General features: G+C 67.1%; 51 protein-coding genes (1 of these 51 only partly in view). 18 read left to right on the top strand and 33 right to left on the bottom strand.

The genetic code is table 11. From position 1 onward, the window contains the following. Positions 1-1,042: the 3' portion of an HD domain-containing phosphohydrolase gene (locus tag ACFVVC_RS18315; RefSeq protein ID WP_387456609.1), read on the top strand. It extends 500 nt beyond the left edge of the window; the window shows 1,042 of its 1,542 coding nt (coding positions 501-1,542); its start codon lies beyond the left edge, outside the window; its stop codon occupies positions 1,040-1,042. A 52-nt stretch (positions 1,043-1,094) separates the two neighbouring features. Here the strand turns inward: ACFVVC_RS18315 and ACFVVC_RS18310 are convergent, their stop codons facing one another. Beyond that, positions 1,095-2,222 carry a methyltransferase gene (locus ACFVVC_RS18310; RefSeq protein ID WP_387456441.1) on the bottom strand — a complete coding sequence of 376 codons (1,128 nt, stop codon included), beginning with the start codon at positions 2,220-2,222 and terminating at the stop codon, positions 1,095-1,097. Positions 2,223-2,528: 306 nt separating this feature from the next. Here ACFVVC_RS18310 and ACFVVC_RS18305 point away from each other — a divergent pair, with 306 nt between their 5' ends. Continuing rightward, positions 2,529-2,945, top strand: coding sequence for an SRPBCC family protein (locus ACFVVC_RS18305; protein ID WP_387456438.1), 417 nt, complete (start codon positions 2,529-2,531; stop codon positions 2,943-2,945). Next, a complete protein-coding gene (locus ACFVVC_RS18300; protein WP_387456435.1) occupies positions 2,945-3,427 on the top strand; it encodes a MarR family winged helix-turn-helix transcriptional regulator in 483 nt (160 codons plus the stop codon). The genes ACFVVC_RS18305 and ACFVVC_RS18300 overlap by 1 nt, the downstream gene beginning before the upstream one ends. Here ACFVVC_RS18300 and ACFVVC_RS18295 read toward each other — a convergent pair. The 8 genes from ACFVVC_RS18295 to ACFVVC_RS18260 all read right to left on the bottom strand — a co-directional run bounded on the left by ACFVVC_RS18295 (position 3,420) and on the right by ACFVVC_RS18260 (position 12,093). Continuing rightward, positions 3,420-4,856 carry an MmgE/PrpD family protein gene (locus ACFVVC_RS18295; protein ID WP_387456432.1) on the bottom strand — a complete coding sequence of 479 codons (1,437 nt, stop codon included), beginning with the start codon at positions 4,854-4,856 and terminating at the stop codon, positions 3,420-3,422. The two genes, ACFVVC_RS18300 and ACFVVC_RS18295, sit on opposite strands and share 8 nt — an antisense overlap. After that, the gene (locus ACFVVC_RS18290; RefSeq protein ID WP_387456430.1) at positions 4,853-5,761 is read right to left on the bottom strand and encodes a polysaccharide deacetylase; all 909 of its coding nucleotides are present in this window, start codon (positions 5,759-5,761) and stop codon (positions 4,853-4,855) included. Before ACFVVC_RS18290 ends, ACFVVC_RS18295 begins: the two co-directional genes overlap by 4 nt. Then, a complete protein-coding gene (locus ACFVVC_RS18285; RefSeq protein WP_387456427.1) occupies positions 5,758-6,618 on the bottom strand; it encodes a polysaccharide deacetylase in 861 nt (286 codons plus the stop codon). Before ACFVVC_RS18285 ends, ACFVVC_RS18290 begins: the two co-directional genes overlap by 4 nt. Beyond that, entirely contained in the window at positions 6,615-7,487 is an 873-nt protein-coding gene (locus tag ACFVVC_RS18280) for an ABC transporter substrate-binding protein (protein WP_387456425.1), read from the bottom strand. Before ACFVVC_RS18280 ends, ACFVVC_RS18285 begins: the two co-directional genes overlap by 4 nt. Before the next feature lie 29 nt (positions 7,488-7,516). Beyond that, positions 7,517-8,284: an amino acid ABC transporter ATP-binding protein gene (locus ACFVVC_RS18275; RefSeq protein ID WP_387456422.1), complete on the bottom strand. Its 768-nt coding sequence runs from the start codon at positions 8,282-8,284 to the stop codon at positions 7,517-7,519. Next, the gene (locus ACFVVC_RS18270; RefSeq protein WP_387456420.1) at positions 8,281-9,198 is read right to left on the bottom strand and encodes an amino acid ABC transporter permease; all 918 of its coding nucleotides are present in this window, start codon (positions 9,196-9,198) and stop codon (positions 8,281-8,283) included. The genes ACFVVC_RS18275 and ACFVVC_RS18270 overlap by 4 nt, the downstream gene beginning before the upstream one ends. Before the next feature lie 66 nt (positions 9,199-9,264). Further along, positions 9,265-10,707 carry an argininosuccinate lyase gene (gene argH / locus ACFVVC_RS18265; RefSeq protein WP_387456417.1) on the bottom strand — a complete coding sequence of 481 codons (1,443 nt, stop codon included), beginning with the start codon at positions 10,705-10,707 and terminating at the stop codon, positions 9,265-9,267. A 324-nt stretch (positions 10,708-11,031) separates the two neighbouring features. After that, positions 11,032-12,093 carry a LacI family DNA-binding transcriptional regulator gene (locus tag ACFVVC_RS18260; RefSeq protein ID WP_387456414.1) on the bottom strand — a complete coding sequence of 354 codons (1,062 nt, stop codon included), beginning with the start codon at positions 12,091-12,093 and terminating at the stop codon, positions 11,032-11,034. Between the two features lie 579 nt (positions 12,094-12,672). Between ACFVVC_RS18260 and ACFVVC_RS18255 the strand changes: the two genes are divergently transcribed. The 3 genes from ACFVVC_RS18255 to ACFVVC_RS18245 all read left to right on the top strand — a co-directional run bounded on the left by ACFVVC_RS18255 (position 12,673) and on the right by ACFVVC_RS18245 (position 15,732). Further along, complete coding sequence (locus tag ACFVVC_RS18255; protein WP_387456412.1) at positions 12,673-12,867, top strand: hypothetical protein; 195 nt, start codon at positions 12,673-12,675, stop codon at positions 12,865-12,867. A gap of 163 nt (positions 12,868-13,030) precedes the next feature. Continuing rightward, positions 13,031-14,410, top strand: a complete 1,380-nt coding sequence (locus tag ACFVVC_RS18250; protein ID WP_387456409.1) for an MBL fold metallo-hydrolase RNA specificity domain-containing protein — start codon at positions 13,031-13,033, stop codon at positions 14,408-14,410. Between the two features lie 92 nt (positions 14,411-14,502). Continuing rightward, the gene (locus tag ACFVVC_RS18245) at positions 14,503-15,732 is read left to right on the top strand and encodes an amidohydrolase (protein WP_387456406.1); all 1,230 of its coding nucleotides are present in this window, start codon (positions 14,503-14,505) and stop codon (positions 15,730-15,732) included. Position 15,733: 1 nt separating this feature from the next. On the opposite strand, the gene ACFVVC_RS18240 is transcribed toward ACFVVC_RS18245, so the two are convergent. Continuing rightward, positions 15,734-16,000, bottom strand: a complete 267-nt coding sequence (locus tag ACFVVC_RS18240; RefSeq protein ID WP_387456403.1) for a hypothetical protein — start codon at positions 15,998-16,000, stop codon at positions 15,734-15,736. A 166-nt stretch (positions 16,001-16,166) separates the two neighbouring features. Between ACFVVC_RS18240 and ACFVVC_RS18235 the strand changes: the two genes are divergently transcribed. Next, positions 16,167-16,922 carry a YoaK family protein gene (locus tag ACFVVC_RS18235; RefSeq protein ID WP_387456400.1) on the top strand — a complete coding sequence of 252 codons (756 nt, stop codon included), beginning with the start codon at positions 16,167-16,169 and terminating at the stop codon, positions 16,920-16,922. Between the two features lie 30 nt (positions 16,923-16,952). On the opposite strand, the gene ACFVVC_RS18230 is transcribed toward ACFVVC_RS18235, so the two are convergent. From ACFVVC_RS18230 to ACFVVC_RS18200, 7 genes are all read right to left on the bottom strand, one after another. Then, positions 16,953-18,839, bottom strand: a complete 1,887-nt coding sequence (locus ACFVVC_RS18230; protein ID WP_387456397.1) for a hypothetical protein — start codon at positions 18,837-18,839, stop codon at positions 16,953-16,955. Then, positions 18,836-19,984, bottom strand: a complete 1,149-nt coding sequence (locus ACFVVC_RS18225; protein ID WP_387456394.1) for a hypothetical protein — start codon at positions 19,982-19,984, stop codon at positions 18,836-18,838. The genes ACFVVC_RS18230 and ACFVVC_RS18225 overlap by 4 nt, the downstream gene beginning before the upstream one ends. Positions 19,985-20,232: 248 nt before the next feature. Then, positions 20,233-20,553: a GYD domain-containing protein gene (locus tag ACFVVC_RS18220; protein WP_387456391.1), complete on the bottom strand. Its 321-nt coding sequence runs from the start codon at positions 20,551-20,553 to the stop codon at positions 20,233-20,235. 231 nt (positions 20,554-20,784) lie between these two features. Beyond that, positions 20,785-21,372: a hypothetical protein gene (locus ACFVVC_RS18215; RefSeq protein ID WP_387456388.1), complete on the bottom strand. Its 588-nt coding sequence runs from the start codon at positions 21,370-21,372 to the stop codon at positions 20,785-20,787. A gap of 25 nt (positions 21,373-21,397) precedes the next feature. Further along, complete coding sequence (locus tag ACFVVC_RS18210; protein WP_387456386.1) at positions 21,398-22,597, bottom strand: alkaline phosphatase family protein; 1,200 nt, start codon at positions 22,595-22,597, stop codon at positions 21,398-21,400. 65 nt (positions 22,598-22,662) lie between these two features. Beyond that, complete coding sequence (locus ACFVVC_RS18205; protein ID WP_387456383.1) at positions 22,663-24,723, bottom strand: phosphocholine-specific phospholipase C; 2,061 nt, start codon at positions 24,721-24,723, stop codon at positions 22,663-22,665. A 180-nt stretch (positions 24,724-24,903) separates the two neighbouring features. Beyond that, positions 24,904-25,773: a DUF1295 domain-containing protein gene (locus ACFVVC_RS18200; protein WP_387456380.1), complete on the bottom strand. Its 870-nt coding sequence runs from the start codon at positions 25,771-25,773 to the stop codon at positions 24,904-24,906. Positions 25,774-25,997: 224 nt separating this feature from the next. Between ACFVVC_RS18200 and ACFVVC_RS18195 the strand changes: the two genes are divergently transcribed. Further along, the gene (locus ACFVVC_RS18195) at positions 25,998-26,429 is read left to right on the top strand and encodes a DUF2177 family protein (protein ID WP_387456377.1); all 432 of its coding nucleotides are present in this window, start codon (positions 25,998-26,000) and stop codon (positions 26,427-26,429) included. A gap of 131 nt (positions 26,430-26,560) precedes the next feature. Here the strand turns inward: ACFVVC_RS18195 and ACFVVC_RS18190 are convergent, their stop codons facing one another. Continuing rightward, a complete protein-coding gene (locus ACFVVC_RS18190; protein WP_387456375.1) occupies positions 26,561-26,704 on the bottom strand; it encodes a hypothetical protein in 144 nt (47 codons plus the stop codon). Between the two features lies 1 nt (position 26,705). Then, positions 26,706-28,091 carry an OFA family MFS transporter gene (locus ACFVVC_RS18185; protein ID WP_387456372.1) on the bottom strand — a complete coding sequence of 462 codons (1,386 nt, stop codon included), beginning with the start codon at positions 28,089-28,091 and terminating at the stop codon, positions 26,706-26,708. 337 nt (positions 28,092-28,428) lie between these two features. On the opposite strand from ACFVVC_RS18185, the gene ACFVVC_RS18180 reads away from it, so the two are divergent. The 4 genes from ACFVVC_RS18180 (at position 28,429) to ACFVVC_RS18165 (ending at position 32,196) form a co-directional block, all read left to right on the top strand. Next, complete coding sequence (locus ACFVVC_RS18180; RefSeq protein ID WP_387456370.1) at positions 28,429-29,694, top strand: alkaline phosphatase family protein; 1,266 nt, start codon at positions 28,429-28,431, stop codon at positions 29,692-29,694. A gap of 2 nt (positions 29,695-29,696) precedes the next feature. Then, positions 29,697-30,839, top strand: coding sequence for an alkaline phosphatase family protein (locus tag ACFVVC_RS18175; protein ID WP_387456606.1), 1,143 nt, complete (start codon positions 29,697-29,699; stop codon positions 30,837-30,839). A 141-nt stretch (positions 30,840-30,980) separates the two neighbouring features. After that, positions 30,981-31,502, top strand: a complete 522-nt coding sequence (locus tag ACFVVC_RS18170) for a hypothetical protein (protein WP_387456367.1) — start codon at positions 30,981-30,983, stop codon at positions 31,500-31,502. A gap of 253 nt (positions 31,503-31,755) precedes the next feature. After that, positions 31,756-32,196 (top strand): hypothetical protein, encoded by a 441-nt coding sequence (locus tag ACFVVC_RS18165; protein ID WP_387456364.1) that lies wholly within the window; start codon positions 31,756-31,758, stop codon positions 32,194-32,196. 238 nt (positions 32,197-32,434) lie between these two features. Here the strand turns inward: ACFVVC_RS18165 and ACFVVC_RS18160 are convergent, their stop codons facing one another. Both ACFVVC_RS18160 and ACFVVC_RS18155 read right to left on the bottom strand, forming a co-directional pair. After that, positions 32,435-33,331: a diacylglycerol/lipid kinase family protein gene (locus tag ACFVVC_RS18160; protein ID WP_387456362.1), complete on the bottom strand. Its 897-nt coding sequence runs from the start codon at positions 33,329-33,331 to the stop codon at positions 32,435-32,437. A gap of 68 nt (positions 33,332-33,399) precedes the next feature. After that, positions 33,400-34,323 (bottom strand): AraC family transcriptional regulator, encoded by a 924-nt coding sequence (locus tag ACFVVC_RS18155; RefSeq protein WP_387456359.1) that lies wholly within the window; start codon positions 34,321-34,323, stop codon positions 33,400-33,402. A gap of 276 nt (positions 34,324-34,599) precedes the next feature. On the opposite strand from ACFVVC_RS18155, the gene ACFVVC_RS18150 reads away from it, so the two are divergent. The 6 genes from ACFVVC_RS18150 to ACFVVC_RS18125 all read left to right on the top strand — a co-directional run bounded on the left by ACFVVC_RS18150 (position 34,600) and on the right by ACFVVC_RS18125 (position 41,401). Further along, positions 34,600-35,952, top strand: a complete 1,353-nt coding sequence (locus ACFVVC_RS18150) for an ABC transporter substrate-binding protein (protein WP_387456356.1) — start codon at positions 34,600-34,602, stop codon at positions 35,950-35,952. Between the two features lie 20 nt (positions 35,953-35,972). After that, positions 35,973-36,941: a carbohydrate ABC transporter permease gene (locus tag ACFVVC_RS18145; protein ID WP_387456353.1), complete on the top strand. Its 969-nt coding sequence runs from the start codon at positions 35,973-35,975 to the stop codon at positions 36,939-36,941. Next, positions 36,938-37,846: a carbohydrate ABC transporter permease gene (locus tag ACFVVC_RS18140; RefSeq protein WP_387456350.1), complete on the top strand. Its 909-nt coding sequence runs from the start codon at positions 36,938-36,940 to the stop codon at positions 37,844-37,846. Before ACFVVC_RS18145 ends, ACFVVC_RS18140 begins: the two co-directional genes overlap by 4 nt. A 49-nt stretch (positions 37,847-37,895) precedes the next feature. Further along, positions 37,896-38,951, top strand: coding sequence for an NAD(P)-dependent alcohol dehydrogenase (locus ACFVVC_RS18135; protein ID WP_387456347.1), 1,056 nt, complete (start codon positions 37,896-37,898; stop codon positions 38,949-38,951). Positions 38,952-39,181: 230 nt separating this feature from the next. Then, a complete protein-coding gene (locus ACFVVC_RS18130; protein ID WP_387456603.1) occupies positions 39,182-40,858 on the top strand; it encodes an FAD-binding dehydrogenase in 1,677 nt (558 codons plus the stop codon). Between the two features lie 36 nt (positions 40,859-40,894). Beyond that, a complete protein-coding gene (locus ACFVVC_RS18125) occupies positions 40,895-41,401 on the top strand; it encodes a DinB family protein (RefSeq protein WP_387456344.1) in 507 nt (168 codons plus the stop codon). A gap of 40 nt (positions 41,402-41,441) precedes the next feature. Here the strand turns inward: ACFVVC_RS18125 and ppsA are convergent, their stop codons facing one another. The 12 genes from ppsA to ACFVVC_RS18065 all read right to left on the bottom strand — a co-directional run bounded on the left by ppsA (position 41,442) and on the right by ACFVVC_RS18065 (position 55,935). After that, complete coding sequence (gene ppsA, locus ACFVVC_RS18120) at positions 41,442-43,862, bottom strand: phosphoenolpyruvate synthase (RefSeq protein WP_387456341.1); 2,421 nt, start codon at positions 43,860-43,862, stop codon at positions 41,442-41,444. Between the two features lie 138 nt (positions 43,863-44,000). Then, positions 44,001-44,819, bottom strand: coding sequence for a pyruvate, water dikinase regulatory protein (locus tag ACFVVC_RS18115; protein WP_387456338.1), 819 nt, complete (start codon positions 44,817-44,819; stop codon positions 44,001-44,003). 94 nt (positions 44,820-44,913) lie between these two features. Beyond that, positions 44,914-45,723 carry a slipin family protein gene (locus tag ACFVVC_RS18110; RefSeq protein ID WP_387456335.1) on the bottom strand — a complete coding sequence of 270 codons (810 nt, stop codon included), beginning with the start codon at positions 45,721-45,723 and terminating at the stop codon, positions 44,914-44,916. 433 nt (positions 45,724-46,156) lie between these two features. Continuing rightward, positions 46,157-46,417 (bottom strand): hypothetical protein, encoded by a 261-nt coding sequence (locus ACFVVC_RS18105; RefSeq protein ID WP_387456332.1) that lies wholly within the window; start codon positions 46,415-46,417, stop codon positions 46,157-46,159. Positions 46,418-46,622: 205 nt separating this feature from the next. Next, positions 46,623-47,720, bottom strand: a complete 1,098-nt coding sequence (locus ACFVVC_RS18100; protein ID WP_387456329.1) for a DUF2891 family protein — start codon at positions 47,718-47,720, stop codon at positions 46,623-46,625. A gap of 33 nt (positions 47,721-47,753) precedes the next feature. Next, on the bottom strand, positions 47,754-48,725 hold the full coding sequence (locus ACFVVC_RS18095) for a DUF979 domain-containing protein (protein ID WP_387456326.1): 972 nt from the start codon (positions 48,723-48,725) through the stop codon (positions 47,754-47,756). Then, positions 48,722-49,435, bottom strand: a complete 714-nt coding sequence (locus ACFVVC_RS18090) for a DUF969 domain-containing protein (RefSeq protein ID WP_387456324.1) — start codon at positions 49,433-49,435, stop codon at positions 48,722-48,724. The genes ACFVVC_RS18095 and ACFVVC_RS18090 overlap by 4 nt, the downstream gene beginning before the upstream one ends. Before the next feature lie 211 nt (positions 49,436-49,646). After that, a complete protein-coding gene (locus ACFVVC_RS18085; RefSeq protein ID WP_387456321.1) occupies positions 49,647-50,324 on the bottom strand; it encodes a GntR family transcriptional regulator in 678 nt (225 codons plus the stop codon). Between the two features lie 49 nt (positions 50,325-50,373). Further along, positions 50,374-52,122, bottom strand: a complete 1,749-nt coding sequence (locus tag ACFVVC_RS18080) for an acetyl/propionyl/methylcrotonyl-CoA carboxylase subunit alpha (protein WP_387456318.1) — start codon at positions 52,120-52,122, stop codon at positions 50,374-50,376. After that, positions 52,115-53,770, bottom strand: a complete 1,656-nt coding sequence (locus ACFVVC_RS18075; RefSeq protein WP_387456316.1) for a 5-oxoprolinase/urea amidolyase family protein — start codon at positions 53,768-53,770, stop codon at positions 52,115-52,117. The genes ACFVVC_RS18080 and ACFVVC_RS18075 overlap by 8 nt, the downstream gene beginning before the upstream one ends. Positions 53,771-53,772: 2 nt before the next feature. Then, complete coding sequence (locus ACFVVC_RS18070) at positions 53,773-54,531, bottom strand: LamB/YcsF family protein (RefSeq protein ID WP_387456313.1); 759 nt, start codon at positions 54,529-54,531, stop codon at positions 53,773-53,775. A 93-nt stretch (positions 54,532-54,624) separates the two neighbouring features. Continuing rightward, a complete protein-coding gene (locus tag ACFVVC_RS18065; protein WP_387456310.1) occupies positions 54,625-55,935 on the bottom strand; it encodes a hypothetical protein in 1,311 nt (436 codons plus the stop codon). Between the last annotated feature and the right edge of the window lie 474 nt (positions 55,936-56,409).

Genomic DNA, 56,409 nt, shown 5'->3' with positions numbered 1-56,409 from the left:
GGGCCTGCCGGAGGGAGTCGCGGGGCCGGACATCCCGCTCGAGATGCGGATCGTGCACCTCGCGGACACCGCCGAGGTCTTCCTGCGGACGGAAGGCGTGGCCGGGGCGGTGTCCATGGTGCGGGCTCGACAAGGCAGCCAGTTCGATCCCGCACTGGCCGGACTGTTCATCGAGCAGGCCCAGGCTCTCACCGAAGGACTCCTCGACGTCGACTGCTGGCAGGCGGCCCTTGACCTCGCTCCCACGGACGCTCCCCTGTCCGGCAGCCAGCTGGACACGGTGCTGCGCGCCATCGGCGACTTCGCTGACCTCAAATCCCCCTACACCGCCGGACACTCCCGCGCCGTGGCAGCCCTCGCGGCCGCCGCAGGCGACGAGCACGGGCTGCCCCCGGACGACGTCAGGGAGCTCCGCCGCGCAGGATGGGTGCATGACCTGGGCCGTTTGGGGGTGTCCAACCAGGTGTGGGACAAGAAGGAGCCCCTTTCCGCGCTGGAGCTGGAACGTATCCGCATGCACCCGTTCCTGGGCGAGCGGATCCTCAGCCGTGTACCCGGGCTGAAGGGTGAGGCGGCGTTGACCGGTCTGCACCATGAGCGGCTCGACGGGTCCGGTTATCCGCGAGGGATTGGCGGAAGCGAGCTGGGGATCAAGCAGCGGATCCTGGCGGCGGCGGACTCCTACCATGCCTCCGTGGAGCCACGCCCGCACCGGCCCGCGCTCACCCCGGCTGACGCGGCTGCCCGGCTGCGGCAGGAAGTTTCTGCGGGGAGGCTCGCCGCCGGAGCGGTGGAGGCCGTGCTCGTGGCGGCCGGCCAGCAGCCCCGCCGCCCGCATTCGGCCGCAGGTGGGCTCACCCCGCGGGAAGTGGAAATCCTCGGGATGCTGTGCCGCGGCCTGACGCCGGCCCAGATCGCAGACGCCCTCTTCCTTTCCCGGAAAACAGTCCGCAACCACGTGGAGCACATCTACACCAAGATCGGCGCAACCAACCGGGTGGGGGCTACCTTGTTCGCGATCAGGAATGGGCTGACCGAGTAGCGGACGTGCCCCGCTTGGGCAGTCCGCGCTGGCCCGGGCACGTCCCTTGAGACTATTGGCTGAGAAGCCGCCACAGTGACGTGACTTCGGCCGACCGCGCCGCGAACAGGGGATCGTCGCGGTCCGATGCTTTGGGATGGGTTGGCTTGGTGTCCAGCCGCTCCGTCACCTTCAGCCCGGCCGCTTCGATGGCGGCCAGCAGGTCCGCGCGCGAACGCAGGCCCAGGTGCTCGGCCAGGTCGGACAGGACAAGCCAGCCCTCACCGTCCGGCTCCAGGTGGCCGGGTAGTTCGTTCAGGAAGCGGAACAGCATCCTGCTGCCGGGGTCGTAGACGGCGCTGTCCAGGCTGGAATGCGGCGTGGCCGGAATCCAGGGCGGGTTGCATACGATCAGCGGTGCCCGTCCGGGCGGGAACATATCGGTCAGCACTGCCTCCGCTCGGTCCTCGACTCCGAGGTTCCGGAAGTTCTCCGCGGCGCAGGCGATGGCACGCGGTTCATTGTCCGTCGCCACCACGCGGCGGACACCGCGGCGGGCGAGGACGGCGGCGAGCACTCCGGTGCCTGTTCCGACGTCGAACGCGAGCGTGTCAGCGGGCAGCGCGGCCGCTGCCACGAGATCCACATACTCGCTGCGGGTGGGAAAGAACGTGCCGTAATGCGGATGGATGCGGTCCTGCAGGGCATCGACGTAGACCCCGGTCCGGCGCCACTCGTGGGCGCCGATGGCCCCGACAAGCTCGTGCAGGGACACCACGGAAGATTCTCCTATGTCTCCGTACGCTGCCGCGGCGGCTTCGCGGATGTCCGGTGCGCGGCGCAGCGGCACCACCGGGCCCGGATCGAGGGGAATCAGCAGCAGGCCTAGGATTCGTGCACGGTGCGAGGCGGCCTGCCGGTGCCGATAGAACTGCTCGGCAGGGGTGCCGCTGGCCTTCTTTCCGGCGCCTATCCGGCGGTCCAGGGCGTTGAGGATCTGCCGCGCGTTGTGGAAGTCTCCGTGCCAGAGCATCGCGATCCCCTGTGATGCCATGCGGTACGCGTCGTCGGCCGTGAGGGCGTCGCCCACCACCTCCACCCGCCCGGGCGCAGGCCTGCCGTTGGCCGATCGCCACCGCGCGGCCATCCCGGTGCCGGCGTCCATCCAGGTCACGTGCCCGGCCGCCGCGGTTGTGTTCAAAGGTGTGGGGTCGGAGGGCGGGACTTCCGCCGGAGCTGGGGTGCCAGTAGGGATGAAGATCCGTTCCAAGATGTTGGGGCGATCAGATTCGGGCCGATTGCAGCGGGGGTTCGACGACGTCGAAAGGGGAGGCTGCCAGAAGTCCAGACCGTCCGCCGGCAGCAAACGCGGGCTTGGTCAACGGGGGGAGCTGAAGCCCTTGACCTACTGTGTCAGGGTACAGGTAAACCTGCGGATTCCCCTCTGGACAAGAAATAGTCTGTGCATAGATAATCTTTGTATAGACCATCTTCTGAGGAGGACACCATGTGGGAATACGAGCACAGCATCGAAACCGACGCCACGCCAGAAGCCGTCTGGCGGCTCTGGTCCGACGTCGAGAACTGGGGCGCCTGGAACGGGGAGATCGAGAAGATCGAGATCAACGGCCCCTTCGCCGAAGGCGCCCAGATCCTGATGACGCCCCCGGGGGACGATCCGATCCCCCTGGTCATCGCCGAGGCCGTCGAAAACGAACGGTTCGTGGACGAGGCCCGCTTCGGCGGCCTGCTCCTGCGCACCACCCACCGCATCGACCCCGCCGGCCAGGACCGGATCCGGGTGGTGTACCGGATGGAGATCACCGGCGACGGCGCCGACGAGGCCGGCCCGGAGATTGGGCCCGGCATCACCGCCGACTGGCCCGAGACCATGGCCGCGCTGGTCAAGATGGCCGGCGGCTGATGCCGCTCAACCCCGGCGAAAGCCCCGGATTCCTGCTCTGGCATGCCACGCTGCGCTGGCAGCGGGACATCGCCGCAGCACTGGCCCCGCTCGATCTCACCCACGTCCAGTTCGTGCTCCTCGCCTGCGCATGGTGGCTCAACAACCAGGGCGAGCACCCCAACCAGCTGGCCCTCGCCAGGCAGGCGGGCACCGACGTCAAGATGGCCTCCCAAGTCCTGCGCGCCCTGGAGGGCAAGGGACTCATCGAACGGGAAGTCGATCCGGCGGACACCCGGGCCAAACGGCTGCGCGTCACCAGCGCCGGAGCCGAGCTGGCTCCCCGGGCCATCGCCGCCGTCGAACTCGCTGATGCCAGGTTCTTCGAACCTGTTCCCGTGGACGATGCCGTGTCCCTGCTCCGGCGCCTGGCCCGGCCCGAGCTTGGCACACCGCCCACGGCCGTCGCTGACCGCACGCAACCCGAGGCACGGTCTAGGTAAGAACGGCGGGTTCCGAATCTGCCGCCAGCAGGCGAAGGAGCGGACCGGCGTCGTCCACGGATTCCAGGCCCAGCACCAGCCGGCTGATGGCTTTCACGCGGTCGCCAGGCAGCCTGGTGCCGGCCAGCCCCTCGAACTTGCCGATGGTCTCCTGGTCGCTGAGCCGGTTGGTGGCGGCCCCCTTTGCCTTGACCGCCTGCACCCCGAACGAATCCGTATCAGTCTGCACGCTGAGGAAGGGCTCGGCCGATCCGCCGTGCTGTTCCGGGTCCACTTCCACGTGGATGCGGCCCATCAGCTCCCTCAGCCGGGGATCGTTCCGGCCCTGCTCCGCCACCTGGTCCAGTCCCACGGTGCCGTGCATGAGCGCGGCGGCGAGGGCGAACTGCATGCTCAGCTGGGTCGAGACGAGGGAACGGACATCGGCGGTGCCGCACATGTCCGCGATGAGGGCGCTGGTCCGCACCGTGATCTTCTGCGTTACCTCCGCGGTGATCCCCCGGTCACGGAGCTCCAGGATCGCGTCAATGGCCGAGTGGGTGCTCCTGCAGGTGGCATACGGCTTGATGGACGCGCGCTGGACCTGCCAGTCCTCCCCCAGCGTGTCAAAAAGTCGCGACTCCTGGACATCGCCCGGCTGGCCGTAGAGCTTGAGGAAGCTGCCCCACGGCGCAGAGAACACATCCCGCGGCCCCGTGAACCCGGCCTTGGCCAGCAGCGCACTGTTCAGACCGGCTTCGGCCGCGCGCCCCACATGCATGCGCTTGGACATGGCCCCATCCCCGATGAAAGCCCAGGTTCCGCCGGTGAAGGAGCCGGCCAGGCCGATGGCGGACACCAGTTGCGGCGCATCAAGCCCCAGGACCACACCCGCCGCCACCGCGGCCGCGAACGTGCCGGTCACCCCCGTGGAATGCCAGCCCTGGTTGTTCACCGGGTCGTAGCCGCCCAGGGCGTCCTGCACCCGGCGCCCCACCTCATACCCGCTGACGACGGCGTGAAGGAACCTTCCGCCGTCAACTCCCGTGCCGCCGTCGTCCGCTCCGCCCGCGGAACCGCCGGCCCGGACGGCCAGGGCGGCCAGCGCGGCCGGAACCACCACGGCCCCGGAGTGGTCGCACCCGCCGGAATCGTCCAGCTCAAAGGCGTGGCACGCCACGCCGTTGACGAAGGCGGCCGCCAGCGGCGGCAGCCCGGCGGGCGTGCCCCACACCGGCGAGCCCGTTCCGGGCGACGGGGTTCCGTGCGCTGCGGCGAGCGCTGACCTGCTGAGGTGGACTTCCCGCGACGCCGCCCCGGCAATGCCTGCGCCCAGGGTGTCCAGCAGGTGGAGTTTCGCCCGGTGCAGGACCTCGGGAGGGATGTCCGCCGGACGCAGTGCCGTGAGAAAGTCCGCTATGCGTTCGGATGCTGTCAGCTCTGGGCTCATGCCGGGGTGCCTTCATGGGTGAGGGAATGGAAGATTTCTGCCGGGTGCGAAGGGCTGTTGGGCGCAGCGGTCTCCCGCCACCACCGGGCCACGTCCCCGCCGGTGGCGTGCCAGACGTCGCCGTACGCGTGGACATGGCCCAGGAACTCCCGGAGCATCCCGATCCGCCCGGGAGTGGCGATGATCTCCGGATGCAGGGTCAGGACGAAGCAAAGCCCTTCGGCGCGGTAGGCCTCGAATTCCAGGATCCAGTTGCGCAGCACCTCCCGGCTGGACGCGATCCGCGGACTGCCCTTGGGGATGGGCGGGTCAAGGTTGAAGACGAAATAGGGAAAGTCGTCCAGTTCGTGGTGCCGTGGGACCTCGACGAGTCCTGCAGCGCGGCCGGCATGGAAATGGGGCAGGTCGTCGCCGTGCCACGAGGAGGACCAGGTGAACCCCAGGTCCAGCAGTTCAGCGGGCAGGCCGTGCGCCATTGATCCGCGGCCCGCCCGGAAGCCCTGCGGCCGCACGCCAAGGAGCGCCTCGAAAGCGTCCTGGCCCCGGCCGATGCTGTCCAGTTGTTCCGGCAGCGTCTGCAGCCCAAGGTCCTCCAGCACCCAGCCCATGTTGGCAAGTTCATGCCCGGCGGCCGCCACGGCTTCAACCTGGCGCGGGTAGGTGCCGAGGTTGGCCCCGGGAATGAACCAGCTCGCCGTGGTGCCCGTGCGCCCAAGCTCCGCCAGCAGCCGGTCCACGCCGCGGGTGGCGCCGTACTGGCCAACGGACAGGCTTTTGGCGCGGTCGACGGCGTCCGGCGCCGCCGCGAGCACCGACAGTTCCGCTTCAAATCCGACGGTGACCACGAAGGCGCACCGGTTCGCTCCGGGCCAGCGGGCCGCCGGCGGTTCCTGCGTGAACGTCATGCTGCCTGCTCCGTTCCGTGCTGTTGCTGCCACCAGGTGGCGATCTCCGTGCAGGTGCCGAACCATACGCCGTCGGCATCTTTCATGTGCCGGATCCAGCGGTCCAGGAGCGCTGCCCGGCCGGGCTTCCCCACCACCTTCGGGTGGAAGATGGTGGAAAGGCACAGCCCCTCCGCGTGGTACCCGTCAAACTCCCTGGTCCAGTTGTCCAGGGTGGGCTCGTAGCCGGCGATCCGGTCTCCGCCGGAGGGCCAGTCCGGGTTGGTGGTGTAGGCAAGGGAGGCGTAGTCGTCCATGTCGGACCTGGCCGGGATCTCGATGAGCTTCCCGCCGGTGTGGAGGTACGGCCGGTCATCGCCCCGCATGGAGCTGGAGTAGAGGAAGCCCATCTCCGCCAGCAGGGCGGGCGTCTCGGGACGCCAGTCACCGGACGGGGTCCGAAAACCGACGGCCGTGGTGCCCAGGACGTCCTGGAAGATCCGCTGGCTGGCCTCGATCACCTGGCGCTGTTCGTCGGTACGGAGGTCCCAGTACTTTTCGTGTTTATAGCCGTGGTGTGCTACTTCGTGGCCGTGCTCCACGATCCGCCGGCACTGTTCGGGCCAGGTTTCCACCACCCAGGCGGGGGTAAAGAAAGTTGCCGGGACCTGATGGGCGTCCAGGAGCCGGAGGATCCGGTCCAGGGCCCGCCATGGCCCGTAGGCACCCTGGGTGAAGTACTCCGGCCGGGTCCAGATGGTGCCTTTCAGCATGGCATCGCCGGTGGGCCCGTCGAGATCGAAGGCCAGGGCGACGGCGCTGCGCTTGCCTTCCGGCCACCGCACCGCCGCCCCCGCCTCCATGGACTGCTGGCTCACTTAACCCCGTTGATCTCGGGCTTCATGGCACCGTAGCCGATGCCCCACTTGTCCAGGATCTTCTGGTAGTCACCGCTGTCCGTGACCTTGGTCAGGGCGTCCTTGACGGCGTTGGCCAGCTGGGTGTTGTCCTTCTGCATCAGGATGCCGAAGGGCTTGGCCGGCAGCGGATCGAGCACGGCCGCGTACTTTCCGGGATCGGTCTTGTCGAAGTAGGCGAGGTTCTCGGCGCCCTGGGCGGCGAGGTCCACGCGCCCCTGGTCAATCTGCAGCCGCGCGGCCGCACCGGAGTCCGTGGGCAGGATGCTCAGTTCCGGGAGGCCCTTGTCCGTGCAGATGGTCTTGCTCAGCGTTTTCACCTGTTCGAAGTAATCGGTCTTGCCGCTCACCGCGAGGGTCTTGCCGCAGAGATCGCTCTCCTGCTTGAACTCGCCGGCCCGGGTGCCCGAAGTGTAGAGGCGGCCCTGAGACTTGAAGTAGTCCACGAAGTCGGCCGTCTTCTGCCGTTCCACGGTGTCCGAAATGCCGGACATGACCAGGTCCACGCGGCCGGTCTGGACGGAGTTGATCAGCTGGTCAAAGGGCGATTCCACCACTTCGACCTGAACCCCGAGCGCCTCGCCCAGCTTTTGCTGCAGCTCGATGTCCACGCCGGCCAGCTTCTTGTCGGAGTCGCGGAACTCCATGGGCGGGAAGTCCGGGGACAGGCCGATCCTGATCTTCCCGGCGTCCTTGATGGCCTGGGGCAGGCCGGTGGTGCCGGCACTGGTGTCCGCGGTGGTTTCGGCGCCGCCGACGCAGCCTGTGAGGCCGAACGCTGCAACTGCGGTGATGGCCGCAACGCGGGCGGCCGTGGTGAACTTCTTCATGGATGGCTCCAAAGGGGTTGGGGTGATGTTTAGAAGACGCGGGAAAGGAAGGCCTTGGTCCGCTCGTGCTGCGGGTTGCCCAGGACCTCGGCCGGGGGGCCGATTTCGACGATTTCGCCGCCGTGCATGAACGCCACACGGTCGGCCACTTCCTTGGCGAAGCCAATCTCGTGGGTCACAACGATCATGGTGAGGCCGGATTTTGCGAGGTCCTTCATGACGTCCAGCACTTCGCCCACCAGTTCGGGGTCCAGTGCCGACGTCGGCTCGTCAAAGAGGATCAGCTCGGGTTTCATGGCCAGGGCCCTGGCGATCGCCACGCGCTGCTGCTGGCCGCCGGAGAGCTGCCGCGGATAGGACCCTTCGCGTCCTTCCAGGCCCACGCGGGCCAGCAGTTCGGAGGCGTGCCGTTTGGCCTCGGCCGGTTTGACCTTGCTGACGAGGACCGGGCCTTCGATGATGTTTTCCAGCACGGTCATGTGGGGGAAGAGGTTGAACCGCTGGAACACCATGCCGATGGACCGGCGCTGGCGGGCGGCTTCCTTGTCGGAGAGCTCAAAGAGGCGGTTGCCGTCCTGGCGGTAACCCACCACCTTGTCCCCTACCCAGATCCGCCCGTTGGACAGCGTTTCCAGGTGGTTGATGCAGCGCAGGAAGGTGCTCTTTCCGGACCCTGAGGCACCGAGCAGGCAGACCACCTCGCCGCTGTTGACCTCGAGGTTGATGCCCTTGAGGACCTCGTTGAGGCCAAAGCTCTTGTGGACGTTTTCGGCGCGGACCAGAACGTTGGTGGTCATGACTGTGCCTTCCTGTTGGTACCGAAAATGCTCGACAGCCGCTGGACGGGCGTCATGGGCAGCTGCCGGCTTGAGGATCCCTTGGCGAAGAACCGCTCCAAATAGAACTGCCCGATGCTCAGGATGGACACGGCGCCCAGGTACCAGACGGCGCAGACGATCAGGAGCTCCATGATCCGGTTGTTGACGTAGTAGATGTGCTGGGCCTCGGAAAGGATCTCGCTCACGCCGATCGCGGAGGCCAGCGACGTGGTCTTCAGCATCCCGATGACCTCGTTGCCCACCGGCGGAATGATGACCCGCATGGCCTGCGGCAGGACAATCCGCCGCATGGCCTGCAGCCGCGTCATGCCCACAGCCTGCGCGGCCTCCGTCTGCCCCTCATCAACGGAGAGAATGCCGCCCCGGACCACCTCGGAGGTGTAGGCGCCCTGGTTCAGCCCCAGGCCGATGGAGGCGGCGACGAAGGGGGTCAGGAGGTCGATCATGCGGCCCGAATAGAGCCCCGGGATGCCGATCACCGGGAAAATGAGGGCCAGGTTGAACCACATCAGGAGCTGCAGGTACACCGGGGTGCCGCGGAAGACCCAGATGTAGAGCCACGCGACGCCCGAGACCACCGGGTTCTTCGACAGCCGCATCACGGCGGTGACCACGCCAAGGACCAAGCCGATCGCCATGGCGACGGCCGTGAGGACCAGGGCCACGCCGATCCCCTGGATCAGCACGGGAACGGCCAGGTATTGCTGGACGGTGGGCCAGTTGATCTTGGCCCGTGAGAAAGAAACGGCCAGCCAAACCAGGAGCAGCACCACGGCCGCGGCACCAATCCACCTCCCGATATGGCGGCGCGGGACGATTTTCAGATCTGCCGCTGCAGTGCCTGTGATGCCGGGCGCTGGTTGAGTCTTCATGGCGTTTTCCTGATCGTGGAGGGTTTCAAGGTCACCGCGGGGACCGGCGTTGGTGGGCGCCACGGGTCAGCCCGCTGCGCCGGACGGGACGCGAAGCCCCTGGTAGTCGGCCGCCCAGCTTCGTGCCTGGTCCAGCTTCGCCCGGAGCCGCGTCAGTTGTTCGGCGACTCGTTCCGGGGCGGTACCGCCAAACCCGGAGTGGGCCGCAAGGGCAGCTTCAAGGGTGAGGACCTCCCTGATATCCGGCGTCAGCCGCGAATCCACGGCGGCGAGCTGGTCATCAGTGAGGTCGTCGTAGTCCAGGCCGTGTGACTCGCAGAAGCGCACCAGCGCTCCTGAAATCTCATGCGCCTCGCTGAAGGGAATTCCCTGCCGCGCCAGCCAGTCGGCAACCTCGGTGGCCAGGGTGTAGCCGGCCGTTGCCTGCCGGCGGACCTCCTCGACGTTGACAGAGAACGTCCGCACCAGCCCCGACAAGGCAGGAAGGGCGACCTCGATGGTCTCGACCGCGTCGATGACTGCGTTCTTGTCCTCGGCAAGGTCCCGGTTGTAGGCAAGCGGGAGCGACTTGACCGAAGCCATCAGCCCCATGAGGTCCCCCAGGACCCGGCCTGCCTTGCCCCTGGCGAGTTCGGCGATGTCCGGGTTCTTCTTCTGCGGCATGATCGAGCTGCCGGTGCAGTAGGCATCGTCCATGGTGATCCACCGGAACTGCTGGGATGCCCAGGAAATGATCTCCTCGCAGAGCCGCGAGATATCGATGAGCGTCAGGGAGCAGACGAACAGGAACTCGATGGCGGCATCGCGGCTTCCCACGGCATCGATCGAGTTTTCCGCGCTCGAATCGTAGCCCTGGTCCCGGGCCGCGAGTTCCGGAGACAGGGCGAAGGTGGAGCCGGCCAGCGCCGCCGCGCCCAGGGGCGAGACGGCTGCCCTGCGGTCCCAGTCCCGGAACCGGTCCAGGTCGCGGACCAGGGGTTGGGCGTGGGCCAGCAGCTGGTGCGCGAACACAACCGGCTGCGCCGACTGCAGGTGGGTGAATCCCGGGACCGGTGTGTGCAGGTGCCGGTCTGCCTGGGAGCCCAGCGCCTCGGCCAGTTCGACCAGGAGGTCGACGATCAACCGGACTTTGTCCCGCATGTAGAGCCGGAGGTCGTTGGCGGCCTGGTCATTGCGGGAGCGGCCGGCGCGGATCTTCCCGCCCACCGGCCCCATGCGTTCGATCAGCAGCCGCTCAAGGAAGGTGTGGACGTCTTCGTCCGCTTCCTGCGGGTGGACCAGGTCCGCGTCAATGTCCCTGGCCAGGAGGTCGATCGTGTCGAGGAACAGCGCGAGCTCGGCGTCATCGATGAGGCCGGACCGGTTGAGTTCTCGCACGTGCGCCCGGGAACCGTGCAGGTCGTAAGGGGCCATCCGGAAGTACCGCGGATCGGACCGTGAGAAGCGGGAGAGCTCGGGACTGGAGGCGCCAGCAAACCGGCCGCCCCACAGCTTTGTCTGTTCTTGCATATGCGTATGGCTCCTTGGTAAGTCTGCCGGGGAAGTGATCCGTATCACTTGGTGCAACGAAAGTATTTCTGGGGTAAACCCTAGCTGTCAATGATTTCCGCTTTGTTTCGCAGCTATTAATTTGATGACGCCGATTTCTAGACACCGGTTTCAAGAGATAAATCATTGCGGCTGAGACACCGGTATCCTGACCACCCCTCCGCTCCAGGTGACCGGAGAACCTGGTGTTTGTTACGGGTCCGGAAGGCGCGACGGTGCACCCGGGCACGCTGAAGGAACAGGACGTCACGCGGCGCAGGAGCCCCCGGAGGAGCTGCCCTGCCGTTACGCGCGTGCGGGAATTTTCGCCACGGAGCCACGCTCCGTGAACGTGGCCGGCAGCAGATGGTCCCTCTGGTCCGGACCCGAGTGCTCGATCCGGCCAACCAGGACCTCCGCCGCCTTCAGCCCCAACTCATAAGCGGGCAAGGCAACGGCAGTCACCTCGGGGCTGCTGACGGTCATCCACTCAGCGTCGTCCAGGCAGACCAGGGAAATGTCCCGGGGAACCTCCATGCCTGCCTCCCGGATGGCTTGGAACGCCGGCAGCGCCAGGCGGCTGTAGGAGGCAATGACGGCGCTGGGCCGGTCAGGGCGGCGCAGGAGGGAGGCAACAATTTCGTGGGCCCGCTCCGGGGACATGGCGTCGGAAATGAACTCGTACCGGATCCCCGCTGCCCGGGCCGACGTGCGGACGGCGCGCACCCTGTCCGCGATGGTTGAAATCGGCAGTGGATGCCCGGATTCCAGCTCCTCCGGCGTCTTTGTGGTGGCAGAAAGGAACACGATGTTCGTGTGGCCGCGGCCGATGAGGTACTCCATGACCGCGGTCGCGTCGGCATAGCAGTCCGTCCCCACCCAGTCGGCTTCCACGTTGTCCGGACGCCGGTCAAAAAGGACCAGCGGGCGGCCCATCCGCACCACGTCCAGCAAATGCGCGGAGTCGCTTCGACTCGTGGAGGCTACGATCAGCCCATCCACCCGCTTGTCCAGGAACACCTGGACGGCCGCCCGTTCCGCATCCAGGTTCTCGTCCGTATTGGCCAGAATGACGTCGAACCCGGCTGCCTTGGCGGCATCGGTCATGCCCCGGACGGCTTTGGCGAAGTGTGGATTCTCGATGTCGCTGATGACCACCCCAATGGTGTGCGAGCGTCCCGAACTGACGCTCCGGGCCAGGGCGTTCCCCCGGTAACCCAACGCTTCGGCAGCCGCCGCCACCATCGATTGCAGCTCATGGCTTACCGAGCCGTAGCCGCCAAGGGCCCTGGCCGCGGTGGACCGGGAGACGCCGGCCATGCGCGCGACATCCAGCAAAGTGGCGCTGCCATACCGTCGAGATTCCATTCAAGAAATTTACCCCAGAATTTCCGGCTCAATGGAACGCGGTCTATTGACACCGGTTTCATCGATTTGATCAGAAGCGGTTGTCGATTGTCCTCCGGGAAGCGATGGCCTCCCGCCGGGTCACCGCCCACGCTCCGGCCGGCCGAGGCCCCGCACGCACTGAGTGATCTCAAGATTCGCGCAATTAATCCCCGTCATGGATAAATCCCCTTCCCCGCCGCAGCACAGGTCCCTATGGTGTTCAGACAAGCTCGCCCAAGGGGGTCCCTCTTGAAATTCACGGATGAATCTTCAGGCACCAGCTGCAACGCATCGGATGCGGCAGAGCACGCAAGCACGGCCAAACCACCCGTGTCCCAGTTACTGGTGCCAGCGGCACCGGCAACCCACCCGCGGCCTGTCCCCGCTCCCCCACGCACCAGGCTCGCGCCCATCCAAGGCCAGCCTTCCAGGGCCAGGAACCGGGAGCATGAGGTACGGCGCCTTATCCACGATCTCGCCGCCCTCGCGTCAAGGCAATGCCCGCAGTAGTTTCCCACCAACGTCCAGGCTCCATGAGAGGCTTGATGGACAACTCACATGGGGGACACTGTGGATATTGCGTGGATGCTGTTGAATGCGGCTGTAGTGCTGGTGCCGTTGGCGCTTGGCGCAACACTTTTGTATTGGATCGTCCGGCTGGCCGTGAAGCATGGCCTGCGGTCTTACTACGCGCAGGGCAACCGGGAGCCGGGCACGGTCAGCCCGGCATCCCGGACTGAGAGCCGGGCTTAGCCCAGCGCCGAGGGCGGCTGCTCGGGCCTTTCGCCACTGTTGCCGCTTCCGGGGCAGGTGTGTACTGGACCTGCCACCGGCCCATTCGGGCTTCTCCGGTGGCGGAAGGTGGAGGAACCCATGCCCGGCAAACCCAAAGCGTCGCTCTTCGCGGGAGGCTGACGTGGCCCAACCAGCAACGCTGCAATTCCTTGGCGCAACGGATACGGTGACAGGTTCCAGGTACCTGGTCCGTTCCCAGGGGCACCGCATCCTTGTGGAGTGCGGCCTCTTCCAGGGCTACAAACGCCTCCGCGACCGCAACCGCGTCCCGTTCCAGGCGAGCCCGGCAGCCATTGATGCCGTGGTCCTCACCCACGCCCACCTGGACCACAGCGGGTACATCCCCGCCCTGGTACGCGACGGATTCCGCGGGCCGGTCTACGCCACACCGGGCACCACTGAACTGTGCAAGCTCCTGCTCCCGGACAGCGGCTACCTCCAGGAGGAAGAAGCCAGATTCGCGGACCACAGGTCATCCTCCACGCACCATCCGCCCGCACCCCTGTACACCGCAGAAGACGCCGTGCGCTCCCTCAACAGCTTCCGGGCCCAGGAGTTCGATGTGACGTTCGGCCTGCCCGGCGGCATCAAAGCCACGTTCCTTCCCGCGGGCCACATCCTCGGTGCCGCCCAGGTGCACCTCGACGTTGCAGGACACACCATCCACTTCACCGGTGACCTGGGCCGCGCCCATGATCCCGTCATGTACCCGCCCCGCGGTCTGGAACCGGCGGATGTGCTGGTCACGGAATCCACCTACGGCAACCGGGAGCACCCCCAGGGCGATCCCGAAGCCGAGCTCGGCGCCATCATCAACCGGGTCAGCAAGCGGCAGGGCGTGGTCATGATCGCCGCATTCGCGGTGGGGCGCGCCGAAACCATCCTGCTGCACCTCTCGCGCCTGCTGGCCAGGCATGCCATCCCGCCGATCCCCATTTACCTGAACAGCCCCATGGCCATCGACGCCTCGGACATGTACCACCGCCACCGTGCGGAACACCGGCTCAGTCAGCCCGAGTTCGAGGCCATGTACAAGGTTGCCCAACCGGTGCGCAGTGCTGACGATTCCAAGCTGCTGAACCTCCGCGGCGGGCCCATGATCATCATCTCCGCCAGCGGGATGCTGACCGGCGGCAGGATCCTGCACCACCTCGAGGCCTACGGGCAGGACCGGCGCAACGCCATCATCCTCAGCGGCTACCAGGCCGGCGGTACCCGGGGAGCATCCCTGGCTGCCGGGGACACGCACGTGAGGATCTATGGCCGGGACGTGCGGATCGAGGCGGAAGTCATCCAGATCGAAGGACTCTCCGCGCATGCCGATGCGAACGAACTGATCCAGTGGATGAAGGCCGCCCCCAAAGCACCGGCCATGACCTATGTGACGCATGGGGAGGCGGACGCGTCTGACGCCCTCCGGGCCCGCATCAAGCGCGAACTCGGGTGGAAGGTGCGGGTGCCGGAGCACATGGAAACCGTCTCGCTGGAGCGGCCGCACTAATACACTAAAGAGCGCCGCCCTGCCTGACCGGGACGGTCTTCCGCCGCCCGTTTGCGGACGTTCCCGCGACCCCCGACGACAGGACCGCGCCCATGACCCTCATTCTCCGCAACGTCCGCCCCTGGGGCGGGGACGCCTCAGACGTGACGCTCGACGGCGGGGTGATCACCGCCGTCGGGCCCGTTGCCGTGGAACGGGCTGCTTCGGCGGGCGCGGGCACTGCGCCAGGTGCCGGCGTCGTGGACGGGCGCGGCCGGATCCTGCTGCCGTCTTTTTCCGACGTCCATGTCCACCTCGATTCGACCCGGCTGGGGCTGCCGTTCCGCCCGCACACCGGAACGCCCGGGGTGTGGAACATGATGCTCAACGACCGGAACAATTGGCGCGACGCGGAAGCCTCCATCACCGAGCGGGCCACGCACACGCTGGGCGCGATGATCGGGCGCGGCACCACCCGGGTGCGCAGCTACGCGCAGGTGGACGCCGACGCCGGGCTGGAGCGTTTTGAGGCGGTCCTCGCCGCCCGGGAAACGCACCGGGGCCGGGCGGACGTTGCGGTGATCGCGTTTCCGCAGGCCGGGCTGCTGCGCGAGCAGGGAAGCGCCGAGATACTGGACGAGGCGATGAAGCTCGGCGCCGACGTGGTGGGCGGGATCGACCCCTGCGCGCTGGACCGCGACCCCGTCAAGCACCTGGACATCGTCTTTGGCCTGGCCGAAAAGTACGGCACGCCCGTGGACATCCATCTGCACGAGCCGGGCCAGCTGGGGCTGTTCAGCATCGAACTGATTTTGGAGCGCACCCGGGCGTTGGGTATGCAGGGGATGGTGACGCTCTCGCACGCCTTCGCCCTCGCGGACCTGCCCGACGGCCAGCTGGACCTGCTGCTGGCGGAGATGGCCGAGCTGGATGTCTCCGTGGCCACCGTTGCTCCGGCAACCCCGCTGCCGCTGGAAAAGCTCACCGCCGCCGGCGTCCGGGTAGGCCTGGGCGAGGACGGCCAGCGCGACTACTGGTCCCCGTACGGCAACGCGGACATGCTGGACCGGACCTGGCAGCTGGCGTTCACCAACAGGTTCCGGGCGGATGAGCTGATCGAGCACTGCGCGGCCGTGGCCACCATCGGCGGGGCCAGCGTCCTCGACCCCGCCGCACCGCGGCTTGGTTCCGTGGCGGACCGGCCCGGCCTCGCAGTGGGAGACCCGGCGGACCTGGTGCTGTTGGAGGGCGACACCGTCACCGCTGCCGTGATGGACAAGCTCCCCCGCCGTACCGTGATCCACCGCGGCACCGTGGTGGCGGACGGGCTGCAGCTGGCCTGAGCTACTCCCCCATGCCCGGGTGGACCGGAACGTAGTCCACGGTGTTGCCGGAGTTGGTCCGGCCGGCAGGGGCACGGTTGAACCCCCGCGCGTCGAGCCCGTTCTTCGCCCGGAATTCCGCGAGCGCAGCATCGTAAGCGTTGTTGAGGGTCCGGCCGGAGAATTCACCGGCACTGCCATCGGTGAAAAGGATCCGGATGCGGACGCTGGCGGGGTAGTGCCGGCTCATCCGGATAAAGCCTTCGGCGTCCTGGTGCAAGGTAATCAAGGGAAGCTGCTTTCGGTCGTGGGAGCAGCCTCAAGTCTGCCACCCCTTCGCAACGCCGGACGGCGGCACCCCGGTTCCGCGGCCGGCAACGGTCCGGCGCATACTGGAAGGGCCGCCCTCACCACGCGAGCATCCCCTCCGGACCCGGACCACGAAAGGCACCCGCATGCCCGCCAGCACTTCCCCCGCCAATCCGGCCAAACTGCACCTGGTGCTCATGCTGGTCCTGACGTTCTCCACCGGGGTGCTCGACGCCGTCGGCTACCTGGGCCTGGACCGGGTGTTCACGGCGAACATGACCGGCAACGTGGTGATCCTGGGGATGGCCCTGCTGGGCGCCGACAACCTCCCGATCCTTGGCCCCATCGTGGCACTGGCCGGGTTTATGACCGGCGCCCTCATTGCCGGCCGGACACTGCGGCCCACAAAGTCCGGCTGGAACCACCGCACCACCGTCCTTCTGGCGGGCGTCAGCACTGTCATGGCCGTGGTGGCCATCCTCTTGCTCAGCGGCGCGAACCCCAGGAGCAGCGAAACCGCCACCGTGGCCATCACCGGCACCCTGGCGGTTGCCATGGGCGTGCAGGCCGCCACCGCCCGGCATCTCAACGTCAAGGACGTCCCCACCGTGGTGGTCACGTCCACCATCACCGGACTGGCCGCCGATTCTCACCTTGGCGCCCGGACGCACCCTTTTTGGGGCCGGCGCCTTGCCGCAGTGGGCCTGATCATGGCCGGAGCCGCGGTCGGCGCAGGCTGCGTGCACCTCCACCTGGGCCTCGGAGTCCTGTTGACAGCGCTGCTCACCCTCTGCGTCGCCCTGTTCGGGCGGACCACCGTCCCCAAGCACGGGCATGACGCGGCGACGGCGGCACCCAGCCCGGGTGCCGCCGTCGAAAGCCCTCCGAAGAGCACTGCGTAGGCGTGGACTCTGCGGTCATCCCGCCATCGATCACGGGCCCGCCGGCCGTACAACGATGGCCGAGCCGCACTGGTTTATCACCGTGCCGGAGCTTGAAGCGGCCGTGGCGGACTTTGTGCCAGTGGCTGAGGTGTCGGTCAAGGCGAGGGAGTTGACTTCGATGGCCGCGTTCGACTTCGCCGCAATGTTGGACGTTGCCTCAACCAGCTCAGTTGTTCCGGACGGTGGTGTGAACCCCGTGGTGGCCGAATTGGTGCCGTTCCTGGCGCCATGGGCCGTCAGAAGCAGCGCACCCGGCGTCACGGGCGTGATGGACGGGGCCCGGACATCCGGGTACGCCACCCCGCTGTTGGTATCGGTGGCGGGGGTTACATCCAGTGGTGTTGCCTGGTTTGCCCCCTGAACGGCAACGGTCGACCAGGCATATCGGGAGGCCGGTTCAGGGACGCTCGGCGCAGTGTCACCGGGCTGCATCACCCGGTACCAGACAGCTTGATGGGCTGAGGCGGAACTTGCGCTCGTGAAGTCGCCGACTGCCTGTGTCCAGCCCGCCGGTGCGGCGGTATTGGCGGACCCGGACACGGTGACCTGCGAGAACAGGAACACGGTGTCACCAGGCTGCCAGCCTGCCGGCAGGGTTGGCGTGTACGAACCCGACGCTGTCAGCTCCCCGGCTCCGGCCGCCGAAGACCGTACCGAGACCGCTGTCGGCGTCGGCGAAGTTGTCGTCGGCGTTGGCGTGGGGGTTGGCGTAGGCGTCACTGTCGGGGTCGGCGTAGGCGTCACTGTCGGGGTCGGCGTAGCCGTCACTGTCGGCGTAGGCGTAGGCGTAGGCGTCACTGTCGGGGTCGGCGTCGGGCTTGGCGACGGTGCCGGCCGGGTGACTGAGAAGCTGTCGGTGTATGTCCCTCCTGAGGCTCGTACGAAGGAGCCGGTCAGCGTCGTACTCGTCACGGACACCTTGAGGAAGCCATACGTCGGGTTGTTGTTGCTCCCCATGAAGCTCTGGAAGTACGGCGCCGTGGTCGTGTTGTTCTCACTGTTTAGCGACCTCCCGCCCGAACCCACGGTGGCCAGGATGGTTCCGGTGCCGGCGGCGAACTGCCCGGTGGGGTTGGTGTCGGCCACACAGTCGGGGTCAAAACTGGTGACCGGGATGTTAGGACAGTTGCTGTTGAGCGCCAGCGGGTAGCTGCGGGCATACGCATGGTCGTGCGCCTGCAGGTACAGATCCACCTTCTTGGACACCAGCATGTTCATCAGGTCAGGACTGGCGGCGCAGGGGTAGTTCACCATGGACAGGCAATACATGTGCATGCCCACGACGATGAACGGGATCCCCGCGGCGCGGGCCGAGTCGATCGCCGACGTCACGAACTTGTAGCCCTGGGTGCCCGACTTATAGGACCAGTCCAGGCTGCTGCCGCTGTACGTGAGCTTCGGGGACACCATGATCAAGCGGACCAGGGGGCTGCTGGCCGGGTAGTCCGTGTAGAACTGCTGGGCGTAATTTCCTATCGAGCCCAGCTGGTCCGGCAGGCACGAAGCGAAGTTGGACCACACACCATCGGGCCCGTCGTCCTCGTGGTTTCCGGTGATGAATTCATAGGGCATGGTCCCGGCGTGCTGCTTGACGAACGAGCACCAGGCAGACTCCGGGGTGATCTGCGAATAGGACAGGTCACCGAGATTGAACATGGCCGCGGTCCCGGAATTGCGGGCTGCATCAATCACCTTTCCGGTCACGGTGTTGCCACCGGTGTCACCGGCGAAACCCAAACTCACCGAAGTTGCGGCTGTGGCTTGGGAGTCCCTCGATGAAGCCAGGAAATAGACATTCGCAAGAACAAGGGCAGTGCCGAGCAAGATGGCCAGCAATCGGCCCAACGGGCGGCGCTTGTGAAGGTGGGTGCTCACTTACAGCTCCATTCGGTTGCGCGACGCAGCCCGTTGGCTGCGGCGGAGTAACCTATGACCGAGGTGGTGGCGCCCTGCCCTGAGATCGAGCTCGCAGACCCGGACACTCCCGCAAACTGCCCGTCAGAGCCCGGCGGCAGGATCCGGGCGCTCTTGCCGATCCACATCATCGCCTGGGGCCGCGAACCCTTGAAGGACGGCGAACTACCCGCTCCCACCGCGGTTCCCGCAGCGCCTGCGGCCGCACTGGAGGACGGACCGGCCGCCGCAGCGCCTACATCAGAGATTAGGCCGAGGGCGCCCCAGGCGACCGCATGGGTTCCCTCCGCCACAGCACTCTGGCCAAGCGCCTGACCGGTGGAATCAATCCCGAGCACCACACCACCCCGCCCCGTGAGTGTCGGCAACGCCCGCGGGGCGCCGTTCGGGGCCCACAGCACCGGCGTAGCGTCATCGCCGAGGGCCACCCCGCCGACCGTGCCGTCCGCGCCGACCGCAAAGGCATGACCGCCGCGGGCTCCGGCCGGGAGCGTGAGCTCGTGAGGCGCGGCGGCGACGGTGGACCAGGCAGCGGGGCGTTCGTCGTCGTCGGCACCCGGCCCGTCGGAATGCTCCTCGTCACCGATCAATGCGCCAACAACGATGCCGCTGTCCGAAACCATTGACGGGAGTGCTATGTCACCGGGGTTGACCGGGAGCGGGTGGTATTGCCCGTTCTGCCACCACCAGCCCACCAGTACCTGGTGTGCGGTGTCATACCCGGTGCCGACAACCACGCCGTCCCGGTTAACAGAGGAGGGGACCACCGACTCAAGCGGAATCGCCAACTGAGTGGGCTGGCCACCCCGCCACAGCACCGGCGCAGATTCGCCCGCAGCGGTGTCGGCGACGCCCACCACCAAGCCATTGCTGCTGCCCGATACCGCGTTGCTGCCCTGACCTCCCAGGCCAGGGAGCAGCCGGACCGAACAGTTCGCGGCCGGAAGCGGGTTGGGCCCGGCCGCCGTCGCGGCGACGGGCAGCATCACCAGGCCGCCTTCCGCCGCGAGCAGGACTGCTGTCAACAACGCCCCGGGCCGCAACTCCTTGAACCGGCCGCGCCAAGACGGGCGGCCTCCGCTGCCGGGCAAACCCTCGTTGGACATTCCTCGCTCTGACAATGTTGCTCCCCGGAGTCGAACCCCATGGTCCCCAGCACCACTTCCAGTGCGTCGACCGCTTCATGGCCGCACTGTCTTTCGAGACTAGATTGAGGTGGAGCGGCAGTCACGAGTAATGGGTACCTAGTTCAACGCAAGCCCACTACCTAGGGCCCAGCCAACCTCACAGCTGGAGGCACCTGCCCGCTGGGGATGTGCCGCCAAACCTTCCCCGACGACCCCGTTATGACTTACTACTGCCCCGGGGCCCGGTAGGACGGCGTCTTCTTGGCCGCTTCGTCCAGGTCCTCCACGCTGAGGAGCGGCTTGAGGCGCACGTTGACGTTCCCGGTGGAATTGATCAGCAGCGACAATGCTGCGGCACTGGCATCGTCCGGCACGTCAAAAACACCAAGGACGTCGTAATAGCCAAAGGCGTAGTAGAAGCTCTCCAGCGTCCCTCCGACGGACTTGAGGGCTTCGGTCAAGGCGTCCCGCCGCTTGGTGCCGCCCTCCTGCATGAGCCCCTTAATACCCTGGCCCACGTACGTTGCCTCGAACAGATACTTCGGCATGGTCTTTCCCTTCCCTATCTCCCGTCCTGTGGTCGCCGCGGGAACCAATGCCCGGGCGTATCCGGTGCAGGACGGAGTCCATGCGAGACCTGGATGTGATGGGACCGGCGCTCGTGTCCGTTGGAAAGCCCCCGGACGCGGGATGCCCCGTCAAGGCAGACGGTATTCCGGCCCCACGAAGCAGTCAAGATGCCGGGATACCCAACCTGGAGGGGTCCTGGCCGGCTGAAGCTACCGGAGGCCCAGCGTCACCACGAGGCCGATGACCACGGCGGCCACGACCCCCAGCGAGATGTAGAGCCCGGCCGTCATGGAACTCTTCTGCACCGCGGCGCCGGCGTTGGGGAGCGCCTCCTGCCACGCCTTGATGGCGTCCAGTCCCTGGTAGTAGGCGAACATCATCGCGGCGCCGCCGGCCGCGCCCGCAACGGCGCCCAGCCCGCCCGCCCCGCTCATGGCGGCTCCGGCGGACCCGGCGCGGCTCAAGCCGGTAGGGTCCGTGCGGCCGTCCGGGCCGGCGGCCATCTCGGCGAGCTGCCAGGGGGACGGGCTGGGCGACAAGGACGCGCCCACGCCCAAAATGTCGTACTTCCGGCCGTTCGCCGTGACCACCATCGTCCCCATGCTCGTGAACCGGACTGCGGCCTGGGGTGCCGGCACGGAAAATACCGGCACCCCGGCAGCGTCATGCATGCTGAACGTCCCCGCTCCGTCCATTGCCACGATCACAGGTACTGTCTTGGCTCCATTGATCATGCTCTTGCGCCAGTAGAGCAGGGACTTCATCGGCGACGCGGAACCTGAGGGTGTTATCTCCATGACCACAGCTTAGGCGGCGTGGCAGTTACGGGCGGAAGAGTTCCTCGAAAGTGCCCGACGTGGTGGGTGAGCAGGTGTTTTCCAGGCAGCCCAGGTGCCACATGTGCTCAATGGTGGAGAGCAGGGTGTAGTGGTCGGACAGCTGGTTGGTGGTCTTGTGCGGGCCGTCGGCTGAGTTGATCACGATGGCCGGCGCGTGGCCGCCGCCGAGGACAGCGCCATTCTGGCCCACAGGGCTTCCGGGGCCGCCGTCGGATCCGGAGTAGTCGTTCTCATCCCAGGCCAGGACAATGCTGGACTTGGTGGTCTTCCACGTCGGGGAGTCCATGATCTGCTGGACCGTTTCCTTGACGTAGTTGTCGCCGAGCTGGATGGCTCCGTGGTCCAGGCCGGAGTCCGGGTAACCGCATTGGGGCAGTCCGACGAGCGCGGCACCGGAGGGCGAAACCCCGTGCATGTCATGGCACTGGTTGGGGCTGATCCAGGTGAAGTTCGGCACGTTGCCGCTGGCCAGGTCGCTCTTCAGGTTGTCCTCCTGGGGCACGATGTTCTGCAGCCGCGGGCTGCCCGGGTAGTTAATATCCGAGAAGTACATGAACGGGTTGTGCTTCTGCGCGTACAGCTTGACCGTGCTGGAGCCGATCGTCGGTGCGTACTCGACCTGTGAGCCGGTGCTTGGCATGCTCTCCATGTACGCCTTCCAGCTCAGGCCCTTGTTCTCGAGCTGGTCAACGATGTTCTTCCCCGAAAACATATGCGGGGTGGCTGAAGCGCTGGCCGCCTGAGCCTGGGTGAGGAGGCCGGTGGCGCCGGGATCGCCGGAGCCGGGGATGAACTCTTCAGGGGCGCACGTGACATTCGCGCCGGCCTTGCAGTCATCCCAGATGCCCTGCGAGCTGCCGGAAATGGCTGCCAGGTAGTTGGGGAGGCTGGGGTGGGTCACGCCGTGGTAGTTGGTCGCGGTGTTGTAGCGCTGGGCGAGGCTGTTGATGTACGGCGCGTCGGCAGTGTTGCCGATGACCTGGTCGTACCCGTGGTTCTCCATCATGATGACGAAGACATGGTCAGGTCCGTTTTGGCCCTCCCCGCTGGCTTGCGCGGCAGCGTCCGACGACGGTTGCGCGGCTGCGGGGACTGCCGCGCCGGCGGTGGCAAGGCCAGTGAACGCGACGGCGGCAGCAAGGGCCGCGGCGCCTGTCCTGCGGTTCTTGAGTAGGTTGAGCATTGAACAATCCTTTCGATGACGCCCGCTGCGGGGCGCGTGAGTACGGGGAATGACGCTGGTGTGGGTCAGCGGCCCAGCTGGGGATCGCTGGTGAGCGGGCCGCCAGTTTCGAAGCGGCCGGCCAGGACGCGGACGAGCTTGGGGTCACCGGCCGACGTGACGGTGAGGTCGTACCAGCCGCCCTGGGTGGGGATGACGATGGTTTTGCCCTGTCCCGGGTTGAGCGCGAGGGTCTGGGAACCGGCGCCGTAGGCATCCTTGAGGGTCAGGGTGACGGCCGCGGCGCCCGGGTTGTCGATCCGGAACTGTGCGTGCGGGGACTTGCCGTCTCCGGTGACGCCCACTCGGATGTCCGCGGCCGTCGTCGTACCTGCGATCCGCCGGTACCAGCCTGACGGGCCGTGCATCTGCACGTCGTACTCGGCACCGAGCGCCCACGTGGCATCCAGCGATGCTCCTGCCCCGATGGTGTAGGAGTACGGGCCGGCCGGGAGCAGGTTGGAGCGGACCTGGACGTGCGCGCCCAGGGACCCATGGTTGGCCCACCGGGCGTTGAGCTTTCCGGCCTGGACGGTCGTCTCGACGTCCAGCGCGTAGCCAAGGGGGCGGGACGGGCGGGTGCCCTTTTCCTGGCTGGGCATTGAGTTCGACGCCGGAGGTACCGGCACGTAACTGGGGTGCCGGTTGTGGTCTACCGGCTTATACGAGGACGTGTCCGCCAGCGCCGGCGCGGCCCCACCCGCCTTGGAAAAGTCGAACGCGCTGGTGAGGTCCCCGCTGACGGCCCGGCGCCACGGCGTGATGTTCGGTGAAGCCACACCGAAACGGGCTTCGAGGAACCGCACGATCGAGGTGTGGTCGAACGTCTCGGAGCAGGCCCAGCCGCCCATGCTCCACGGGGACGCCACGATCATGGGCACCCGGACCCCCAGGCCGAAGTGCCCGGGGACGTCCTTATCACCGTAGAACGTGGGGCTGCCGTCGTACCATTCACCGGCAGTGGAGACCGTGGAGGCGCCGGGAATCTGCGGCGTGTTGGGGTGCGGCGGGACGATGTGGTCGAAGAAGCCGTCGTTCTCGTCGTACATGAACAAGACGGCCGTCTTGCTCCACACGTCGGGGCTGGAGGTGAGGATGTCCAGGATGTTGGCGGCGTACCAGGCGCCGAAGTTCGGCGGCCAGTTCGAGTGCTCCGAATACGCTTCGGGCGCCACGATGTAGGAGACCTGGGGCAGCGTGCCAGACGCGACGTCCTTGCGGAGGATGCTGAACAGGTCATCGCCGGCCTTGGCATTGGTGCCGGTCCGGGCTTTGTCGTACAGCGGGCTTCCGGGCTTCGCGTCCTGGTACTGCTTGAAGTACAGGAGTGAATTGTCGCCGTAGTTGCCGATGTAGGCGTCGTCAGTCCAGCCCTCATAGTGCGCCGGGTCAAGGCCCTCACCGATGTCCTGGTAAACCTTCCAGCTCACCCCGGCCTTCTCCAGCTCTTCCGGGTAGGTGCTCCACCAGTAGCCCTTCTCGCCGTTCCACAGGTCCGGGCCGCCGCCCTTCCGGTCGGGGTCGTCTCCGCCGGCGAACATGAAGTAGCGGTTCGGGTCGGTGGGGCCAAGGACCGAGCAGTGGTACTGGTCGCAGACCGTGAACGCGTCGGCGAGCGAGAAGTGGAACGGAATGTCCTGGCGGCCGTAGAACGCCATGGTCGCGTCCGTCTTCTGCGGCAACCACTTGTCGTACTTCCCGTTGTTGAAGGCCTCATGCGTGAGTTTCCACGAGTGGTCCAGGTCCTCCATGAACTGCATGCCAAGGTTCGGCGCGTCAGGGTGGAACGGGGTGACTTCGCGGGTGGAGTTCGCCTGGTGGAAGGTGTCCTTGCCTGACGGCAGAAGCGCCGGGTGCGGGTCCGCGAATCCGCGCACGCCTTTCAGGGTGCCGAAGTAGTGGTCGAATGCCCGGTTCTCCTGCATGAAGATCACCACGTGCTCCACGTCCTTGATGGAGCCGGTGGTCCTGTTGGCGGGGATTTCCGCCGCCCGGGCGATGCTCTGCCCCATCATCTGGGACAAGGCGGTTCCGGCCGCGCCTGCTGCCGAGAGTTGAAGAAAACGACGACGGTCCAAGCCTGCCATGAGGATGCTCCCTAGTGGTGTGTCTTTCCGGTGGCCCCCCGGCCGGAACTATTCCAGCCCTTGGTTACGCCACCGTGTACACGGACTGAACATCGCGGGGCCGGGGCACATTGTCTGCGCCCCGGCCCCTGCAGGTCGGCACCCGGCCCGGGTACCGTCGTCGTACGGCCTTCCCGGACGCTACTTAAGTTTTGGCACCAGCACCGGCGTGTTCTTCTTGTACGCCTCGTAGTCCGGCTGGCCGCCCCACTTCTTGTCCGCCTTCTTCTCCAGGGGCGGGACGCCGCTGCCCTTGGTGAGCAGCAGGGCCACGAACACCGGGGAGATCAGCGCCGCCCACTGCCAGCCCTGCAGCACGGGCAGCGCGATGATGGCCACCCCCACCCACAGGGTGATTTCGCCAAAATAGTTCGGGTGGCGGGACCTGGACCACAGGCCGGTGTTGATGAAGTGCCCCTTGTTGGCAGGATCTGCCTTGAAGCGGTTCTTCTCGATATCCGCCACGGTCTCCACGGTGATGCCCGCGGCCCACACCAGCAGGCCCACCCAGAAGAACCCGTCCAGGCCCACCTTCGTGTCCGAGGTGATGGCCACCCACGCCAGCGCCGCGGTGAGCACCACCCAGAGGCCCTGGATGGTCCAGGTGTTCAGGAAGCGGAAGAAGTCCGGCTTGAGCTCATCGAACCGGTCGTCCTTGCCGTGCTTGCTGATCCGCAGGAACAGGAAGCTGCCCAGCCGTGCGGCCCACAGCACCACCATGGCCGCCAGCAGCATTCCCCGCGCGTCGACGCCAGGGGAAGACAGCACCAGGAACACGGTGATGGAGATGTAGGTCAGGGCACCGGTGAGGTCGTAAAACTTCTCGGTCTGCGCCTTGAAGCTGGGAATGAACACCAGCCACTGGATCACGAATGCCGCGGCAACCCCGAGCGCAAACACCGGCAAGCCCCCAATGCGCGAGCCGCCCTGGCTGCCGGCGAGGGCAATGAGCACCGCCACCACCACCGCGATGATGCTACTGATAAGCGCCTTGCGGCTGTCTCCATTCATGAAACCCGGTCCTTTCACGGCCTGCCCGGTCCAGCGGCAGGATCCCCCATGTGCACTTTCGGGCACACCTACATCCAACAACGCCGTTGCGCCGTCCACCTAGTGTTCGGAGCGGCCGGCACGATGTATGGGCTCCGGCTTGAAATTCGACCGGCCAGGCCGTCCGGGCACCCCGCCAGGAACGAACCACCGATACCGCCGTCCCCCGATCCCAGGAGCCCAGCATGAGCCCCCGCACCAAGAACTGGCTGACCGCCTACGTTGTCAGTGCCGTGATTTTCGCCGTCCTGGACGTGGTGTGGATCCTGCTGGTAGCGAACCCGCAGTACCAAAGCCAGATCGGCCACCTGCTCGCGCCCAAGGCCAACCTCGCCGGAGCCGTCCTGTTCTATGTCATCTTCGTGGCCGGGATGGTGCACTACGGCGTCCGCCCCAACAGCCCCGATGCCACGGGACGCCAGCGCGTCACGGGCGCTGCCTGGTTCGGGTTCTTCACCTACGCCACATGGGCGCTGACCGGGCTCGCGGTGCTGAAGGATTTCCCTGCCGTAGTGGCACTGACGGACATTCTCTGGGGAGCCGCGGCCTGCAGCATCGTCACCTGGGCCACCGCCACCTTGCTGCGGCACCGGCTCGGCCGCCCCGCCGCAGCGTGAGGGCCGGCGCCCGCGTCACGGACGGCACGCTTTAGACCAAGGAACGACGGCGGAACCCCGGAAAGCCGGGACCCGCCGTCGTCCGCTCCTGCTAAAGCCTGCTCTGCGTGACGCGAGACCGGGCGCAGGGCTCACCCGAACAGCGCCGCCACCTGGGTCAGCGTCTGGAAAACCCCGTACGCCAGCGGGATCCCCACCAGGATCCAGCCCAGGACCAGCCTGCCGGTGGACCGTCGTACGGGTTCGTGCCCGTTATGGGTATGTGCTGTGGTCATCTCAGGCCTCCATGGCTGGTTCGTGCCGCGCGGAGCGGGGTTCGTGGAATCGGGCATCAACGGGGGTGACCAGCAGGTTGGCCACGAAGCCCACCACCAGCAGGGCCACCATGGTCAGCAGCGCCGGCTGGTAGGACGCGCCGGTCAGCTGGCCTGGTTTCCCCTGCGCGTCCAGGATGCCGTTCACGATCAACGGGCCGGCAACCCCGGCCGCCGACCAGGCCGTCAGCAGCCGGCCGTGGATGGCGCCCACCTGGAACGTCCCGAACAGGTCCCGCAGGTACGCCGGCGCGGTGGCGAAACCGCCGCCGTAGAACGAGATGATCAGGAACGCCAGCACCACATAGAGGAACGTGGCGGTGGCTCCGGCCAGCGCCAGCACGGTGTACAGGACCGCGCCGACGCCCAGGTACACCATGTAGATCCGCTTGCGGCCGGTGATGTCCGAGGTGGCGGACCAGGCGAACCGCCCCGCCATGTTGCCGATGGACAGCAGCCCCACGAAGCCGGCGGCGACGCCGGCGCTGACCAGGGACCCACCTTCGGCCTTCCGGAAGAAGTCCTGGATCATGGGCGCCGCCTGCTCCAGGATGCCGATGCCGGCGGTGACGTTGCAGAACAACGCCACCCATACCAGCCAGAACTGCCGGGTCTTGATGGCGTTCTTCGCGGAGACGTTCTCCGTGGTGACCAGCTTGGCCGCCTTGACCCGGGCGGGGTCGAACCCGTCCGGGCGCCAGCCGTCAGCCGGGACTTTGATGGTGAACGCGCCGAACAGCATGTAGGCGAGGTAGACGACGGCGAGCGTCAGGAAGAGCTTGCCCACGGCATCGCCGCTGGCCACCCAGCCCTGCGCGCCGGAGTTGGGATCGTAGGCCTTGAGGAGCGCCTGGGACACAGGGCTGGCGATGAGCGCTCCGCCGCCAAAGCCCATGATCGCCATGCCGGTGGCCAGGCCGGGGCGGTCCGGGAACCACTTGATGAGGGTGGACACCGGCGAGATGTAGCCTATGCCAAGCCCGATGCCGCCCACCACGCCGTAGCCCAGGTAGACCAGCCAGAGCTGGTGCGTGAAGATGCCCAGGGAGCCGACCAGGTAGCCGCCCACCCAGAACATGGCCGAGGTGAACATCGCCTTCCGCGGACCGTTCCGGTCCACCCACGTGCCCATGACCGCGGCGGAGAGCCCCAACATCACGATGGCGATGGAAAAAATTACCCCGATCTCGGTCAGGCTGGCGCCGAAATGCTTGACCAGCGCGGTCTTGTACACGCTGGTGGCATACGCCTGGCCGATACAGAGGTGGACGGCGAGCGCGGCCGGTGGAACAAGCCAGCGGTTGAAGCCCGGCGGGGCGATGGTTCGTTCACGGTCCAGGAAGCCCATGATGATTCCCTTGCTCGGTGGAAGACGACGGTGTCCAGAGGCGAAGGGCCCGGCCCGTTGCCTCCGGCAATCATCATGCAAATCATCAGCAAACGTACTGTTGGCGCGCCGACCGGTAGTGAATTTACGGCGAGCGGCGCCACGCGACGCGCCACAGGCCGCCGAACGTCCGGTGAACTCTGTATGAACGGAGCCCATTTCCGCCCCGGGCCGCAACCTCGCCGTGATCTACTGGTGAACGCGAACCATACCGACCAGTAACTTACGGTCCGGCGATCGGCCCAGCGTGGGGGGCGTGCCCGCTTCGCCGTCCTCCATGACGGACAAGGAATCTGACGTGAATCTTTCGAGACGCCGCTTCTTCGCAGCAGGCACCGCTGCCGCCACCACGCTGGCCGCCGGCAGCACGCTGCGGGCAGCCGCAGCGGCACCCCCGGCGCTCCCGGCTCCCGGCGACTCGGGCATCGAGCACATCATCGTGGTGATGATGGAGAACCGCTCCTTCGATCATTTCATCGGCTGGATGCCCGGGTCCGACGGCAAGCAATCGGGCCTGGGCTACACCGACCGCTACGGCATCCCGCACTCCACCTACCACCTGACCGACTTCCAGGGCTGCGGCCATCCGGATCCTGACCACTCCTACGAGGGCGGCCGGATCCAATACAACAACGGCAAGAACGACGGCTGGCTCCGGGCGGGCGAAAACGACGAGTTCGCCGTGGGCTACTACGGTGCCGAAGACCTGGACTTCTGGCGCCAGGCCGGCCCCGACTGGACGGTCTGCGACCGCTACTTCGCCGCGACCATGGCCGAAACCTACCCCAACCGGTTCTACCAGCACGCCGCCGCCACCGACCGGATCCACAACTCCACCGCCACCAGCACCCTTCCCACCATCTGGGACCGGCTGGCCGCTGCAGGCGTATCCGGCAAGTACTACTACGGCGACATCCCGTTCACCGCGCTGTGGGGGGCCAAGTACCAGGGCATTTCCCACCCCTACGCGCAGTTCCTCACCGACTGCTCCGCGGGGGCCCTGCCCGCAGTGTCCTTCGTGGACCCGCGGTTCACCGACGAAGGCTCCGGGACCTCCGGCGATGACCACCCGCACGCCGATATCCGCTCCGGCGAAACGTTCCTGGCCGAGGTCTACAACGCCGTCACATCAGGGCCGGGCTGGGCCAACACCATGCTGGTGGTCAACTACGACGAGTGGGGCGGTTTCTACGACCACGTCGCGCCGACGACGGCTCCTGACACCAACCCCGACACCTCGCTGCGGGGCTTCCGCGTGCCGTCCCTGGTGGTCTCGCCCAGGGCACGGCGCCGGTACGTCACCCACGATGTCTACGACCACACCTCGGTCCTGAAAGCGATCGAATGGCGCTGGAACCTGCCGCCCCTCACACCCCGCGACCAGGCCGCCCGCAATATCGCAGAGGTCCTGGACTTCGGCGCCCCGGCCAACCTGGCCGCCCCCAAATACCTCGTTCCGCCCTTCGTGGCCGGTCCCGCCTGCACCCCCGTGGGTCCGCCGCCGGCCGAAGAATGGTCGGGCCTCAAAGACAAAGCACTCGCCGACGGATGGAAACTCCCGTGACAATGAAACTCCGTGCCGCCACAGCGGCCATCGCCGTATTCGCCGCCGCCATCCTTGCCGGGGCGGCAACGCCGTCCCAGCCGGCCGCCGCGGCCCCCGCTCCCGCCCCCGCTCCGGCCACCGCTCCGGCGGCCCAAAACTACCTGCCCGGCGCCAACCACGTCTTCGTCATCAACCTCGAAAACAAGGGCTACGACGAAACCTGGGGCCCGGCGTCGGCCGCCCCGTACCTTTCCCAGACCCTGCGCAGCCAGGGCGTCCTGCTGAACCAGTACTTCGGCACGGCGCACAACTCCCAGCCCAACTATGTGGCGCAGATTTCCGGCCAGGGACCCAACCCGCAGATGCAGGCGGACTGCCAGACCTACACCCCGTTCGTCGGCAGCGGCACCGCCAGCCCCGGCCAGGCAGTGGGCGACGGCTGCGTTTTCCCGGCCGGCGTTCCCACGGTGGCCGGGCAGCTCAAGGACGCCGGAAAATCCTGGAAGGGGTACATGGAGGACATGGGCACCCCTTGCCGGCACCCCGCGCTGGGCGCCGTCGATGACACGCAGAAAGCCAAGGTGGGCGACCAGTACGCCGCCCGCCACAACCCGTTCGTCTACTTCGCCGGGATCACCGGCTCGCCTGACTGCGCCACGAACGACGTCGACCTCTCCGCCTTGCAGACCGACCTCGCCTCAGCTGCCACCACGCCCAACCTGTCCATGATCACGCCCAACCTCTGCCACGATGGACACGATTCCCCCTGCGTGGACGGGCAGCCCGGCGGCCTGGCCAGCGCTGACGCCTGGCTCAAGCAATGGGTTCCGGCCATCACCAACTCCCCGGCGTTCAAGCAGGACGGCGTCCTGGTGATTACCTTCGACGAATCCGACGGGCCGCAGTCGGACGCGAGTGCCTGCTGCGGCGAGGGCCCAGGCCCGAACACGGCCCTGCCGGGCATCACGGGCATGGGCGGCGGACGCGTCGGCGCCCTGGTCCTCTCCCCGTTCACCAAGGGCGGCACCTGGTCCACCACGCCATACAACCACTACAGCCTGCTCGCCAGCATCGAGGACACCTTCGGCCTGCCCTACCTGGGTTACGCCGGGACGCCCGGGCTCAACCGGTTCGGCCTGGACGTGTACAACGCAGGCGTCTGAGCCTGACGGGGCTGCCTGCCTCCCTTCGAATGGACCCGGCAACGGACGGCAGTGCACCGTTTGCCGGGTCCATTGCTGTTCCGCGGCCGATGCGTTATGGCGATGTTAGGAAAGGGTGGCGGCAAGGCGCATAGTTAGGACATGACAAGCCCTTACACCCGCGGCGATTCCTTCAGCAGCGAGGCTTCCCGGAAGCACATCAGGCAGGCGCTCACGGACTTCGGGGCAACGGACATCCTGTTCACCCAGCGAGGGGACCGGAGCGCGGTGGCGTTCAGGGGCGCCGGACGGCAATTCCGGATTGTCATGCCGTTGCTGCAGTCAGATGGCGCCCTGGCCATTCGCGGGGACATCGCAGACAGCCGGGTCCACGAAGCCAACGCGAAAATCCTCGAACGCGCCAACCGCAAATCATGGCACGCCCTGGCCCTGGCCATTGACGCCAAACTCGGAGCCGTGGCCGCGGGGATCGCCTCCCTCGAATCGGAATTCCTGGCCCACGTGGTGCTCCCCGGAAACCACACCGTGCTGGATGAACTCGCATCCGTAATCGAATCCGCTTACCGTTCCGGCCGGCGCCCGGCCTTCGGCGGCCCAGTTCCGCATCCCGGCCTGGAAGACGCGCTGATAAGCGTAGACTCAAAGTATCTCGGGAGATCGTGACAGGACATCCGTTGCCCCGAAAAAGAGCCCGATTCCCGGTTGTCTTCCAAGGCGGCCGGCGTGCTCCGTACCGAGTAGCCTCGAGCCGGCGCAGCAGGGAATCGGTACGACGAGGGGCCGCACCACAACACCGGCCGGAACGGCATCCGTTCACCTCCACTGCAGCCGATCCGGACCCGGATCCCCTGCCCCAGCCACTCCGCCCCGCGTCCCGGGCTCCGGCGGTGCACCCTTCAGAACGCTGGTAGACACCATGACCACCACCCAAGACTCTGTTGTACGCGCCGATTCGGCGCTGTCGCTCAGCGGAGTCCTCGCATCCGCGTTGCCGCATGCCCTGGGCACGGCCCAGGGCCCCACGCGGTACACCGTTCCGGCGGTGTTTTCCCGCCGGCCGCAGCCCCGGGAAGTCGATCTGTTGCACGGGGAAGCTACGAAACAGCGCCTGGCCGACTCCGGGTACAGCGATGTGGAACTCCAGGTCTCGGACCGCCGCCTCCTGATCACCAACACCAACCTGGTGGATCTCAAAGCGGGCCTGGCCCATCTTGTGGGAATGATCCTGCGCGACATCTCAGCCCAGGCGGCCCAAGAACGGACCGACCGCAATCACGAACTGGAAGCGTCGGGCCTGGTGGAGGAAGAACGGCTGGAGTCCCTGCGCAAGGCCGCCGCAGACATCCACTTCGATTAAGCCTTGCCCGACAATTTCCGCTCAGATCAGTGCAGCCGCTGGCGAGGGCGCCAACGGAGATCCCCACGGTGGGACGACGCTGTGCCAGGAGGACGTGGACTTCATCCGGATGAAATCCCATGAGGCCGGCCCAAAACCTGACCACACGTTCTTCGACTCCGTGCAGCCGTAGGCGGTCCCCGGGGTACTGCCACCCCGGCGGCAGTGCCCCGCTGCCGTGTCCGGACGGCCTGAAACTTCAGAGGGTGGCCAGGGCTCCCTTGGCGCTTTCCACCAGGACGTGGGTTCCTGCCTCGACGCAGACCACCTCACCGTCGATCTGGCACGGAACTGTATCGCGGGTGGAGAAGGCATAGCGGCTGACGCCCGGTTGAGGCCCCAGCCCCAGGGTGACCGCGCGGAGCGTCATCAGGGCCATCTTCGTCAGGCCGGCGTGGGGCAGCGTCACCACCTCGAACCGCCCATCGTCCGGATAGTGCGACTCGCTGACGGTGCCGTACTTGGCCATGCGCGAGACGTTGGCCAGGATCAGGCTGTCGAACCGGGCGGTGGCCCCGTCATCCCGGACAAGCTCAAACGGCTTCAACCTCGAGAGCGTGCGGGCTACGGAGACCAGCTCCAGGACCTTACCCTTGCCGCCCTGTTCAATGCCGATGGCCATCAACGAGGTCAGCCCGAACCCCACATAGGAATGCGCGTACAGGACCCGTTCCCGCGTTCCGATGCCGAGGGTGATCCGCAGCAGGTCGATGCGCCGGCCTCCACCGGCTGACACGGCTTCCGCGAAGGTTCGCACCGGCAGGCTCCGGTAGTGGTCGTTGGCATTACCGGCGGGAATGACCGCGCAGACGGCCTTACTGCCGGGCACGTCCATCACGCCGTTGACCACCTCGTTGTACCCGCCGTCCCCGCTGACGGAAAGGATGAGCGGCGTGCCCCGGCCCGCAACGCCCCGGGCAAGTTCGCGGGCGTGCCCGGCAAACTCCGTGGGCAACAGCTCAACGGGCAGGCCCGGCAGGTCTGTGGCCAGGTCCCGCTGCAATGCCTCGATCCGCTGGCCCATCCCGGGCCGGCCCGGATTGAAGATCAGGACGGCACGGTCATAGGGTGCGGCAGGTGCTCCGTCATCGGCCATGGCGTAGGTGTTCTCCGGGTTCCTGGTGCGGGAGGCTCCAGCCTAACCCGCGGTGGCCGTCAGCCCCATCACCCCTGCAGCCGCTGCCGGTAGTTCCGTGGCGTCTCGCCCGCGTCGTTGAGGAAGTGCCGGTTGAAGTTGGACAGGTTGGAGAAGCCCACCTCGTAGCAGATCTCGGACACGGGCTTGTCACTGCGCTCCAGCAGGCGCCGGGCGTGCGCCAGGCGCAGCTTGCGGACCAGGTCGCTGAAGTTCTGCCCCGTGGCCCGCTTGAAATACTTCGAAAAGGTGGGCTCCGGCATGCCCACCAGCGCCGCGGCTTCGGACATCCGCACGCTGCCGGCGTGGTTGCTGAACACGTACTCCAGGACAAGGTCGACGACGGCGGCAGCCTGGCCGTCCAGCTGCGGCCTGAACCAGGCTTCGGCCAGGTAGCGGCGGTCGCCTTCCGGCGCCCCGGCAAGGACCGCGAACAGTTCAAACAGGTGTTGCAGCCGCTCCAGGCCGGTGGTTTGGCCCATGGTTTCGATAGCCGCTGCTGCCGCCACGGCGGTGTGGCCCAGGAATTCGATGCCCCGCGCCGACTGTTCCAGGAGCGGCCCGACCTCTGCGAGTTCGGGGACCAGGGCGGATGCCTGCTCCACCCACTTTCCGTCGAACTGGATGACGGCGTCCCGGTTCTCCAGTACCTCGCCCGGTTCCAGGTCGCTGACCCAGTCGTGCGGCAGGCCCGATCCCACGATCGACACATGGCCCGCCTCGAAGGTGCCGATGTGGTCCCCGACGATGAACTTTCCGGTGCCTTTCCGGATGAGGTGGATCTCGTACTCCGGATGGTAATTCCACCGTGCCACGGGGCTGGGGTAGCTGTGCTGGTGCCACCGGACCGAGTGGTTGGGATCCGGCGGGATCACCTCACGGTTGGCCCGCATGCCCAGCAGCCTCTCAGCCAGCCGGGCGGTGGCTTCCTCGGCACTGTCAGCTGTGGCCATGGTGGTCTCCGTGCATCGGGGGGTTATGAATTCTGGACAGCGCCCGGGCCGCCTTGTCCCAGAGTAGCGGGTGACGCGCCATCGCGGTGCGGAAAATAAGTATCAGAAATTCGCAACCAGGGCGCTAGTTGTGACCTTCGCCGCACCCCTAACCTTGAGGAACACCAGCACGGCGCATCGGGATTCCGGTGGCTGGCCGCGCTCCAACCGGGCACCCCGACGCAGCAGTCGGCGGGCACCGGTCCCGCATCTTCCTGAAGAACAAAGGAGTCCTTAATGCGCCCGAAAACGCGCGCTGCCGTCCTCTCCGCCGGGGCACTCTGCATTGCTTTGAGCGCCACGGCATGTGCGGGAGCCGGCGGAGGTAATTCCGCCGGCAACCCGAACAGCATCAACGTACTGATGGTGAACAACCCCCAGATGGAGGACCTGCAGAAGCTCACCGCAGACAACTTCACCAAGGAAACCGGCATCAACGTGAACTTTACGATCCTGCCGGAGAATGATGTCCGGGCGAAGATTAGCCAGGAGTTCTCCAACCAGGCAGGCCAGTACGACGTCGCCTCGCTGTCCAACTACGAGATCCCGTTCTATTCCGCCAATGGCTGGCTGGCCCCACTGGACGGCGTGGCAAAGGAGCCCGGTTTTGACCAGGCGGACATCCTCCCCGCGTACACGGCATCCCTGACGGGTACCGACGGCAAGCTCTACGGCGAACCGTTCTACGGCGAGTCCTCCTTCCTGATGTACCGCAAGGACATCCTGGCGGCCAAGGGCCTCACCATGCCGGACAAACCCACGTGGGACCAGGTGGCGGACATCGCGGCGAAGGTGGACGGCGCCAGCCCCGGCATGAAGGGCATCTGCCTCCGCGGCCAGCCCGGCTGGGGCCAGGTCTTCGCCCCCTTGACCACCGTGGTGAACACGTTCGGCGGCACCTGGTTCGACAAGGACTGGAACGCCCAGGTCGACAGCCCCGAATTTACGGCCGCCACCGAGTTCTACACCAACCTGGTTCGCCAGCACGGGGAAGCAGGTGCTGCGCAGGCCGGCTTCACCGAGTGCCTGAACAACATGAGCCAGAGCAAGGTGGCCATGTGGTACGACGCAACCTCCGCCGCCGGCGCCCTCGAAGCCGACGCTTCCCCCGTCAAGGGCAAGATCGGCTACGCCCAGGCACCGGTGAAGCAGACCAAGTCCTCCGGATGGCTTTGGACCTGGTCCTGGGCCATGCAGGCGGCGTCCAAAAAGCAGGATGCGGCAGGGAGGTTCATCGCCTGGGCCAGCTCCAAGGACTACGAGCAACTGGTGGCGTCCAAGCTCGGCTGGGCCAAGGTCCCCTCCGGCAAACGCGTCTCCACGTACGAGAATGCCGAGTTCCAGAAGGCTGCCCCGTTCTTCACCGCGGAACGGTTCGCCATCGAGAACGCCGACCCCAAGAACCCCGGCACCCAGCCGCGTCCCGCCGTCGGCATCCAATTCGTCGGCATCCCCGAGTTCGCGGCGCTGGGCACCAACGTCTCGCAAGGCGTCAGCTCGGCCATCGCCGGCCAAGGCACCGTGGCCGACGCCCTGGCAAAGGGCCAGGAAGCCGCCCGGAAAATCGGCAACAAATACAAGCAGCCCTAACCGAACCGCAGGAGAATCCCATGACTACCGCAACGGCGCGTATCTTCCGACCGGGACACACCGCAGCCAAACCCGCACGCAGCGCCTCGTCTCGTGAACGTGCCCTGAACTGGGCACGCCGCGCACCGCTGCTCCCCGCCCTGGTCTTCCTTATCGTCGTCACCCAGCTCCCGTTCGTGGTGACCCTGTTCATCTCGTTCCTGAACTGGAACAGCCTGAGCCCCACCAAGACCGCCTTCGCCGGCCTGGAGAACTACGTCACGGTCCTCACCGACCCCGACCTCCGCCAGGCCATCGTCACCACCATCGTCCTCACCGTCTCCGTAGTCCTGGCCAGCCTGCTCATCGGGCTCGGCCTGGCACTGTTGCTGGACAAGAAGTTCCTCGGCCGCGGACTGGCGCGCACCCTGCTGATCGCACCCTTCCTGGTGGTCCCCGTGGCCGCCGCCCTGATCTGGAAGCACGCCCTCCTGAACCCCGCCTACGGGCTGGTCAACGGGATCCTCACCTGGATCTGGTCCCTCTTCGGCAGCAGCACCCCGCCCCAACTGGACCTGTTATCGCAGGCGCCCCTGGCCGCCGTCGTCGTCTCCTTGGTGTGGCAGTGGACGCCGTTCATGATGCTCATCCTGCTCGCCGGCCTGCAGTCCCGGCCCATGGACACCGTGGAAGCCGCCCAGATGGACGGCGCCACCCCCTGGGCGATCTTCCGGCACCTGACCCTGCCGCACCTGCGCCAGTACCTGGAACTCGGCGGCCTGCTGGGTGCCATCTACATCGTGCAGAACTTCGACTCCGTCTTCACCCTCACCGCCGGTGGACTCGGCACCGCCAACCTGCCCTACGCCATTTACCAGACCTTCTATTACGCGAACGAGTACGGCCTGGCCTCGGCGGCCGGCGTCGTGGTGGTCATCGGCACCATCATCGTGGCCACGTTCGCACTCCGCACCGTCTTTTCGCTCTTCAAGAAGGAGGCAGCACGATGAGCACCCTCACTCCCGCAGCGGCCCGGCGCAACCCACCGATCACCGCTGCTCCCAATGGCCGCCGCGGCAAGTCCCGGATGGACCCCACCCGCAACAACACCGCTGCCGGGCTTGCGGCCTGGCTCCTGGCTCTCCTGTTCGCGTCCCCGGTCGTGTGGATGATCCTGACCTCATTCCACTCCGAGACCGATGCGGCGACCAACCCGCCGTCGGTGGCCGCGAACCTCACCCTGGACGCCTACCGGGAATTCTTCGGCGAAACCTCCGGCGTCAGTCCCTGGCCGTCCCTGATCAACTCCGCCACCGCCTCCATCCTGTCCACGGCGCTGGTGCTGGTGCTGGCCATCCCGGCGGCGTACGCACTCTCCATCCGGCCGGTGAAGAAGTGGACGGACGTGATGTTCTTCTTCCTGTCCACCAAGATGATGCCCGTGGTGGCTGCGATCCTGCCGCTCTACCTGTTCGCCCGCACCGTCGGTGCCCTGGACAACATCTGGTTCCTGATCCTGATGTACACCTCCATGAACCTGCCCATCGCGGTGTGGATGATGCGGTCCTTCCTCGCCGAAGTCCCGGAGGAAATGCTGGAGGCGGCCCAGATCGACGGTGCCAACCTCCTGCTCATCCTCCGCAAGGTCATCGCCCCGGTGGCCATGCCCGGGATCGCCGCCACCGCGCTGATCTGCTTCATCTTCAGCTGGAACGAACTGCTCCTGGCCCGGGTCCTCACCGGCGTGGTGGCAGGCACGGCGCCCGTCTTCCTCACCGGCTTCGTCTCCGGCCAGGGCCTTTTCCTCGCCAAAGTCTGCGCGGCCGCCGTCGTCATCTCCCTGCCGGTGCTGTTCGCCGGCTTCGCCGCGCAGGACAAACTCGTCCAGGGCCTCTCCCTGGGCGCAGTGAAGTAGCCGGCCCACCAGCCAAACACCCCCTCGATTTCAGCAAAGGATCCCCGCTATGACCACCACCGCCCAGTCCCCCGCCCCCACCGCCGGGCTGCCTGCCACCATGCGCGCCGCCGTTCTGAAGAGCCAGGCCGACATGGCCATGGAATCCCTCCCCCTCCCGCAGCCGGACGCGGACCAGGTCCTGGTGCAGGTCGCCGCCGTCGGCGTCTGCGGCAGCGACGTCCACTACTACGAGCACGGACGGATCGGCCCGTACGTGGTGGACCACCCGCTGATCCTTGGCCACGAGCTCTCCGGCCGGATCGCCGCCGTCGGAAGCGCCGTGGATCCGGCGCGCATCGGCAGCCGCGTCGCCGTCGAGCCCCAGCGGCCCTGCCGCACCTGCAAGCAGTGCAAGGCCGGCCGGTACAACCTGTGCCCGGACATCGAGTTCTACGCCACCCCGCCCGTGGACGGCGCGTTCGCCGAATACGTCACCATCCAGTCCGACTTCGCCTACGACATTCCGGACGGAGTCAGCGATGAGGCGGCCGCCTTGATTGAACCGCTGTCCGTGGGCCTGTGGGCCTGCGAGCGCGCGGAGATCCGGCCCGGCAGCCGGGTGCTGATCGCCGGTGCCGGCCCCATCGGCATCATCGCCGCCCAGGCCGCCCGGGCGTACGGCGCCACCGAAATCTACATCTCCGACATCGCCGAGGACCGGCTCGCCTTTGCCCTGGAACACGGGGCCACCCACGCTTTGAACGCGAAGACGGACAGCGTCGAGGGGCTCGAGGTCGACGCCTTTATCGATGCCTCCGGCGCCCCGCTGGCGGTCCGTTCCGGGATCAAGGCCGTGGCGCCGGCCGGCCGGGTGATCCTGGTGGGGCTCGGGGCCGACGACGTCGAGCTCCCCGTTTCCTATATCCAGAACCGGGAAATCTGGCTCTCCGGCGTGTTCCGCTACACCAACACCTGGCCTCTTGCCATCCAGCTGATCGCCGACGGGAAAGTCGACCTGGACATCCTGGTCACCGGAAAGTTCCCCCTGGCCGAATCCGAAGCGGCGCTCAAGGCCGGAAAGCAGCCCGGCCAGCTCAAGGCCGTGGTCTATCCGGGCCGCTGACCACAGCACCACATTCCACCCCACACCAGGCGCACAGACCAGCCCAGTTTTCGCAGCGGGACGCCGAAAATCCGCGCTCCCGCGGCCGTTTCCCCCTGAAAACCGGGTCAGTGTGACACGAAGGCGGCAGGCGGCAGCTGCGCGCCGGGCACGGCAAACCGGGGCACGGGCCACAACGTGCGTTAGCTTGGCAAGTAGTGACAGCAGCTATCGACCCCGGGCAGGCACGCATGGACGCGGACGTGATCATCATTGGCGGCGGGTTGGCCGGGCTGGTGGCCTGCAATGAGCTGGTCCGTGCGGGACACCGCGTGGCCATCGTGGACCAAGAGAACCAGGCCAACCTGGGCGGCCAGGCGTTCTGGTCGCTGGGCGGGCTTTTCCTGGTGGACACTCCCATGCAGCGGCGGCTGGGCGTGAAGGATTCGGTCGAGCTGGCGTGGCAGGACTGGCAGGGCTCGGCGCAGTGGGACCGGCTTTCCGGACCGCACCCGGAGGACGAGTGGGCCGCGCAGTGGGGCCGCGCCTACGTGGAGTTCGCCGCCGGCGACAAGCGATCCTGGTTGCAGGAGCAGGGCATCCGGTTCACGCCGCTGGTGGGCTGGGCCGAGCGCGGCGACGGCAGGGCCGGCGGCCACGGCAACTCGGTCCCCCGCTTCCACGTCCCGTGGGGCACCGGCACCGGGGTGTCCGAACCATTCGCGGACAAGGCGCGGGAGGCGGCCGCGGCAGGCAGCGTCAGGTTCTTCTTCCGGCACCGGGTGGACGGTTTAACGTACGACGACGGTGCGGTCACCGGGGTGCGGGGCGCCGTGCTGGCACCTGATGCGTCGCCGCGTGGAGTGTCCTCCAACCGGGACGTTGTTGGGGACTTTGAGCTGAGGGCGCAGGCCGTGGTGATCGCGTCGGGCGGGATCGGCGGCAACCATGAGCAGGTGCGGCGGTGGTGGCCGGACCGGCTGGGAACGCCGCCGCGCAGGATGGTCACCGGGGTGCCGCAGCACGTGGACGGGCGGATGCTGGACATTGCCGACGGCTCCGGGGTCCGGCTGGTGAACCGGGACCGGATGTGGCATTACACCGAGGGGATCCAGAACTGGAACCCCATCTGGCCGGACCACGCCATCCGGATCCTGCCGGGCCCCTCCTCGCTCTGGTTCGATGCGCTGGGCCGGCGGCTCCCCTCCCCCGGGCTGCCCGGCTACGACACCCTGGGCACCCTCCGCCTGCTGCGGACCACCCCGGACATCCAGCAGTACGACCATTCCTGGTTCATCGTCAACCAGCGGATCATCGAAAAGGAGTTCGCCCTTTCCGGTTCCGAACAGAACCCGGACATCACCAACCGGGACCTCAAGCTGCTGTTGAAGACCCGGCTGGGCCGCGGCGCGTCCGGCCCCATCGAGGCGTTCAAGGAGCACGGCGCGGACTTTGTGGTGGCAGACAACCTTCCACACCTGATCCGCGGCATGAACGCGCTCACCTCCGAGCCGCTGCTGGATGGTGCGCTGCTGCGGCGGCAGATCGAGGAGCGCGACGCCGAGATCCGTAATGCCTATTCCAAGGACGCCCAGGTGGCGGGCATCCGCAACAGCCGCCGCTACCTGGGTGACCGGCTCTTCCGGACAGTGAAGCCGCACCGGATCCTGGACCCGAAGGCGGGTCCCCTGATCGCGGTGCGGCTCCATGTTGTCACCCGGAAAACGCTCGGCGGCATCCAGACCAATTTGTCCGGACAAGCGCTCGGGCAGGATGGCTCCCCCATTCCCGGGCTGTACGCCGCCGGGGAGGCCGCCGGGTTCGGCGGCGGCGGCGCCCACGGCTACAACGCCCTTGAGGGCACCTTCCTGGGCGGCTGCATCTTCACCGGCAGGACCGTTGGGCGTTCCCTGGCCCGGGCGTTGTAGCCGCACACATCATTGCCGGCTTGCTAGGGTCGGCGTATGGCCATCCTCCCCCGTTCCATGGACGACGTGATTTCCGAGCCGCTGCGTGCCCAGTTCGAGTTCTTCCTGGACGAGCACAGGGCCGCGCTCGACGACTGCCTGGACGGCCTGAGCGAAGAGCAGGCCCGGCGCCGGCTGGTTCCGTCCCGCACCACGCTGCTGGGCCTGGTGAAGCACGCCACCTTCGTGGAGAAGGTCTGGTTCGACGAAGCCGTCACCGGCCGCCCGCGCAGCGAGATCGGCATCCCGGCCACCCCGGACGAATCGTTCATGCTAGACGACGCCGACACGGTCGCCTCCGTCCGGTCAGCCCACCGGGAGGCGTGTTCCGCCTCCCGGGCGGCCGCGGCCCGGCTGGGCCTGGACGATGTGGTCACCGGCAACCGGCGGGGCCCGCTTCCGCTGCGCTGGGTGTACCTGCACATGCTGCGTGAACTTGCCCAGCACTGCGGCCACGCGGACATCCTGCGCGAACAGGTCCTGGCGGTCCCGCCACGGCATTGACGCCGCAGCGGAACCGCCCTTGGACCTTTCGGCGGTCTGGTCAGGCTGCGCCGGCAGCGGCGGCCACTGCGCCGGCGGAGGAGTCTTCTGCTGCGCCCGCGAGCCGCAGCCAAGTGTCCACCACCGTGTCCGGGTTCAGGGAGACGGAGTTAACGCCTTCCTTCACCAGCCATTCAGCGAAGTCCGGGTGGTCGCTGGGGCCCTGGCCGCAGATGCCCACGTACTTGCCATGGGCCCGGCAAGCCTTAATAGCCATGCTGAGCAGTTTCTTTACGGCCGCGTCCCGCTCATCGAAACTGTTGGCCACGATGGCCGAGTCACGGTCCAGGCCCAGGGTCAGCTGGGTCATGTCGTTCGAGCCGATGGAGAAGCCGTCGAAGTACTCCAGGAAATCGTCGGCGAGCAGCGCGTTGGAGGGCAGTTCGCACATCATGATGACCTCAAGGCCGTTTTCGCCGCGGCGCAGGCCGTTCTCGGCGAGCAGGTCGATGACGCCGCGCGCCTCGTCCAGGGTCCGAACGAATGGGATCATCAGCTTGACGTTGGTCAGGCCCATCTCGTTGCGGACGAAGGACAGCGCCTCGCATTCAAGGTCGAAGCAGTCCCGGAAGGACGGTTCCAGGTAGCGGGACGCGCCGCGGAACCCGATCATCGGGTTCTCCTCGTGCGGTTCGTAGGCCGGGCCGCCGATCAGGTTGGCGTATTCGTTGGACTTGAAGTCGGACATGCGGACGATCACCGGTTCCGGCGCAAACGCGGCGGCGATGGTGGCCACGCCCTCGGCCAGGCGCTTGATGTAGTAGTCGCGGGGGCTGTCGTACGCGGCAATCCGCCCGCGGATCTCGGCGGCCACTTCCTCCGGCTGGCTGTCCAGGTTGAGCAGCGCCTTGGGGTGGATGCCGATCTGCCGGTTGATGATGAACTCCAGCCGGGCCAGGCCCACACCGTGGTTGGGCAGCTGCGCAAAAGTGAACGCCTGTTCCGGCGTGCCCACATTCATCATGACCTTCACCGGCGCCTCGGGCAGCTGGGTGACCCCGGTCTCCTCGACGCTGAAATCCAGCAGCCCTTCGTAGATAGTGCCGGTCTCGCCGTCGGCGCAGGACACGGTCACCTCCTGGCCGTCGGCCAGCGAGTCAGTGGCGTTGCCGGTGCCCACGACGGCGGGAATCCCCAGTTCGCGGGCGATGATGGCCGCGTGGCAGGTGCGCCCGCCGCGGTTGGTGACGATCGCGGAGGCACGCTTCATGATCGGTTCCCAGTCGGGGTCGGTCATGTCCGCCACCAGGACGTCGCCGGTCTGGAACGAGGCCATCTGGTCGATCGCGGTGAGGATCCGGACCTTTCCGGCGCCGATCCGCTGGCCGATGGCGCGGCCTTCCACCAGCACCGGGCCGGTCGCGTTCAGGCGGAACCGGCTCATGCTGCCCGGGGCCCGGCGGGACTGCACGGTTTCCGGGCGGGCCTGCAGGATGTACAGGCCACCGTCGATGCCGTCCTTGCCCCACTCAATGTCCATCGGGCGGCCGTAATGCTTCTCAATGGCGACGGCGTGGCGCGCAAGCTGCTCCACGTCGTCGTCCGTGAGGCTGAAGCGCGAGCGCTGGGACTCCTCCACCGGCACGAAGTCGATGGTGCGGCCGATCTCGCTGTTGGTGGTGTACGTCATCTGGAGGGCCTTCTCGCCCAGGCCCCGCTTGAGGATCGCCGGCCGGCCGGCTTCCAGGGCGGGCTTGTACACGTAGAACTCGTCAGGGTTCACGGCGCCCTGCACCACCGCTTCCCCCAGCCCGTAGGAGGAGGTGACGAACACTGCGTCCTGGAAGCCGGACTCGGTGTCCATGGTGAACATGACCCCGGAAGCGCCGACGTCGGAACGCACCATGCGCTGGATGCCCGCCGAGAGTGCCACTTCGGCATGCTCGAACTTGTGGTGCACGCGGTAGGCGATGGCGCGGTCGTTGTAGAGCGAGGCGAAGACGTCCTTGATGGCCTGCAGGATGTTCTCGATCCCGCGGACGTTGAGGAAGGTCTCCTGCTGCCCGGCGAATGAGGCATCGGGAAGGTCTTCTGCCGTGGCGCTGGAGCGCACCGCCCAGGAAAGGTCCTGGGAACCGGCATGCTTGTCCACCAGCTGCTGGTACGCCTCGCGGACCTGCGCCTCGAAATCCGCCAGGAACGGCGTGTCGCGGACCAGGGACCGGATCTCCTGGCCGGCCGCTGCCAGCGCCGTCACGTCATCGGTGTCCAGGCCAACGAGCCGGTCGGCGATCTTCTGGTCCAGGCCGGAATCGGCCAGGAACCGGCGGTAGGCGTCCGCCGTGGTGGCGAAGCCGTCCGGGACCTGGACGCCGGCGGACGTCAGGTTCTGCACCATCTCGCCCAGGGAGGCGTTCTTGCCGCCCACCTTGTCCAGGTCCTTGAGTCCGAGTTCGGAGAACCAAAGAACGTCTGTGGTCATGTTTGCTGCTCCTTTGCAGAGGTGGCGTTGCTGGCCGCCCACGGTAGTGCCGGCCGGAAGAAAAACCTTGTCAACAGTGGCAGGTCTGCCGCGCACTTTCCACATGATGTGCGCCACGCCACGTTTGTGAATTGCTTGCTAATGCTTGAGGTTCATCCGCTGCAGGATGGTGGCCGCCATCTCCTCCACGGACACGGTGGCCGAGTTCAGGTAAGGGATCCGGTGGGATACGTACAGCTGCTCGGCGCTGCGCAGCTCAAAGCCGCACTGCCGCAAGGAGGCGTAGGGCGAGCTGGGGCGCCGTTCGGTGCGGATCTGGCTCAGGCGCAGCGGGTTGGACGACAGGCCGAAACACTTGGACACGAAGGGCTGCAGCGGCTTTGGCAGGCCGTCCCGCTGGAAGTCCTCGTCGACGAGCGGAAAGTTCGCGGCGAAGATCCCGTGCTGGAGTGCCAGGTACATGGTGGTGGGGGTCTTGCCGCACCGGGACGGGGCCACCAGGATCACCTGCGCCTTTTCCAGGGCACGCAGGCTCTGGCCGTCGTCGTGCTCCATCGCGTACTCCACCGCCGCCATCCGGGACTGGTACCGCGCAGCGTTCCCCAGGCCGTGCGCCCTGCCGGGTTCGCCGCTGGCAGCCGCGCCGAGTGCCTGTTCCAGCACGCCCACGTGCGTGCCGATCAGGTCCACGATCACGCCCTTGCAACCGGCCAGGATCTGCCGGATTTCACTGCTGACCGCGGTGGAGAAGACCAGGGGCCGGGGCCCGGTGGCGGCCAGGCCGTCGATGGTGCGCACCACCGTCCGGGCCTGCTCAGCCGTGGTGATAAAGGGGATGGTGACACGGTCAAAGTCGGCCACCGGGAACTGGGTCAGCAACGTATTGCCCAACGTTTCCGCGGTGATGCCCGTACTGTCCGAGAGGAAGTAGACAGGGCGTAGAGCAGCAGTGGTCATGGCACGACTTTAGCGGCCACTGAGGTTCGGCACCGAAGTCTGCACTGGCGCGGGCTTGGCCGACGCTTTGGTTGCACGCAGGTCGGTTCGCCGGTCAGGCCGCTTTCACAGGCGACTTGCCTCCGCTGGACGCTGCCTGGTTCTCGCGGGCCAGGAATGCCGAGAGTTCACCGATGGTGCTCATGAGCGGGGCGGGGAAGACCACCGTGGTGTTCTTGTCGACGCCGATTTCCACCAGGGACTGCAGGTTGCGGAGCTGCAACGCCAGTGGGTGGGCCATCATGGTGTCGGAGGCGTCGCCGAGCGCAGTGGCTGCGATGGCCTCGCCTTCTGCGGCGATGATCTTCGCCCTCTTTTCGCGTTCGGCTTCAGCCTGGCGGGCCATGGCACGCTTCATGCTTTCGGGCAGTTGGATATCCTTCAACTCCACCAAGGTGACTTCCACACCCCACTCGACCGTGAGAACGTCGAGGATTTCGCGGATATCCACGTTGATCCGCTCGGTCTCGGACAAGGTCTGGTCCAAGGTGTGGCGGCCCACGACTTTCCGCAATGTGGTTTGGGCGATCTGGTCGATGGCCGCGGCCACGTTCTCGATCGCGATGACGGACTTTACGGCGTCCACCACCCGGTAATAGGCCACCGCGGAGACGTCGACGCTCACGTTGTCCTGGGTGATGATGCCTTGGGACTGGATGGGCATGGTCACGATCCGGAGGCTGACCAGCGGCAGCCGGTCGATGACAGGAATGATCAGCCGCAAGCCTGGGTCCCTGACACCGATGACCCTGCCAAGCCGGAACAGCACGCCCTTCTCGTATTGGCGCACGATCCGGATGGACATCTTCGCCACGATGAGCAGCAGGATGACGAGGACGATGACAATGATGCTGGTGGGGTCCATCAGGATCCCCTCCTGGTCTTTGGGCGGGACGTGCCGGCACCTGGCTGGCGCCGTGGCAGGTGTCCTGACTTCATTGTCCCACCAAAGGGGTCAGGGGGCTCGGGAGTGTTTACGCCCGCGGAAAGCGTCCGCTGGACCGTCGGCATCGGCGGTGGGAGCAGCCACGCGCGGCCGCCGCCGGACCGATAAAACCGGCGCATACTGGTCCTATGAACGTCACAAGTGCCGCCTGGTGGTTGCCTTGGCTGGCCCTCATCCCTTGCTTGGCCATCTGGGGGTACAGTCTGGTCGACTTCAGCCAGACAGACGAACGGGACATACGAACCTTCAGCAGGGACACCTGGCTGGTGTTCCTCGTCCTCGGAAGCGTGGTGGGCGGAGTTGCTTGGCTCGTGGCCGGGCGTCCCCGGCCGCCCGGACTTCGGCGTCGAACTTAAACCGCAGAAACGATGCTTCCGTACCCCTGCAGGAACATCCGACGGCCCTGGCCTTCATCCGTCCACACCCAGATGATCGAATAATCGGACGTCACGGCGTCCACGACTCCGGTGCCGGCCAGGGTTCCTTCGGCAAAACTGACCCGGTCCCCCACCGCAAGCCTGGGGTGCCTGGTCCGCTTCCGCCGGGGCTTGAGGGTGGGGGTTTCCCCTGCCACTGCAGGGTCTGACAGGCAGGTGCTGACGTGCTGGCGCATCGGTTTCCTCCGGGCTCGCGGGCGGACAGTCAGCTCATTACAACCCTGCCCGCTGCTCCCAGGTCACGCACGCCGGCGTGGTGCAGCAAGACTAGCGTGCCGTGGCACAGCATGCATGGTCCAGGGCCTACGGACGGAGTGTGACTGGCCCGCCGGTGACCGGCCGGCCCCTGAAGCGGCTGAAGCCGCTCCTACCCGTGCAGCCTCAGCCCAGCGCAGCCACGGATCCCAACGCGTCCCAAGCGAAGCTGGCCAGCCAGTGCGTGGACATGAAGTCGCCGCTCTCCAGCCCGGAGAGCCCGGCCTTCAACAGCGGATCGAGTGCCTCGCTGAGGACGGCCGCCGCGGCGGAGGCCTCGGGCGTGGAGGATTCGCGCAGCGTGGCGATGATCCGAGCCACCTGGCCGGCCCGGGTCAGGTTCAGTCCGTGCAGGTGCACCAGGTAGCCGTCGGTCTCATCCGTCACGCTCACCGGCTGCAGGATCCTCGACGCCGGGGAGAGCTCGGGGAGGAACGCTCCGAACCAGTCGGCGAACTGGTCGGCCCCAAGGACGCGGCGCATCAGGTCCGCCTCGCTGAGGCCGGCGGAGAGGAAGTCCTGGCCGCTGAGCTCCCAGTCCCCCGGCCAGCCACGGTCATTCGCGAACCAGCCGCGCGCCGCTTCCTCGCACGCCTTGGCAGCATCGGCCCGGCCGAGCGACCGGAAGGCGTCGAGCATGTAGCCCACGCCGAATGCCGCATTGGTATGCAGTCCGTGCCGGACAGGGTATTGCGCCTTGGCCATCCACGCCACGCTGAGCTCCGCCACCGCATCCACCAGCGGTTCCAGGGCGGCGCCCCATTCCCGGATCTCTGCATCAGAGGACGCGGAACAGGTGGCCGCAAGCCGCATCAGCCACGCCCAGCCATACGGACGTTCCCAGGACGGGTTGGCCAGCAGGTAGTCCCGTTCCACCGCCAGCTTGGCCGGGGTCAGGTTGGTGCCCAGGGCTTCCCGCAGCGACGCGGCAGTGGGGCTGTCCACCCAAGCCGGCGTCCCGCCGTCGGACGCCCCCTCCTGAGCAGCCCCGGCAGAAGGCGACCCGGAGGCAGCCCCCAGCAGGCTGGCCCCGAGCCAGTGCATGTGGACGCAGGAGTGCCAGTCGAAGGAGGTGTAGAACGCAGGGTGGATCTGCTCCGGTGTGGGACGGTCGTCGGCGGACACTTGGGTGTGGTGTGCCGAGTGCGGGTAGGGCTCCGAAAGGTTGCCCAGCACCACGGCGGCGTAGTCCGGGGCCGCCTGTACGCGAAGATCGTTGTCCATCATGTTCCTTTGAAAGCCGGGGTGAGCGAAGGTTTAGTGGAAGGCCAGGAAGTACATCAGCACGATGTTGACTGCCAGCAGCGGAATGGCCGTGCCCACCTGTGCCGTGATGACGCCGTACTTGTTCTTCATTTCCAGCAGCGCGGACGGCACCAGGTTGAAGTTGGCTGCCATGGGAGTGCAGAGCGTCCCGCAGAAGCCGGCGAGCATGCCGATCGCGAAGATGATGGCTGGGTCACCGTGGAAGGTCTGCACCAGGACGGGCCAGCCGATGGCGGCGGTCATGATCGGGAAGGCGGCGAAGCCGTTGCCCATCAGCACGGTGAAGAGGAACATGCCGATGCAGTACACCAGCACGCCCGCGATCAGCGAGCCCTTGGGCAGCAGCCCGGACGCCAGGGTGCCCACCGCGGTACCGACGCCGGCCTTGGTGAAGAGGATGCCCAGCGTGGTGAGCATCTGCGGCAGCAGCGCGGCCCAGCCGATGGATTCGAGGATCCGGCGGCTTTCGAAGAGGGGCGTGGCGGGGTTCTTGGGCTTAAGGATCACAAGCGCGACGACGACGGCGGCTACGGCGCCGATGGCCAGCGCTACCAGGGTGGTGTTCTTGGGATCCAGCAGCGGGGTGCCTCCGATCACCAGCACGGGAGCTGCCAACACCAGGATGACGGTGACCAGGGGCAGCGTCAGGGCGGGGATAAAGAGCTTGTTGCCGAAGCGTTTGGCGTAGGCCTCGCGCTCGGGCCCGGTGGAGGTGCGGTGCTTGCCGTGGCCCAGCAGGCCGGTGGATGCCAGGACCACCAGGGCCAGGACGGCGACGCCCAGGATCCAGGCGGGTGCTGTTCCTGCCTGGACCCAGGTGCTGTAGAAGAAGCACAGGCCCAGCAGGCCCCAGAAGGCCGAGCTGCCCCAGCGGCGGGGGTGGTTGGTGTCGGCGGCGATCAGCGATGCCCACGCGACGAACAGAATGCCCACCAGCCAGTAAACGGCTTCAACGTTGATCATTTGGCTTCTCCTGCGGTTTCCTTCTCGGCGGTGAGCTCGAACTGGCGGTATTCCTTGTCCAGTTGCTTGTCCAGGCGCAGCAGCCTGAAGCCGTGGATGAGGAAGGCGGCGATGGCGGTGGGGATGGCCCAGAGCGCCAGCTGGAGCGGTTCCAGGTGCAGGTGGTAGGTGGTGTCCACGAACGTGGTGATCAGCAGGATGGAGCCGACCGCCACGAACACGTCCTCGCCGAAGAACACACCAACGTTGTCGGCGCCGGCGGCGTGGCCCTTGATCTTCTCGCTGATCTTTTCCGGCACGTGGCCGTAGCGGCGCAGCGCTGCGCCTTCAGCCATCGGGAACACCAGCGGGCGGACGGTCTGTGCGTGGCCGCCGATGCTGGTCAGGCCCACGGCGGCGGTGATCTGGCGGACGGCCAGGTAGCCGATCAGGACGCGCCCTGCGGTCAGTTTGGCGAGCCGGCCGATGAGGGTTTTGGCCTGCTCCTGCAGCCCGAAGAACTCGATAATGCCCACCACCGGCAGGACCGCCACGAAGATGGTGACCGAGCGGCTGCTGGCGAAGCCGGTGCCGAACGAATCGAGGATCTGCGCGGGGTTCATGCCGCCCAGCAGCGCGGTGACGATGCCCGCGACGGTGACGACAATCAGGGGGTTCAGGCGGATGGCGAAGCCAACGATCACCAGCAGCACCCCGATGAGTACAAGCATGATTATCCCTTCCCAGGGGACCCGTGACGGGTCTGCGAAAGTGGGGGCCGGCGCGTCCGTGCCCAGGTTTAGTCGGTGGGGCGGCGCCGAGGGGCGGGAGCCCCGGTCACGTCAGGGCTGCAGGATTGTGTGTGCTGCAGGACAACGGTGTGATCCACAGCATAGCGTTTTGTTCAACAATCCCGCAACCCCTCCTGCGGAAGGGATCAGGTCAACGGCCGACGGCGGCGAGCAGTTGCGCTTCGGCGCGCTCCAGGTAATCGGCCAGGAAGTCCGCTGCCGCGGCCAATTTCCCGGCCTCCAGGAGCTCCACGATCTTCGCGTTGTCCTCCACGTACGGTTCGTGGAAGGCGGGATTGGCGGCCATGGAGTGGAATACCAGCCGCATTTCGGCCAGCACCTGGTCCATGAGGCTGTTCAGGCGTTCGCTGCCGGCGCGGTCCACAATGGCACGGTGGAAGTCCTGGTTGGCGCCGGCCATGCCCGGGATGTCGCCGTCACCGGCGGCCGCCCTGGCCGCCTTGACGATGGCTGCCAGGGGCTCCGTGGAGACCGCGCCGGACCACAGCACCGCCGAGGGCTCCAGGAAGCGGCGGACACGGTAGATCTCGCGGATATCCTCCGCCGTGGGGTGCGCGACGAACACGCCGCGGTTGGGAATACGGGTGACGATGTGTTCCGAGTGCAGGGCCGCGAACGCCTCCCGCAGGGTATTCCGGGACACGCCGAGGGCCTCGCGGAGGGCTTCCTCGGCGAGCTTGGAGCCAGGCTTGAGCTGGCCGGCCTCAATGCGGCTGCGAAGCTGCGCGGCCACCCATAGTCCGGTTTCGGCGTGCTTTGTGGTCCTGGCCTGGGCTTGGAGATCGGCCAGCACCTCGTCAAACGTCATGGCACCACGATATCGGGCCGGACACGCACATTTCCGCGCGGCCGACCGCCTAACCGATGGTGGTGAGGACCTGTCCGGGGCCGACGGCGTCTCCGGCCGCCGCGTACAGCTCCCCGACCGTACCGGCACGGTGGGCGGCCACGGCCGTTTCCATCTTCATGGCTTCGAGCACCAGCACCGCCTCGCCTTCCTCGACGATCGTCCCGGGCTCAGCCAGCCACTTGACCACGGTGCCGGCCATGGTGGCCAGCAGGTCGCCGTCGTTCTTCCCCGCCGGAGCAGCCGCGCTCCCCTCCGGCGCATCGGAACGGCCGCGGCCCCCGCCGTCGAGCAAAGAATCCAGCAGCACCGCGGGTAGTCCAAGCTCCATCCGCTTGCCGTCCACTTCGATCCCGATGGTCCGGCGCGGTTCCTCGGGTGCGGCGGGGCTGAACGCGGGGTCCGCTTCCAGCTCGGCGGCGAATTCGCTTTCGATCCAGGTGGTGTAAACGCCCAGGGAATCGGTGCCGGTGAAGTCTGCAGACTCCACGACGGCGCGGTGGAACGGCAGGACGGTGGCCAACCCCCCAACGCGGAATTCGCGCAGCGCGCGGCGGGCGCGGCGGAGGGCCTGTTGCCGGTCCGCGCCGGTGACCACCAGCTTGGCGAGCAGCGAATCGAACTGTCCCGGCACAGTTGACCCGGCCCGCACACCGGTATCCAGCCGGATTCCCGGCCCGGTGGGCACCTCGAACGAGTCCACGGTACCCGGGGACGGCAGGAACCCGCGGCCCGGGTCCTCGGCGTTGATCCGGAACTCAAACGCGTGGCCGCGCGGCTCCGGGTCCTCCAGGACCGGGAGCGCCTCCCCCGCCGCGATGGACAGTTGGGCGGCCACCAGGTCCACGCCGGAGGTTTCCTCCGTGATGGGGTGCTCCACCTGGAGCCGGGTATTGACCTCCAGGAAGCTCAGGAAGCCGGAGCCGTCCAGCAGGTACTCCACGGTGCCGGCGCCCACGTATCCTGCCTCCCGGCAGATGGCCTTGGCTGAGGCATGGATGGCGGCCCGCTGGTCCGGCGTGAGGAACGGCGCCGGGGCCTCCTCCACAAGTTTCTGGTGCCGGCGCTGCAGCGAGCAGTCGCGGGTGCCCACCACCACCACGTTGCCGTGCGTGTCCGCGATGACCTGGGCCTCCACGTGCCGGGGGCGGTCCAGGAATTTCTCAACGTAGCACTCGCTGCGGCCGAAGGCTGCAAGGGATTCGCGTACCGCAGAGTCGAAGCTTTCCTCGATGTCGGCAACGTTCCGGACCACTTTCAGGCCGCGTCCGCCGCCGCCGAAAGCCGCCTTGATGGCCACGGGAAGGCCCACCTGTTCGGCGAACGCTCGGACTTCGGCGGCGCTGGCCACCGGTCCGTCGCTCCCGGGTGCCAGCGGGGCACCGGCGCGGACGGCAACCTCGCGGGCGCTGACCTTGTCGCCGAGGAGCCGGATGGTGTCCGGCGAGGGCCCGATCCAGGTCAGCCCGGCGTCGATGACGGCCTGGGCGAAGCCGGCGTTCTCGGACAGGAAGCCGTACCCCGGGTGGACGGCGTCGGCACCGCTTTTGGCGGCGATCGCCAGGATCTTTTCAATGTCCAGGTAGGTTTCCTGCGGCCGGGACCCGGCCAGCGAGTAGGCCTCGGTGGCGGCTGAAACGTGCAGCGCATCGGCATCCGGGTCGGCGTAGACGGCAACGCTTTCCAGGCCTGCATCGTCGCAGGCCCGGGCGATCCGGACGGCAATTTCGCCGCGGTTGGCAATGAGGACTTTACGCATGGAAGCTTTCCTTCGATATTTCGGGCTGTTCTGCCGGGGGCGCTGCGGTGAACCGCACGGTGGCACCCGGCGGAAGTTGGGCGGCTTTGTCCAGGTCAGCGTGGACGACGACGGCAATCACCGGGTAACCGCCGGTCACCGGATGATCGGAGAGGAAGAGGACCGGCTTGCCTTCCGGTGGCACCTGCACGGCGCCGCGGACAGTGCCTTCACTGGCCAGTTCGCCGTCCCTGCTGCGGGTCAGTGCTTGTCCGTCCAGGCGCAGGCCGATCCGGTTGGACTTGGGAGTAACGGTCCACTCCTGGGACAGGAAGGTTTGCAGCGTGTCGGCGTTGAACCAGTCCTGCCGCGGCCCGGGAACCACCCGGAGCACTGTGGCGTGGCCTTGGTCCGGGAGGGGGGAAATTTCGGGGTTGCCCACGACGCTGCCCGGCGCAGGGACGCCCACGGGCAGGATGGTTCCGGCCTGAAGGGGGTCGGGGCCCAGTCCGGACATGGTGTCGGTGGATCGGCTGCCCAGTGCGGCCGGGCCGGCGACCCCGCCACGGACGCCCAGGTAGGAGCGGAGCCCTGCCGTGGGCGCGCCCACGGTGAGCCGCTCCCCCGCCAGCAGCGCGAAGGGGGCGTCGCACGCAGGGTGCCGCACCGCCGTCGTCCTTTGTGCATCGTCCGACGGCGTCACCTCCAGGGGCGCGCATGCCCCGGTGAGGGCCAGGACCTGGTCGGTCAGGGCTTCAAGTTCCAGGCCGCCGAAGAGGACTTCGATTCCCGCGGCGTCCTCCGGGTTACCCACCAGGCGGTTGGCGCGGCGCAGGGCTCCCCGGTCCATGGCGCCGGAGCTGCTGACACCCAGGGATGCGTAGCCCGGCCGTCCAAGGTCCTGGATGGTGGCCTGCAGGCCAGGCTTGCGCACGGCCAGGCCCGCGGTGGCATGTTCCTCATGGGGCGACTGGCTGGCAGCTGTTTCGGTGGCTTCCTGGCGCAGAATCGTGGTTTGGGCCCGGACGGCGGCGAAACGGACGGTATCGCCGGGGCGGATGAGGGCCGGGTTCTCCCGTTCGAGGTTCCACATGGCGGCTTCGGTCCGGCCGATCAGCTGCCAGCCGCCCGGTGATTGCCGTGGATAGATTGCCGAGTAGGGTCCACCCAGGGCCACCGCCCCGGCGGGTACGGCTGTGCGCGGGGAACGCCGGCGTGGCACGTCAAGGGTGGAGTTCTCGCCGGTGAGGTAGGCGAAGCCCGGGGCGAATCCGGCGAAGGCAGCGGTCCACAGCTGGTCTGTGTGGGCTGCCACGACGCCGTCGCGGCCAAGGCCGGTGAGCGCCGCGGCCTCGTCCAGGTCCTCGCCGTCGTACACCACCTCAATGGTGACCAGCGTGCTGTCAGCCTCCGCGGGCGCCTCAAGGTCCAGGCTGCGAACGTGCGCGGCCAGCGCCTGCAGGGCCTGCGGCGAATCTGCGGTGATCAGCACGGTCCCGGCGGCGGCGATGACGTCGATCTGGCCCGGCCGGGGGTGTGCCGCAAGTTGTGCCTGGAGGCTGAGCACCGCATCCAGGGAGGAGAGCTCAACCAGGATTGCCCGGTCTCCGGCGGGCCTGACCGCGGTAAGGACGGCCGCAGTTGCCGGCCGCTGTTGTGTGGCAGCCATGGCTAGGCGAAGCTCTGGATGGTGATGCCGGCGTTAGCCAGGGCGGCGCGGACGGCGGCGGCCATTGCCACGGCGCCGGCCGTGTCGCCGTGCAGACAGATGCTTTCCGCTTTCACCTGCACCAGTGATCCGTCCACAGCGCGGACCACGCCATCGGTGGCCAGGCGCAGGACGTGCTCGACGACGTCCTTCACCTCGTGCAGCACGGCTCCGGGTTCGCGCCGGGACACCAGGGTGCCGTCCGGGTTGTAGGCACGGTCGGCGAAGGCCTCCGGGACCGTGCGCAGCCCGGCGGCGTCGGCTTGGCGCTGGATCTCGGAGTTCGGCAGGACCATGAGGGGAAGGGTGGGGTCCACGGCAAGGATGGCGGCCACCACGGCGCCGGCCTGCCGGGGGTGGTTGACGATGGTGTTGTAGAGCGCACCGTGCGGTTTGACGTAACGCACTGCGGTTCCGGCGGCGAGGGCAACGGCCTGGACGGCTCCGATCTGGTAGACCACGTCAGCGGTCAGTTCCGCCGGGGTCATGTCCACGAACCGGCGGCCGAAGCCGGCCAGGTCCCGGTAGCCGGGGTGGGCGCCCACGGTGACACCGGCTTTCGCGGCGGCCAGGCACGTGGCCATGATGCCCACGGGATCCCCTGCGTGGAAGCCGCAGGCCACGTTGGCGCTGGAAACACTCTCGAAAATGGCGGCGTCATCGCCGAAGGACCAGTTTCCAAACGATTCGCCGACGTCGCTGTTCAAGTCGATGCTGGGCATGTGATCTCCGTCTCGGATTGGTGGTACTCCAAGAATGCCCTATTAATCAGGATTGTTCAACAATCCTGACTATCAACGTCGCCGTGACTGGCCTCAGGCCTTGGGGGCAAGGATTATCTGCACGGCCTCAATCCGCTTGCCCATACCCGTAGTTCCCGCCGTTCCCCCATCAGCCACCCAAGACTGCCAACCCAGATCCTGCACGTGGGCGCGGTAATAGACGCTGTAATGGTTTGCCAGCTCACCGGTCAGCCTGATTTCGAAGGCCTCCAAACGCAGCCCCAGCCCCACCGTGCCGATGGGATTGGCCGAGGAGGTCCAGGGCTGCCAGCCAACGTCCTGCACATGACCCCGCCACAGGATGTCCCCGCTATAGGACGTGCTGGCCACGTGGAGGCGTAGCGCCTCGACTCGAAGGGCCCGGCCCGTGGTCCCGGCGACGGTGCCATCAGAGACGTTCGCCATCCAGCCGATGTCCTGAACGTGGGCGGCGTACACAGCAGTGAATGCCGGCGCCACCTTCGGAACCAACTCGATCGTCACCGCCTCCACCCGCAGGCCTTGCCCGACAGTGCCGGACGTGGCTCCGTCAAGCACATACGGCTGCCAGCCGACATTCTGCACATGGGCGCGGTACCTGATGCTGTACTTCGACGCCAGATCCCCGGTCAACCGCAGCTCAAACGCCTCCAGGCGCAGGCCGAGACCGGTGGTTCCAATCGGGGACGCCGACGTCGTCCAGGGCTGCCAGCCAATGTCTTGCACATGCCCCCTCCAGAGAATGTCGCCCGCGAGGCGGTCTCCTGCCACCGACAGGCGCAACGACTCCAGCGGCAGCGACCGGCCGGTAGTGCCCGCGATGGCACCGTCGGCGACGCTCGGCTGCCAGCCGATCGTTGCGACGTGGGCCTGGTAAACCCCAATACACGTCATGTCGTAGTCGTAAGTGCCGTCGGTCCACTGGGTGATGTGGACAGTGCCGCCGGAGAAGCTCGGATTCACACACAGGTCGGATGCTTCACTGGCAAAGTCGAGGCGGCCTGCCGGTGACCAGACGGGCACGTCGGCGAGCTGCCACGACCCGGTAATGGCTTCCCAGGCACTCGCGTAGGAGTAGATCCCGTGCGGGTAACCGGCGTCTGCCAGTGCCGCCAGGAGCCCGGAGACGACGTACCGGTTCTCCTGCCGCTCAGCGGCTGAAGAACTCGGCCAGGGCTGTTGCGGGCGGGGCTCTACGTCGACCCAAATTCTCTCCGGCCGCCAGCCCACCTTGTCCAGAGACGCGATTGCTGCACGCCCCTCGGCGTATCCGACGTTACGCAGCCGGTCCGGCCGGGTGCTGGTGGAATAGGGGCCGTCGCCGCTGTAAGCCTCGTACTGCGCACCGGTGGGGAACGTCGCCATGGCATACGCCTGAGCCCTGACCCCATGGTCGAGCACCCACTGAAACTGGCCGGCCAAGCAGGGGTTTTCGGTGAAGGCGAGTCCGCGCGTCAGACCGACGACTACAAAGCCGGTGTCTACGGGCGGCATCGGAAGGCCGCCCGGACACTGTGGCCAGGAAATGTCATGTCCGTAGTCGACTGCCCGGGCGGGTGGAGCGAACAGCACCCCGATCGCGAGCACGAGTACAACCGCCAGGAGCCTGGGCACCGATGCCCGGGAGCGGCGGCCAGGTTGGAGAACTCCCAGGCCGGCCATAATGGCCCCCCCTATTCGAAGGATGACCAAATTGTCCCACCCGGCCACTGTCGCCGCCAGCCTCGTTGGTGGGCCGGTGTTGTTAAATGTGGGAGGCCCCAACCGTGTGGTTGGGGCCTCGACCAATGTGTGTCCGGCGGTGTCCTACTCTCCCACACCCTCCCGGGTGCAGTACCA

The organism is Pseudarthrobacter sp. NPDC058196 (assembly GCF_042882685.1).
In the GTDB taxonomy this organism is placed as follows: Bacteria; Actinomycetota; Actinomycetes; order Actinomycetales; family Micrococcaceae; genus Arthrobacter.
The sequence above is the reverse complement of the archived record's forward strand: the minus strand, read 5'-3'. Positions and strand labels throughout refer to the sequence as shown.

Excerpts from the sequence above, each read along its gene's own strand:
- ACFVVC_RS18305 (WP_387456438.1), top strand. The coding sequence starts at position 2,529 with ATGTGGGAATACGAGCACAGCATCGAAACCGACGCCACGCCAGAAGCC.
- ACFVVC_RS18300 (WP_387456435.1), top strand. The coding sequence starts at position 2,945 with ATGCCGCTCAACCCCGGCGAAAGCCCCGGATTCCTGCTCTGGCATGCC.
- ACFVVC_RS18295 (WP_387456432.1), bottom strand. The coding sequence starts at position 4,856 with ATGAGCCCAGAGCTGACAGCATCCGAACGCATAGCGGACTTTCTCACG.
- ACFVVC_RS18290 (WP_387456430.1), bottom strand. The coding sequence starts at position 5,761 with ATGACGTTCACGCAGGAACCGCCGGCGGCCCGCTGGCCCGGAGCGAAC.
- ACFVVC_RS18280 (WP_387456425.1), bottom strand. The coding sequence starts at position 7,487 with ATGAAGAAGTTCACCACGGCCGCCCGCGTTGCGGCCATCACCGCAGTT.
- ACFVVC_RS18275 (WP_387456422.1), bottom strand. The coding sequence starts at position 8,284 with ATGACCACCAACGTTCTGGTCCGCGCCGAAAACGTCCACAAGAGCTTT.
- ACFVVC_RS18270 (WP_387456420.1), bottom strand. The coding sequence starts at position 9,198 with ATGAAGACTCAACCAGCGCCCGGCATCACAGGCACTGCAGCGGCAGAT.
- argH (WP_387456417.1), bottom strand. The coding sequence starts at position 10,707 with ATGCAAGAACAGACAAAGCTGTGGGGCGGCCGGTTTGCTGGCGCCTCC.
- ACFVVC_RS18260 (WP_387456414.1), bottom strand. The coding sequence starts at position 12,093 with ATGGAATCTCGACGGTATGGCAGCGCCACTTTGCTGGATGTCGCGCGC.
- ACFVVC_RS18255 (WP_387456412.1), top strand. The coding sequence starts at position 12,673 with ATGGGGGACACTGTGGATATTGCGTGGATGCTGTTGAATGCGGCTGTA.
- ACFVVC_RS18245 (WP_387456406.1), top strand. The coding sequence starts at position 14,503 with ATGACCCTCATTCTCCGCAACGTCCGCCCCTGGGGCGGGGACGCCTCA.
- ACFVVC_RS18235 (WP_387456400.1), top strand. The coding sequence starts at position 16,167 with ATGCCCGCCAGCACTTCCCCCGCCAATCCGGCCAAACTGCACCTGGTG.
- ACFVVC_RS18225 (WP_387456394.1), bottom strand. The coding sequence starts at position 19,984 with ATGTCCAACGAGGGTTTGCCCGGCAGCGGAGGCCGCCCGTCTTGGCGC.
- ACFVVC_RS18220 (WP_387456391.1), bottom strand. The coding sequence starts at position 20,553 with ATGCCGAAGTATCTGTTCGAGGCAACGTACGTGGGCCAGGGTATTAAG.
- ACFVVC_RS18215 (WP_387456388.1), bottom strand. The coding sequence starts at position 21,372 with ATGGAGATAACACCCTCAGGTTCCGCGTCGCCGATGAAGTCCCTGCTC.
- ACFVVC_RS18210 (WP_387456386.1), bottom strand. The coding sequence starts at position 22,597 with ATGCTCAACCTACTCAAGAACCGCAGGACAGGCGCCGCGGCCCTTGCT.
- ACFVVC_RS18205 (WP_387456383.1), bottom strand. The coding sequence starts at position 24,723 with ATGGCAGGCTTGGACCGTCGTCGTTTTCTTCAACTCTCGGCAGCAGGC.
- ACFVVC_RS18200 (WP_387456380.1), bottom strand. The coding sequence starts at position 25,773 with ATGAATGGAGACAGCCGCAAGGCGCTTATCAGTAGCATCATCGCGGTG.
- ACFVVC_RS18195 (WP_387456377.1), top strand. The coding sequence starts at position 25,998 with ATGAGCCCCCGCACCAAGAACTGGCTGACCGCCTACGTTGTCAGTGCC.
- ACFVVC_RS18190 (WP_387456375.1), bottom strand. The coding sequence starts at position 26,704 with ATGACCACAGCACATACCCATAACGGGCACGAACCCGTACGACGGTCC.
- ACFVVC_RS18185 (WP_387456372.1), bottom strand. The coding sequence starts at position 28,091 with ATGGGCTTCCTGGACCGTGAACGAACCATCGCCCCGCCGGGCTTCAAC.
- ACFVVC_RS18175 (WP_387456606.1), top strand. The coding sequence starts at position 29,697 with ATGAAACTCCGTGCCGCCACAGCGGCCATCGCCGTATTCGCCGCCGCC.
- ACFVVC_RS18170 (WP_387456367.1), top strand. The coding sequence starts at position 30,981 with ATGACAAGCCCTTACACCCGCGGCGATTCCTTCAGCAGCGAGGCTTCC.
- ACFVVC_RS18165 (WP_387456364.1), top strand. The coding sequence starts at position 31,756 with ATGACCACCACCCAAGACTCTGTTGTACGCGCCGATTCGGCGCTGTCG.
- ACFVVC_RS18160 (WP_387456362.1), bottom strand. The coding sequence starts at position 33,331 with ATGGCCGATGACGGAGCACCTGCCGCACCCTATGACCGTGCCGTCCTG.
- ACFVVC_RS18155 (WP_387456359.1), bottom strand. The coding sequence starts at position 34,323 with ATGGCCACAGCTGACAGTGCCGAGGAAGCCACCGCCCGGCTGGCTGAG.
- ACFVVC_RS18150 (WP_387456356.1), top strand. The coding sequence starts at position 34,600 with ATGCGCCCGAAAACGCGCGCTGCCGTCCTCTCCGCCGGGGCACTCTGC.
- ACFVVC_RS18145 (WP_387456353.1), top strand. The coding sequence starts at position 35,973 with ATGACTACCGCAACGGCGCGTATCTTCCGACCGGGACACACCGCAGCC.
- ACFVVC_RS18140 (WP_387456350.1), top strand. The coding sequence starts at position 36,938 with ATGAGCACCCTCACTCCCGCAGCGGCCCGGCGCAACCCACCGATCACC.
- ACFVVC_RS18135 (WP_387456347.1), top strand. The coding sequence starts at position 37,896 with ATGACCACCACCGCCCAGTCCCCCGCCCCCACCGCCGGGCTGCCTGCC.
- ACFVVC_RS18130 (WP_387456603.1), top strand. The coding sequence starts at position 39,182 with ATGGACGCGGACGTGATCATCATTGGCGGCGGGTTGGCCGGGCTGGTG.
- ACFVVC_RS18125 (WP_387456344.1), top strand. The coding sequence starts at position 40,895 with ATGGCCATCCTCCCCCGTTCCATGGACGACGTGATTTCCGAGCCGCTG.
- ppsA (WP_387456341.1), bottom strand. The coding sequence starts at position 43,862 with ATGACCACAGACGTTCTTTGGTTCTCCGAACTCGGACTCAAGGACCTG.
- ACFVVC_RS18115 (WP_387456338.1), bottom strand. The coding sequence starts at position 44,819 with ATGACCACTGCTGCTCTACGCCCTGTCTACTTCCTCTCGGACAGTACG.
- ACFVVC_RS18110 (WP_387456335.1), bottom strand. The coding sequence starts at position 45,723 with ATGGACCCCACCAGCATCATTGTCATCGTCCTCGTCATCCTGCTGCTC.
- ACFVVC_RS18105 (WP_387456332.1), bottom strand. The coding sequence starts at position 46,417 with ATGCGCCAGCACGTCAGCACCTGCCTGTCAGACCCTGCAGTGGCAGGG.
- ACFVVC_RS18100 (WP_387456329.1), bottom strand. The coding sequence starts at position 47,720 with ATGGACAACGATCTTCGCGTACAGGCGGCCCCGGACTACGCCGCCGTG.
- ACFVVC_RS18095 (WP_387456326.1), bottom strand. The coding sequence starts at position 48,725 with ATGATCAACGTTGAAGCCGTTTACTGGCTGGTGGGCATTCTGTTCGTC.
- ACFVVC_RS18090 (WP_387456324.1), bottom strand. The coding sequence starts at position 49,435 with ATGCTTGTACTCATCGGGGTGCTGCTGGTGATCGTTGGCTTCGCCATC.
- ACFVVC_RS18085 (WP_387456321.1), bottom strand. The coding sequence starts at position 50,324 with ATGACGTTTGACGAGGTGCTGGCCGATCTCCAAGCCCAGGCCAGGACC.
- ACFVVC_RS18080 (WP_387456318.1), bottom strand. The coding sequence starts at position 52,122 with ATGCGTAAAGTCCTCATTGCCAACCGCGGCGAAATTGCCGTCCGGATC.
- ACFVVC_RS18075 (WP_387456316.1), bottom strand. The coding sequence starts at position 53,770 with ATGGCTGCCACACAACAGCGGCCGGCAACTGCGGCCGTCCTTACCGCG.
- ACFVVC_RS18070 (WP_387456313.1), bottom strand. The coding sequence starts at position 54,531 with ATGCCCAGCATCGACTTGAACAGCGACGTCGGCGAATCGTTTGGAAAC.
- ACFVVC_RS18065 (WP_387456310.1), bottom strand. The coding sequence starts at position 55,935 with ATGGCGACGTTCCCCACCGGTGCGCAGTACGAGGCTTACAGCGGCGAC.